The organism is Rickettsia endosymbiont of Lasioglossum villosulum (assembly GCF_964026455.1).
Taxonomy (GTDB): Bacteria; Pseudomonadota; Alphaproteobacteria; order Rickettsiales; family Rickettsiaceae; genus Rickettsia.
Window position 1 is genome coordinate 1,095,758 of record NZ_OZ032152.1, and the last position, 57,671, is coordinate 1,153,428.

A 57,671-nucleotide genomic window follows, 5' to 3' on the forward strand; every position below is an offset into this window, starting at 1 on the left:
AACTCAACTCACCATCAAGCCATTAAACAAATTGGTAATAATCTTATTATATCAGCAAAAGCAGAAGACGGGATTATAGAAGCAATAGAATCAACAAGTCATAAATTTCTTATCGGCGTACAGTGGCATCCTGAATATGTCAATGATAATGGCATAGACCTAGTTTTATTCAAAGAGCTAATAAAAGCTAGTAGTAATATATTGTAAATTGTCTTTTTCTATTATAAAAGTATCTCATATATATACTGAGATGTAGAAGTATTTATGAGTACTTTTGTCTTCATAACAATAACTCTAAGTTATTTAAAATAAAAAGTATAATAAACAATAGGAATAAGGTGCTGGGAATTAAGCTCAGCCATTAATATAACGACTTCCGCTATACTTCTTATTTTAAAAATAATTATAATAGCAGATTCCCAGCATAAAGCGTATACTTGGAGTTAGTTTATATTAATAGTAGAGTTCAAATACTATTAGATAAGTAAACTATAGATAAAATTATTAATTAGTCAACCCTCAATTTAAATTTATTTGACATTTTTATAGTTAAGCGTTGTTTTTTTAATTTTTGAATTTTCTTGCCTTGCTCAAATGCTTCCATAGAATAAAGTTGATAATTTGAAGCAGTAATATCAGCAACTTCAAGCAACCCTACCTTAGTCCAAAAACGAATTGTAGAAACGTTTTCTCCTATAGCACTCGCTAATTCTCCGATCTTCATTAATTTTTCAGATTTTCTAATATCTGTTGGCTCTTTCCCTGTTACCGCTTTTAAATAAATATCAAGTGAACGATTAACTGCGTTATAAATAATTTTCTGATATTTTTCTTTTGAACCACCGAGTTGAGCAGTTTCTAAAGAGGTAATATATGGCAATCGTTCTTGAGGTCTTATAATTGCGGGAGGATATTCTTCCATAATTAAGATTAAATTCATTACCTCCTACAGTTAAACCATTTTCAATAATTATAGCAGTCTCTTTGCGAGATAAAGTATTCCCCTCAATAGCATTACTTGTATAGGTTAACTCTACCCTAAACCATTCTTCTAAATTTTTAGCTAATTCAGAACTTAATGGACGTAAGGCATCTAATCTCTTCTTTTTTTTATCTAAAAAATCATATTTCATAAGTAAAGTATAAAGTATTACTTAATGCTTTATACTATTTTTATTTCACTATCAATATTTTTTATTTTTTCTCTGTCATCCCGTGATTTATTCAATAGTACCGGATAGTTATTATTCTATATCATCTCCGCTTAAGGCTTGCTTGTGTAGATAGAAAAAAGTAAAAACAACTTTCAATACTAATAATTTTAGTATTAAAAGCTGGATCCCGTGAATAAATCACGGGATGACAGGAGGGAGAATGATTCACACAGGCAAAGCCTGCTTAGATAGAAGTGTTTAATTTCCTACTCGTTTAGTCCGTGGCAATATTTATATTTCTTACCTGAGCCACAAGGACATAGCTCATTTCTAGATACTTTGCCCCAGCTTGTAGGATTTTTAGGGTCTCTATCCTCTGGGTTAATGCGTGATATGACAGGTCTAAGATCAGTTTCTAAGTTACTACCTGCATTATACTTACTAAATGCCGGATCTTCACGGCTTTCATGCATATTATTTTGCAGCTTTTTATTTTCAAGCGATATATCTTCTTTCTGAATATGCTTTAAGTCAATATGGAAGTGGTAGACTGTTTGAATAAAGAGTTCTTTTAAATTATTAAGCATATGCTCAAATAAGTTAAATGCCTCTCTTTTATATTCGCTCAAAGGATCTTTTTGGGCATAAGCTCTAAGAGATATACCTTGTCTTAAGTGATCTAAGCTATGCAAGTGATCTTTCCAAACTTGATCAAGAGTAGTTAATAAAATATATTTTACAGCATTATGCATTAAGTCAGGACTATAAGCTTCCTCCTTAGACTTATATATACTATCCGCTGTTTGAATAACAATTTTTGTAACTTCTTCTTCTGTTACATCATTTTTGCTTATTAGATTTTGATCAAGCTTTATAGCAAAGGTGCGGTGTAGTTCTACGCTTAAATTCTCTATATCCCAATCTTCTCTATAAGAGCCTGCTGGCATAAAAGTTAGCACTATTTTTTTAGCTAATTCCTCAGTAGTACTACTTAAGAAGTCATAACTATCTTTAGATTTAATAATTTCAGTTCTTTGTTCGTATATTATTTTACGTTGATCATTCATTACATCATCAAAGCGTAATAAATTTTTACGTATTTCATAGTTATGCCCCTCAACTTTTTGCTGAGCTTTCTCAAGTGATCGGCTAATCATTGGGTGATGTATCGCCTCACCATCTTTTAAGCCAAGCGTCCGAAGCACTCCTGAAATACGTTCTGAGGCAAAAATACGCATTAAATCATCATCAAGTGATAGGAAAAATTTAGTATTACCTGGGTCACCTTGTCTGCCCGATCTACCACGCAGCTGATTATCTATCCTACGACTTTCGTGCCGTTCTGTACCTATTACAAATAACCCACCTGCTGCAATTACTTGCTTTTTCTCTTCAGCTATTTGAGCTTTTATCTCATTTACTTTTTCTTTATAAGCAGCATTAGTTAAAGATTTTCTATCTATCTGCTCTATCAGCATTTCAGGATTACCGCCAAGCATAATATCAGTGCCTCGTCCTGCCATATTAGTTGCAATTGTTACTGCTTTAAATCTACCTGCTTGGGCGATAATAAATGCTTCCTGCTCGTGGAATTTAGCATTTAATACTTTATGAGGTATTTTGTTTTTATTTAGAACATTGGAAATTTCTTCCGACTTTTCAATACTTACAGTACCGACAAGCACCGGCTGACCACGATCATGACAATCTTTAATTAGCTTTAAAATAGCATCATATTTTTCTTTTTTGCTTCCATAAATTTCGTCATCAAGATCACGTCTTGTAACTTTATTATGAGTCGGTACTGCTACTACATCAAGATTATATATGTCTTTTAGCTCTGGTGCTTCGGTCATAGCTGTACCAGTCATGCCTGATAATTTAGGGTAATTACGGAAATAATTTTGGAAAGTAATAGATGCAAGCGTTTGGTTTTCATTTTGGATTTTTACGTTTTCTTTTGCTTCTAACGCTTGATGTAGCCCTTCAGAATATCTACGCCCTTCCATTACACGTCCTGTAAACTCATCTATGATCATTACCTTACCATCACGTACTAAATAATCTACATCGATTGTAAACATGTTGTGAGCTCTAAGGGCTTGATTAACGTAATGCACTAAGCTTAAATTTTCAAAGTCATATAAACCAGACTCAGGCTTTATAATATTTGCTTGACTTAAAAGCGATTCTACATGACTAATACCGCTTTCCGTTAAATTGATAGTTTTTAATTTTTCATCTTTTTCAAAATCACTTACATTAAGCATGCGTACAAGCTTATCGACTTTACCATATAATTCTGAATTATCATTAACTGGACCAGAAATAACCAATGGAGTTCTTGCTTCATCTATTAAAATCGAATCTACTTCATCGATAATAGCAAAGTTAAAAGGACGAAGTACTCGCTCCTGCAAGCTATATTTCATATTATCTCTTAGGTAATCAAAGCCAAGCTCGTTATTTGTGGCATATGTAATATCAGAATTATAAGCTTCTCGCTTAGCTTCATCTGGCATACCAGCAACAATACACCCAACTGATAAACCTAAAAAATTATAAATCTTGCCCATGGAAGCGGAATCACGGCTAACAAGATAATCATTAACTGTTACGACATGTACACCTTTCTCAGCTAAAGCGTTTAAATATGCTGGAAGTGTTGCAACTAAGGTCTTACCCTCCCCTGTACGCATTTCGGTAATCATTCCTCTATGTAATACCAAACCACCTATAAGCTGCACATCAAAATGACGCATTCCATATACTCTTCTAGAAGCCTCTCTAACTACCGCAAATGCTTCATATGCTATATCATCTAAAGTAGCACCATTTTTAAGTTTTTTCTTAAATTCTATAGTTTTATTTTTTAATTCTTCATCTGATAATTTTTGAATTGCGGGTTCAAGTGAATTAATTTTTGCAATGTCAGAAAATAGTTTTTTTATCGTACGATCATTTGCCGTACCAAAAATTTTTTTCAATATAGAAAACATCAAAATCCTTAAATATATTTTTGTACATATAAATATAGGCTATTTTATAAAATTATCAATTAGTTATATATTTATTTCAAGCATCCCTGTTGCAGAATAATCCGTAAATAATTATTAATAAATAAATATTATAAAATAGCTGTTGACGGGTATTTATTATTTTTATAGGATTTAAACTTATATTTAACAAATTATGAGTCATAAATAATGAAAAAACTATCAATTGTACTTTTATCCGTTAGTATGCTTTCTAGTATAGCTTTTGCAGATAACTCAGACAGAGTAGTTGCTACTTACACAGGTGGTGAAGTAAGGGAATCACAGATAATGAAAGAATTCAAACCACAACTTAATCTTCCTTCAGGTGAAACTATCAAAAATTTTGACGATTTTCCACCACAGGATCAAGATAAATTGATACGAATTTATGTTAATAATATTTTATTAAAGAAAGAAGTTGAGAAGTCAAACATCACCTCTTCTAAAGAATTCCAAGAAAAGCTTGAAAATGCAAAAAATCAATTAGCTCAAAAAGAATTATTAGAAAATTATGTAAAATCTAATCTTACTGATAAGATGTTTGATGAGGAATATAATAAATATGTAACTAGCTTAAAAGGTAAAGAACAAATAAAAGTTGCTCATATTTTAGTTAAATCTGAAAAAGAAGCTAATGATTTAAAAAATAAATTAAACAAAGGTGCAGATTTTGCTAAACTTGCAGGAGAATCTTCTCTTGATAAAGCTTCAGCTACAAATGGTGGTGTAATCGGTTACATTTTATTAAATCAACCAGGGCAGTTAGTACCTGAGTTTGAAAACAAAGCCTTTGCTTTAAAAGTAAACGAAGTTTCAACACCAGTGAAAACTGACTATGGTTGGCATATCATTAAGGTTCTTGAGAAAAAACCTGTACCTATCCCAACTAAAGAAGAAGCTAAAATGACTATCGATAATGTATTAGCAGCAGAAATACTAAAAAAATATATTAGCGATTTAGAAGCTAAAGCTGATTTAAAAATTATGTTACCTCCAGCTGCAAATAACGAAGCCAAAAAGTAATTATATGTCATCCCGTGGCTTGTCCACGGGATCCAGAAAATAATAAAAAATTTTTAATTTCCTCGCAATGATGCAGTCTAATTTCAAAATAATATATCTTTTAAGTTAAGCAACTATTGACAATCCGGCAAAAAAAAATTATATTCTACAAAATCTAATTTAAGTTAAAAAATTATTAAGCTATGTCTAAAGCAAAAACTGCTTCTAAAAACAACCCAACCGCTAGGGAATCAGCTAAAGTACATTTTTATAAAGGCGAAGAGATTATACCATCAAAATATATTCCTCAACAAGGTTCTTCTTTTTTAGCTGCCGAAATTAAATCTTCTGGAGATTTGGTATTAGGAAATAATGGGCAAGTGCTACCTTGGAACTTAGTCAAAAATTTAGCTTAGTTTGATTTAATTACTTACAAATATAACAATTCCACTTCAGTAACTTATGTAATAAGTCACATATTGGGGGCATAGCTCAGGGGTAGAGCATCTGCTTTGCACGCAGAGGGTCAAGGGTTCGATTCCCTTTGCCTCCACCATTCATCATTTTTTATTATTTCAACAAACACATCGAACGGCGAACACAAGCTATAATCAAGCTTTTCATGTTTTAGCGTTAGGTTAGCAAATACTAAATCTATCAATATTACAATGTGCCGCTGACGACATTGCCCGCGTGGATCATTTTCTCCTGTCATCCCGTGATTTATTCACGGGATCCAGTTAAAAATATTAAAATTATTAGTATTAAAAGTTGTTTTTTTGAATCCCGTGAATAAATCACGGGAGGCATTGCCCGCATGGATCGAATAGCACCCTCGATGTCATCCCGTGGCTTGACCTATAATACCGGACAGTTATTATTATTATAAGTATGTTAAATGGATCCAAGTCATCATTGCGAGGAGCGTAGCGACGTGGCAATCTCATGAGGAAAAACTCCTGAGATTGCTTCGTCAAAACTTATAGTTTTTCCTCGCAATAACGGGGTCTTTTTAATAACTGTCTGGTACTATTGATTTATGAACTAGAGTCAGTTAAAAATACTAATAAATTAGTATTTTTTATTATTTTCTGGATCTAGTTCCCAAACCACGGTAGGCGTTGTTGCGTGGATGTCAAATCGTCATTGCGAGGAGCGTAGCGACGTGGCAATCTCATGAGGGAAAACTCCTGAGATTGCTTAGTCAAAACTTACAGTTTTTCCTCGCAATGACGAGAAAAACTGATCCACGCAACAACGCCTAACCGAGGCGAATACTCAAACGCCGCCGATGAGCTGCTAAGGTGGGTAAAAGCTAAAGGCGGTGTGAAGCTGCAAGGCTTGGTGAAACGTCGACAAATGGAGCGGTCATTGTTTTTGAGCGAAGCAACTACAGAAACGGTTATTATTAGCTCTGCCTAAAATACTTTCTATATTTACATCTTAATAAAAATTCTTAAATATTCTGTTATAATTGTAAGTGGTAATTGTTACTAGTTATTAAAACTTTCTATTATTTCCCTTTATTCCTTACTAATACCTATATTTTCCTAGTTACTCTAAGTTATTAATTTGTATCTTTAGTTAAATTTCTATTGCATTCTTAAATCTTTTTATCTAGATTCTTCCCATAGCTCATTTTTAACAAAATATTAAAAATTATAGAATTTGATAAGGATATAAGTATGTTTAAAGGACAGTTTCAAACTCCACAAGAAGTATCAGCAGCAAAAACCTCACATGAAAAGTTAATAGAATTTCTAGAAAAAAGAGGATTAAAGCAAAAAGCAGATAACTTAAGAAATCATGGTACTATGCTTAATCTTCATAAGAACCAAATAGACGATTCTGGAGCAAAAGAATTAGCTGCTGCCCTTAAAGCTAATAACCATTTAACTATGCTGTTCCTTGGAGGAAACAAAATAGGCAACACTGGAGCAAAGTTCATCGCTGAAGCACTTAAAGGTAATAACTCTTTAACTGAACTTTATTTTTCAAATAACAATATAAGCAATAGCGGGGCAAAGTTTATCGCTGAAGCACTTAAAGATAATGACTCTCTAACTCATCTTGACCTTTCAGGAAACAATATAAGTAAGACAATATTAGAAACAATTAATGAATATTTACAAAGAAATAAAACTATAGCAGAGAAAAAAGCACAGAACTTAAATACAGAAAAGGAGGTAGAAAAGAAATATGAGGAACAGCAAAAACAAATACTTTCAAAAAATAACGAACTTGCTGAAACAGTAAATAAATTTTTTCATGATCCTACCTCTGTCAGTCTTTGTTATCAAATAATAACAGATGATTTTGCTAAATTGGTTGCAGATAAATTAAAAGTTATCAAGACAATTACCGCTATCGATTTTATGGGCAGCACTATAAGTGACCAAAGTATAAAAATTATTACTGAAGCTCTAAAAGCAAGTACACAACTAAAGAAACTTGATTTTAGCGGGTGTGATTTAGGTAATCAAAAAATATCAGTATTAGCCGAAGTTTTACAACTTAAGACTCTTACGCATCTTTGCCTTAATGCGAATTATATAGGGACTGTAGGAATAAACGCAATTATTGAAGCTTTAAAAGAAAGTACTACTATTATGCGTATAGATTTAGAACAAAATAATATGGATCAACAAAGTCAAATTATAATTGAGAAATATTTACAGAGAAATAAGAATTTATTGGAAGAACATAGTAATTTTCAAAAGTTAGTAGATAAGTTAAATGATAAAATAGCTAATAATGCTAACATAAAAGATAAATCTATAATAGAAGATACTATAAAATACATAATACAAAAAACTCCTCTCCTTATTAGGACAATCGACCGAGACCAAATAATAACTGATATACACAAGCTTTTAAATAATAAGTTTACAGCGTCAAAATTTATGGGCATAAAAGAAGAGCTTGAGGAATTAATAGAACAACAAAATATAAATGATGATACTAATGTCCTTGGAGCAGATAGTATGTTTGGCTGAAAAACGGACAAGGACAATTTGTCCCCTTAAATTCATCCTGCTTGTAAATTTTGTTGCATAAAAAAAGCTTCATTTATATACTGTTTTTTATCCGTGGTGGTTAGCAAATCGTACTACTTGCCTCCACCACACTAAAGTTTATTTACTTTAATCTGTTCTTTCTTAACAAATGAATGATAATTTTTCTAAATCTTTAATACAAATCTCATGAAATTATCCGATTTTGACTTTGACTTACCTTTAGAGCTAATCGTTCAAAACCCAGTAAGCAAACGTGATGAGTCAAATTTATTAATTGCTTCTACACAGCAATATGTCAAGACCAAATTTTACAATATTATTGATTATTTAAAAGAAGGGGATCTATTAGTTTTTAATAACAGTAAAGTGATCAAAGCCAAGTTAAATTTAGACAAAAACATCACCATAAACTTAAATCAAAAACTTAAGGATATAGTGACGAACGACGATCTAGGCAAACTTAAATCAATCGACTATTGGTCAGCTTTTGCAAAACCTGCACGTAAGCTAAAGATAGGCGATGAGTTTTATTTTGATGATCATAAAATAATTATCACCGAAAAGCTCGAAATGGGTGAGATTAAAATTAAATTTGAACTTGCTAATATTTCGGTGTTTGAGTTTTTAGATAAATATGGTGAAATGCCATTACCACTTTATATTAAGAGACCATTTCAAAAATCGCTAGCTCAACGTCATTGCGAGGAAAGACACAGTCCTGACACGGCAATCTCGTTACAAAATCCTGAGATTGCCACGGCGTCCCAAAGGATGCCTCGCAATGACAATAAACTCGACGATGAACGTTATCAAACAGTTTATAGCAATATTCAAGGTTCGGTTGCTGCACCAACGGCAGGCTTACATTTCACAAACGATATAATAAATAAGCTTAAAGAAAAAGGGGTGCAAGTGGCGTTTGTAACTCTACATGTCGGAGCAGGAACTTTTATGCCAGTTAAAACCGAGAATATTAACGAGCATAAAATGCATACGGAATATTGCTCTATTACTCCTGAAACCGCTGCAATTATAAATAAGGCTAAACAAGAAAAAAGACGTATTATAGCAGTCGGCACTACAAGCCTTAGAACTCTTGAAAGCTCTGCTATAAATGGCAATTTAAATTCTGGCGAGTTTGAAACCGATATCTTTATAACTCCAGGATTTAAATTTCAAATAGTCGACATGTTGCTTACTAATTTTCATTTCCCAAAATCTACTTTATTTATGCTAGTTTGTGCTTTTGCTGGCTTTAAAGAAATGCACGAACTATATAAATACGCCATAAAAGAACAAATGCGTTTTTTTAGCTACGGCGATGCAACACTTTTGTACAGAAAAGTATAAATTTAAATATATCCTAAAAACTTCTTGATTAGAATTTGGATGAAGTAAAAGAATATCACAGCAGCACAGCAGATCATGATACTTATTTGCATAAGCTGCGGAAGCTGTTTTGCTATATTTGAGGTTTCAGTCGAAGAAGGTTTGTAAATAAATCCTAATATTTTGATAAGATACAGGCTTGAGAATATACTACTAATTATTATAACAGCCATCACGATAAACTGATTCTGTTCGGCTGCTGCCAATAAAATTGAGAATTTACTTATGAAGCCGCTTAATATCGGAATACCGATTAGTGATAATGACGATATTAATATCATAAAAGAAATCAATGGGAATTCTTTTGAAGTACCTGCTAAATCCTGCACTTGATTGGCTTTCTTTAGGCTATAAATACTCCCCATACTATAAAATAAACAAATCTTTGTAAAAGAATGCGATACTAAATGTAGAGTTGCAACGGCTAAGGACTTAGGCGTTAGCATAAAAGCACTAAGCAATGCTATACTTAATTGATTCATAGTGGAATAAGCAAGTATTTTCTTAATATTATCCGTTCCAAAAGCTTTAAATGTACTATAAAAAATGCTGACTATCGGAATAAAAATCAGCCAGTTAAATGCTTCAAATATTTCTTGTAAGTATGATAAGCCAAATATATATACTAAAATTTTATAAATACAAAATAAGCCGGTTTTTACTACTATCACTGCATGCAGTAAACTACTGACAGGATAATGTGCAACCATTGCTGCGGGAAGCCATGTATGTACTGGAAAAATCGCTGTCTTTGCAATACCGAAAATAAACATTAGCAATAAAAGAATAGACTGATTTTTAGAAAAATGCTCTAGCATTAGCCCTTTACTTCCGAAATCCCCATTACCGATTTTAGCATAAATGATTATAATAGCCGGCAAAAATAACATAATTCCGGTGATCATCAAAATTTTTAAATATTTATATAATCCCGTAAGCACTATGTTATTTTTAGTATGCCCTATTAAAAAAGCCGTAGAAATTGTTAAAAGCTCATAACAAATAAACATCGTAAATAAATTGCTAGATAGGGCAATTAAAACGCCGATAAGAATAGTTAGATTAAAGAAGAATAAAAACCTTGAAGAGTTTTCTATATTATTAATAGCAAGATATTTCGGAGTATAAAGCAGCGAACAAATCCATAAAAAGCTAATCAAACTTAAGAAGATCAGCCCTAAAGGTTCGAGATGAAAACCTATAAAATAATTACCGAATATATGGAACTTAAACCCTGCTCTTACGCCTTTTAAAAATATCCAATCAATAATTAGAATATTACTAAAGAAAAAAATCCCGATAGCAATAAGTAAAAAATTACGTGTAAAACTATCTTCTTTAGTCACAAACGGACTAGTTAAATTCAGCATACCAACTAGTAAAGTTGATAGAATCAAAAGATTCGGAGTGGTAAATTGTGCTAGCATGTTATTATGTTTTTATTAGTTATCAACACCATTGCGAGGAGTGGCAAAGCCACGACGCAGCAATCTCAGGATTTTATTGTGTCATCTAGTTAGCTTTTTCGGCGTTGTTACGTACCTCGAAAAGCATCCTCAGTGTCATCCCGTGGCGGCATTGCCTGCGTGGATCGGTTTTTCCGTCTAAGCTAAGGAAATTACGAAGTAATTGACGAAGCAATCCAGCTAAAAAATGCTAATTTATAGTATTTTTTATTATTTTTTCTAGATTGCCACGCTCATTTCATTCGCGTAGCTCAGACGACTTTCGATCCACGCAACAATGTCTCCCGCGGCTTGACCACGGGATGACACCGAAGATACCTCTCGGCTTATACAAGTAATAACATCAAAAGCTTTTTCTTTTCTTAAGTTGATTCTTGCTTTTGCAAAAATAAAAGTTTCACCATTTTATAGTGATAGAATAATGATCCTACCGAGCTTAGTAAAATTATTATAAAATCTAATAATAGATTTTGCTTTAAAAATAATTCTAGAATACTTACCTTAACAAAAAATAATGGGCTAATTGGCAAGCCGCTGCTACAAATTACAGCTATTATTACTAAAACTTGGTTCGGTTTTTTCGAATATGCTTCTTTATAAGCAGCAATTAGAAAAAGAGCTATTTTATTTATGCTATCTATAATCAATAAGCATGGCAAAATTTTCATACCGCTATCGGTAACATATAACAAAAATACATAGCCTATTTGAGTAATACACGAATATACTATAATTTTCTTAAAACTCTCAGACTTATAAGCAAAATACGGGACTATAATAAGCGTCAATAAAGCAATAGGTCTTATAAAATTGTTAATTGCTAGTTTAATCGTTTCATAATTTATAATGAGATAGGTAAATTTATATATTATATATACACCTATTATAGTCGAAATTTCTGCCAAATATACTAGAATCACTGAAGCGGTGCTGCTATAAGCTCTCATCATCCAAAAATGCATAGGGAAAAAAGCAGTTTTTAAAATAACCCCTATTAAGAAAAATCCTATAGATAAAGTTACAATATTTGAATTAGAATATTTTTGTAAAAATCCAGCTACATCCAACATATTTAAACTACCTGTAATGCTTAGCAGAAAGCCTATGGCTATAAGAATTAAAGTTGCCCCAATACTACCCATTATTAAATAATCAAGAGCACCTATTAAGGATTTATGGTTACCACCGCTAGCTATCAGAACGTAGCTACTAAGTGCTGAAATCTCTATAAATACATATAAATTAAAGAAATCATTAGTACTAACCATTCCTAAATAACCCATATGAGCAAACAGTAATATGGCGTAAAATAAAGTTCTTCTACTAATGTTAATATATTTTAGGATAGTTTGGTTAGTGATATTGTAGCAAAAAATTAGAAAGAATAATAAAACCGAATTAAGGTAAATAATAATAGCTTGATTCAAAGAGTTTAAATAATACTCAATCCCGATAGAGGAAGCCCATCCTCCCATCACATAAGAAATTTCAGTATTTTTTACAATAAAATACCCGTAAATACTAATTATAAAACTTGTTAAAACACAGCAGATAGTAATGATTCGAGTTAATAAAATAAAACGAAAAAATATTGTCGCAAGTAATGCCCCTGCAAATGGGAATAAAATCTGTAAGATTGGGAAATGGTTGGCTAGGATCATGGGTTTTTATTCAAATCGGTGTCATCCTGTGGCTTGTCCACGGTAGTAAGTAAAAACAACTTTTGATACTAATAATTTTAGTACTTTAAGCTGGATCCCGCGATCAAGTCGCGGGATGACAGGTGGTTACAAATAACATACTAGAAATATATCTATTTATCAAAACTAATTTCGTTTTCTGATATTGTACCAAAGTGTTTATAAATTTGATATATGAAACTTAGAGCTACGCTAAGTGTTGCAAAACCCACTACTATAGCTGTTAGCATCAATACATGAGGCAACGGGCTGGTGTAGGTGGTGACGCTTTCTTGCATAATAGGTACAATACCTGTTTTAACTTTACCCAAAGCTAAATAAAAAACTAATACTGAACTTTGAAAAACCCCAAGACCTATAATTTTATGAATATAATTATGACTTGTAAGCATTATAAATAAACCCGAAGTCAGTAATATTAAAGCAAAAAAATATATTAAATGGGACATATGTATATAGTTAAGTGAAGGATAATACGAAGATCAACTTGAAAAAGAGCAAGGAGACTGTAAGCCGAGGTGCGGAGCGTATACTTAATACGTGAGCAGCCGAGGACTTACAAAGACGACGCAGCCAATTTTTCAAGTTCATCGAGTATCAGTATGCTCTAAAAGATTCATTGAATATACAAGTAATCTTTTTACCTTTACGCACAGCAAGTTTTGGGAATACTTGTTCAAGAATAACTAAATTAGGGTTATCTGGAGCGAGACGATAATTTACTAAAGACTCACGCAGTGAATCATCTACAGCAAAAATACCAGGAATTTCAGAATTTTTATCTCTAAATTGTAGATAGGTGAATTCGCCATCGTCAAAAATTTTGATAGGAGCTATTTCTTCACTACCGCTAATATAATAGTTAAAGTTATATTTTTCTGGATGATTAAGATCAGGGCTTGCCGAAGAGGCAATATAAGTTTGCATGTGACCACCAGCATTATCATTGTCATCATCTGGATAAAGAAATTTTACGTTAAAAACCATTTCTGGATCACGCATATCAAGAGTCTCAGCAGCGTATAGTTCAAAGAAATATGTTCGTTTATTAGTAATTAAAGTCATATTAGTAGTGGCATCCTGTTCCATCGGTTTAATAAAAATCCTATGACCTGCAGGTACTATTTGCCAAGAAGTAGTATCACCCATAGAGATACTCACTATTTCTTCATCTCTTGCAAGTTCTATACTTGCTTGATAGCCGTAATATCCTGTAAATTTAAAAACATCATCAGGGTTATAAACCATAACTCTTAAACGAGAATCTTGCCCCAAAGGTCTTGACTCTCTAATAGCAAATATATTTAATGTAAAAAATATTATTGTAAAAAATATTATTAATCGCTTCATATTATTTCTGGTTTTTATCTTTTAATAATTTTAGCTTATAACTGGTAACAGTAAAATTAAATGGAGCATTAGGCGGAAGATTTGCACCGATAGAATCCATTATATAACCTATTTTTGCTTCCCATAACATATTTTCTAAAACTTCCCCTGCACTATTTTTAGCTAATGACTCAAAAGTAACAGCTACTTCATTATTATTTATATTTTGAATTGATGTTATATTAATTGAACGCCTATATAATTTTTGATATCGCATAACCGGTGATAGCGGGTTATCAATATTCATAAAATTAGCAAATTGCATATAAACAATACTTGTAGAACTATTTTTAATAAAAACAAATTGTTGTTTTAATAAATCATAATTATATTCCTCTCGCTGTAGTACGTAATTTTTGAGCATAATATTAGCAACAGAACCATAAGGGTCACGCAATGCAGATTCTTTAGTGTTAGTAATAGTAGCTTGTTTTTCGGTACTAGATTTTATCAAGTAACTTATTTTTTCTTTTATAGGTAATAATACATCAATATTTATACAAATAATAGTAAGTAATAACGTAAATGTTGCACATGCTAAAAGTAAAAGAGACCTACTACTTAACGGCACTACATATTTAAAGCTGTACCATTTTCTTGCATCACTAAAATATTCGCCGGATTTAACATATTCTTGTACGGCACTAAGTACTGGATCCATAATTATTTAGTAATTGATGAGTATTTTTATCCCCATAACCTTAGCATAATTATTTTAATATAATTATCATTTGTTAATTTAAGATTATTTAAGTTATAAAATAACTTTATATTGTTGCTACAATACCAAAATACTACTTAATTTTAAAATTAAAATAAATAATTTATAAATTTAAATTATACAATAATAATTATTGATGGTAATAATATTGTATCAATATTATTGTTATATAACACTGTTTACAATCTTTTTAATATTTTTTTACACTTAAAATAAATTTTTGTAAAAAATGCTTGTGAACAATTATATACTAAGCTAATTTAAACAAGTAATAAAATAAACCACTATTATATATTTAAGATGTTAAAATTATTCAAGTTTGGGGTATTATTAATTATGCTTTCACAATTATTATCATGTACACCCTCAGCACCTTACGAAATTAAAAGCCCGTGTGTTGCAGCTGAAATTAATGATGAAGCAGAGTTAAGTATGAATCCTTGTGTAAGAAGACCGGTTAATTCTATAATAGATATAGCATAAATATATCAATGACACTTATTTCGCTAGTAACCGTTTAATATAACAATAGAAGTATGTTAGATAATATATTCGGCTTCTTTAAATCAAGTGATAAAGCACAAAATGATGCAAAGAGCGAGCAAAACCAAGCAAATCCGCTAAAGATAACTCAAAATTGGTATGAAGAACGTGCTGATAAGCTGATTGTTCAACGTAACTTATTAATAATATTACTAATAATATTATCAATTTTTATGGTAATATCTACTTTAGTAATAGCTTTTGTGGTAAAATCTAAACAAATTGATCCTTTTGTCATTCAGCTTGATGATACTACCGGTCGTGCATCAGTAGTAGAACCTATTTCATCACCAGTGCTTACTGCAGATGAATCTCTTACAAGATATTTTATAAAAAAATATATAAATGCAAGAGAAACATATAATTTTGTTGATTTCACTACCTTGGCACGCACTACTATAAGATTACTTTCAACGAGTAATGTTTTTTATGGTCATCTTGGGTATATAAGAGATAAAAACAACGATCCAAGTTTAAAGTATCAGGAAAATAATACGACTTATTTAGTAGTAAAGTCATGGTCAAAAATTGCCTCAGACAAATATATAGTTAGATTTTCCGTAAATGAAGCAACAGGAAATCAAACAGTTTATAATAAAATAGCAGTAGTAAGTTATGCTTACGTACCAATGCAATTAACAGATTCAGAACTTGATATAAATCCTGTAGGATTTCAAGTTAACGGATATAGGGTAGACGATGATAATAGTTAGATTTTGTTTTTTAATTTTTATATATTTAAGTGGCTTAATAGCTAATGCTGACTGCCCACTTTTAGAAAATGATCCATGTAGTAATATCAGTAATAATTATTTGGATGATTTATCTATAACTAGGGATAATAGGATACAAACATATATATATAATCCTAATGAAGTTTATTTATTAACACTGCATTTCGGTTTTCAAGCACATATAGAATTTGCTAAAAATGAAGAAGTTCAAAATATCATCCTTGGAGACGCCTATGCGTGGAAACTAACTCCTATTGGTAATCGTTTATTTATAAAACCTCTTGAAAAATATATTCGTACTAACATGACTATCATAACTAACAAAAGAACATATGAATTTGATATTTCTTCTGTTGAGTTAATGGAAGGTCATGAGAAAGAGTTAGTATATGTAATTAAATTTGACTATTCTAAGAATAGAACAAGCAATAATTACATGGCAAGATACTAGTATAGTTTACGTCATTGCGAGCGACTGCAAGGAGTGCGGCAATCTCATAAAGCAAACTCCTGAGATTGCCACTTAATAACAACAAACTATAATATAATTTAAATATGGCCGAAGAGCAAAACAATAACAGTTCTTTATCAGGAGCGGATACACCTGAAGTTCAAAAAGAATTATCAAAAGTTTCAGTGAGTTTTAATAAAAGTATCGCTATCGTAGTTGTAATTTGCGGTATTCTTATATATATTTTTTATTCTCTTTTCTTTGCTCCTAAAAAAGAAGAAATTCAAAACACTAATATACCTAGCAATATTGTTAAACCTGTTGAAGATAATTCAGATAACGTACCTGAAATACCTAAATTACCGGATCCACCAAAGCTTGAGACACCGACACCACCTCCACCTACCCCTCCGGTAGTGGAAGTACCACCAGTTTTACCTCCAACTACCCCAGTAGAAACGGATAAGTCAAAAACACTTCCAGCTCCGCCTATTTCGTTACCTTCAACAAACGGACCTTTAGTTGAAAGTGATGAGGAAAAGAAGCGTAAACAAGCAAAAAGAACATCATCTATTGTGCTAGTTAGCGGCGTAGAACCTAAGAAGACAGCTGAACAAGTTGCTGCGGATGCAGTATTTAAAGATCGTGGTGACATGTCTTTAATCTTAGGGCGTGGTAAATTAATTGAGGCAGTACTTGAAACAGCTATAAATAGCGATCTTGGTGGCGAAATAAGAGCTATTATTAGTAGAGATGTATATTCTGAGAAAGATAAAATAATATTAATACCGAAAGGATCGAAAGTATTTGGTAAATATGCAACTTCAACTTCAGCAGATAGCTATGGCAGAGTTTCTGTAATATGTGATAGAATAGACTTAACTAATGGCTATACTATAGCATTTGATTCGCCTGCAGTTGATAATTTAGGAAGACCAGGGGTACAAGGAAGAGTAGATAATAAATATAAGGAGCAGTTTGCTAACTCAGTATTACAGTCTGCTTTCAATATAGGAATTGCCAAGGTTCTCGATAAATTAGTACCTCCGCCTATAAACTCACAAGCTGCTGCTACTAATAGTGCTATTGCTACTCAGTTATTAAATACTGCTCAAACAATTTCCCAAAATACTAGTTTGGATCTAAATACAAGAATAGTTACAATTTGTACAAATGTTTTAGCTGCTATTACTGATAAAACATCTACTGCCTATACTACAATGACACAAGCCTGTACAACTGCCCAAGATGCTTCTTCGGCAAATACACCTGAACAGAGGCTAGCTACATTAGTACAAGCGGTTAATACAGCTGCTTCAAGCTTGCTTACTAGTACTTCTATAGCATCAAATCCAACTCAGGCACAACAAGCTTCTACGCAAGCTTTTACAGATATTACTAATACTGTACAAAATATGATAACTCAGCAGCAATTTAAACCTACTACAACGATTAATCAAGGTACTCCGATTAAGATATACGTTAATAAGGATTATAAATTCCCTGCTACTGTTTTAACAAAATCAAAGGTAGTAAAATGAGTGATGCATTCGCTGCCTTAGAAACCTTTTTATTACCGTTTAAAGAATTATTTGCTGAAGATAGTATTAACGAGATTATGGTTAATAAACCTGGAGAAGCATGGGTTGAGAAGAAAGGAGATATATATTCTAAACAATTACCAGAGCTTGACGCGGAACATTTACTTTCGCTTGGACGTTTAGTTGCTCAATCTACTGAACAAATGATTTCAGAAGAAAAACCTTTACTTTCAGCCACACTTCCAAATGGTTATCGTATTCAAATAGTATTTCCACCTGCTTGTGAAATAGGGCAAATCATTTATTCTATAAGAAAGCCAAGCGGTATGAATCTAACTCTAGATGAATACGCTAAAATGGGAGCTTTTGATGAAACCGCAACAGAAAGTTTAGTAGATCAAGATGAAATAATTCTAAACGGATATTTAGCTGAAAAAAAGATAAAAGAATTCATTAAACACGCAGTTATTTCAAAGAAAAATATTATAATTAGCGGCGGTACTTCAACAGGTAAAACTACTTTCACTAATGCAGCACTTACTGAAATACCTCAATTGGAAAGATTAATTACAGTAGAAGATGCTCGTGAGGTTGTATTATCTAGTCACCCTAATAGAGTTCATTTGCTTGCTTCTAAAGGTGGACAAGGACGAGCAAACGTTACTACTCAAGATCTAATAGAAGCGTGTTTGCGTTTAAGACCTGATAGAATTATAGTTGGTGAGCTTCGAGGTAAAGAAGCTTTTAGTTTCTTGCGAGCTATTAATACTGGTCACCCAGGTTCTATATCTACACTTCACGCTGATAGTCCTGCTATGGCAATTGAACAACTAAAATTGATGGTTATGCAAGCTGATCTTGGTATGCCACCTGAAGAAGTAAAAAAATATATTTTAACAGTTGTAGATATTGTAGTACAATTAAAACGTGGCAGCGGCGGTAAAAGATATGTATCGGAAGTATATTATAAAAAGAATAAAAACGCCGAAGGAATGGTGTAGTGAGAGCGTCATTGCGAGGAGATGCATAGCATCGACGCGGCAATCTCATAAAACAGTACAATACTCCTGAGATTGCCACGCTCCTTTTAGTCGCTCGCAATGACATAAAAAATAAAAATCAAGGATTACTAAATGGAATGGCATAACATACTCAAAGTCACTAGAAATATATTCGGTCATGCTATAATTCATCCGGTTGTTATTTTTAGTACCTTATGGATAAGTGGTGCATTTGTTGCAATCTTTACCAATGAAATTGGGACTCTTGGAGTAGATGTAACTGCTATAAATATTGCTTATAAATGGGCTTATTGGCTTGTTAGCGTTTGGGGACAATTAAAAATCTCTGATTATAACTATTTAAAATTAAAGCTACTTGCTTCACTTCTTGGTCCTGCTCTTGTCGTTATAATATTTTACATTAAGAACTTTGAGAGAATCAAATCGCTACAATTTTTTGAGCAACCCGAAAAAGTCTATGGTGATGCCAGATGGGCAAGTCCTGCAGATGTTGAATCGGCTGGTCTTAGAGCTAAAAAAGGTATGCTAATCGGAGTTGATAGTGGTGGTTATTTTGTTGCTGATGGATTCCAGCACGCCTTATTATTTGCTCCTACCGGTTCTGGTAAAGGTGTGGGCTTTGTTATACCTAACCTATTATTTTGGTCTGATTCAGTAGTTGTTCATGACATAAAACTTGAAAACCATGGCTTAACGAGCGGTTGGCGTGAGAAACAAGGTCAGAAAGTCTTTGTATGGGAACCATCTAACCCAGATGGTATTACTCACTGCTATAATCCGATTGACTGGGTTAGTACTAAGCCTGGACAAATGGTTGATGACGTACAAAAAATTTCAAACCTTATTATGCCTGAAAAGGATTTCTGGAATAATGAAGCACGAAGCTTATTCTTGGGCGTAACTTTATATTTAATAGCCGATCCTGTTAAAACCAAATCCTTTGGTGAAGTGGTGCGTACCATGAGAAGTGATGACGTAGTCTATAATCTAGCGGTCGTGCTTGATACTTTGGGCGGGATAATTCACCCTGTTGCATATATGAATATTGCAGCTTTCCTACAAAAAGCCGATAAAGAGCGTTCAGGTGTTATATCAACCATGAACTCATCACTTGAGTTATGGGCAAACCCATTAATTGACTCTGCTACTGCTTCTTCTGACTTTAACGTGCAAGAATTCAAGAAAATAAAAACAACTGTATATGTAGGTCTTACTCCTGATAATATACAACGTTTGCAGAAATTAATGCAGGTATTTTATCAGCAAGCTACAGAGTTTTTAAGCCGAAAAATGCCTGATTTAAAAGAAGAACCTTATGGCGTGATGTTCTTACTTGATGAGTTCCCAACACTTGGTAAGATGGATACGTTCAAAGCAGGTATTGCTTATTTCAGGGGTTATAGAGTTCGTTTATTCTTAATTATTCAAGATACACAGCAGCTAAAAGGAACATATGAAGATGCGGGTATGAACTCTTTCTTATCTAACTCAACATATCGTATTACCTTTGCTGCTAATAACTATGAAACCGCAAATTTAATATCACAATTAGTAGGTAATAAAACTGTAGAACAAAGATCATTCAGCAAACCTATATTTTTTGATCTTAATATTTCTACTAGAACACAAAATGTTTCTCAAGTTCAAAGGGCTTTACTTTTACCTCAAGAAGTAATACAGTTACCAAGAAACGAGCAGATTGTTTTAATAGAGTCTTTTCCTCCGATAAAATCTCGTAAGATTAAATATTTTGAGGATAAGTTTTTTACCAGTAGATTATTACCGCCGACTTTTGTACCTACTCAAGTACCTTTTGATCCGCGAGCAAATAATAACGAAACTTCTAATAAGACAGAAGAGGCTGCTGTTGCTCCAGAAAACAGTGAGTAATATATACCCAAATGATTTGAGTATAATTCTACTCTTAAAAGAAAAGAAGTATATACGAAGATGCGTTCAGCTATTATTGATATCGGTTCAAATGCTTTAAGAGCTGTAGTTTATGAAACCGATGAGCTTGGAGCTCCTGAAATTTTTAATTATAAATTCAAAAATTACCTAACCAATCTACTCAATTTAGATAATTTAGATATAAAACATCAAACATATTTATCTCTACAATATCTCACTCATATTTTTACTAAGCTTTCTGTTACTAATATCAGATGCGTTGCAACAGCTATACTCAGGGGACACCCAAAAGCAGAAGAATTTAAAGCAATAATCGAAAAGAAATTCAATATTGAAGTTGAGATTATCTCAGGTGAACGTGAAGCTTATTTAACCGCTGCCGGTTTAATTTCAGGAATTAGCGATGCTTCAGGTATTGTAGCTGATCTTGGTGGCGGCAGTTTAGAGCTTGCACAAATTGCAGATAAAAAAGTTGGTAAATTAAAATCGCTACCGCTTGGCACGCGGATTATTGCTAATAATAATTTTGATAATCTTGGGCTTATTACTGAATTAATTGAAAAAGAATTTGGTCTTGAGCATTATCCTAATCTATATTTAATCGGTGGTGCATTACGTTTAATGAGCCGAATATATATGGAGTCTATTAATTACCCTCTTAAAAATTTACATAACTTTGAAATAAGCCGTGTAGAATTTGAGTTATATTTGGAAAAATTATCACAAATCGATAAGTTAAAGCTTAGCTATTATGAACAAAAAGCGATTAATTATAACGCTGTTTTAGTAATAAAGGCGATGATTAAAGTATTTTCTCCAGAAAAAATTATCATCTCAAATTATGGCTTAAAAGAAGGGGTGAGGTTTGATTCACTACCGGATAATGAAAAAGAAAAAGATATTATTTATGAGCGAGTTAAGAGATTAGTAAAATTTGATAGAAATATATGTAAAATCGATCAATATATTGAAGCTGTAAAATATCTTCTCATTAATCCAGATGATACTACTCTAATAACAGTCGAGCTAGCTATAATGCTTGCTCAGTATAACAAAAATATCGATAAAACACTTAGAGCTAATTTCGTTTCAGAATTTATTCTGTCTTCAGATATTCCCTTTAGCCATAGACAGCGTCTAATGCTCGGTATTGCACTAACTGTTACTTATACTGCTAAAACTGATATGAATATTAATAAGATAGCTAAAAAAATGATCAGTAAAAGCGATTATTATAACAGCCATATTATCGGTTATTATATAAAGATTGCTAGAGAAATCGATGGACCAGAATTTCAAGAACCCTCTTTCTCTATCAAGCTAAAAGATGACGAATTTTTACAAATCAATACTTCTATTCTTCCTAAACAAGTCTTCGAAAAAGTCCATGAACGCTTAAAAGATATAAGAAGTGCTAGGAAAAATATCAACCAAAGCTTTAGTGATTAATATACTCATACTGTCGTCCCGTGGGGGCATTGCCCGCGTGGATCGATTTTTCCTCTGTCATCCCGCGACTTGATCGCGGGATCCAGCTTAAGGTACTAAAATTATTAGTATCGAAAGTTGTTTTTACTTACTACCGTGGACAAGCAACTAGATGACATAATATAATTTACATACATTACATAAAATAGTATAATACATAAAGTATGATAATTTTATTAGGATATAGATATGGCACAGATTGTTAGAGCAACAGAAGTTGTACGTTCATTTTCCGATATTATTAACCGTGTTTATTATAAAGGCGAAAGCTTTGATATTCAAAAAGGTAATAATATTGTGGCAAGGATTACTCCTGCTCATCCAATTGATAAACCTAAAAAAACTTTGAAAGAGCTTTTTGAACATGCACCTATATTAGATGCCGATGATATTGATGATTATATAAAAGATGTTAATGAAATAAGAAAAAGTACAAGACAAAATATCAAAAAATAATTTTATGTCATCGTTGCAAAAGCATATAGGTGCCAACTTAAGTATCAGTGTCATCCCGTGGCTTGGGAACTAGATCCAGAATAAAGCGAGATAAATCGAGCTTTTATATTTGTATTTTTTACTGGATCCCGTGGACAAGCCACGGGATGACACCAACGATGCTTTTTAATCTATGTACGCAAACCTAACACAAGAATGACATAGGAATCATACAAAATGACATCAGCACTTAAAGATTAAAATGTTTCAAAACACTAAACTATCATTTTTTCTTGCTAATTTTGAGCTAGTGTTCGACTTTAGCACGCAAAACCAATTAATAGCGGTAGCATTTTTACTAATCACCGCTATTGCAAATTTATATGCGATTTCTCAAAATAGAAAACTTGAAAGTTTAATTGGTAGTTTATATTGCCTTTCATCTCTCATTTGCTTATTTTCAGGCGATTTTATCTCTATGATAATTTCGTTAGAATTTATGACAATTTTTGCCTGCATAATTATTTTTATAGGAAGTCGTAGTGTAAAACATACTAGGCAATATTTCCTAACCCATTTATTTAGCAGCGGATTAATTCTAGTTGGCATGAGCTTGTTAATTGATAAAACAGCTAATGTAGCTTTTACTCCATTAACAACAGCAATATATAATTCTGAATTATCGGCAATATTAATACTTGCAGGCTGCTTAATAAATGCCTCAATTATTTTCTTCAATGGGTTGGTAGTTAATTGTTATCCTAAAGCTTCAAGTAGCGGTATGATTTACCTACTTAGCTTCACTACTAAAATTGCATTAATCACCATATTTAAATTATTTAGCGGTCTTGAGACACTTAAGTTTTTCGGTCTAGCTATGATAATCTATGGTTTAATATTTGCTTTAATAGAAAAAAACCTCAGAAGGCTAATATGTTACCTCACCGTTTCACAGCTTGGTTTTATTTTAACGGCCATAGGGATAAACTCTCCTAGAATATTATATCTTATTCCGATTTTTATATTCATGCATATATTATATAACGGGGTATTTGCTTTATATTTTGCTATTATAGAAGATTCAAACAACATTAAAAATTATCGAGACCTTAAAACTACTAAATATAATCCTATTTTATTAATTGGATTTGTACTTACCATATTAATATATGGCTCTATACTTCCTATTAATTCTTCTTATATAAAATTAGAACTAGCAAATGCTTTAAACGAAAACTACATTATGATTTTCTTTAAAATAGCAACCTGCACTATATTATTTGGCTTGGTTTTTGAGGGGGTATTAGCATTATTGCAAGTGAGTAATAAAGAGGTAACACGTCATTGCGAGCGACTACAAGGAGCGTGGCAATCTCATTTTATTATCCTGAGATTGCTTCGTCAAAACTTACAGTTTTTCCTCGCAATGACGCCAGTTTATTTACTATACCTCTCTTCCTGCCTTATCACTCTAGTAATATGCACATTTTACCCTGTTCAAATTTCTGGTGTAAGTAATAGCTTATCAATTATCTTAATTGCACTATTCTTAGCTTTGCTACTCCGCTCATCACCACGTATTTTAACAAAAAATATTAACCTTGATTTATACCGCTATATACAAAAAATTATTTACTTCTGTATCACCAAATATAAAGAAGCAAAAAGTGATGAAATAGAGGAAGATGAATATTTCAATTTTAAAGCTTTCTGGCAAGATACTTTAAGTAAAATATCTGCTTGGCATAATGGTCAAACTGCTATATTTATTATAGTATTGATGTTAATTAGCTTGATTTTAGTACTGTAGTCGTCATTGCGAGCGACTGCAAAGGAGCGTGGCAATCTCAGGAAATAATAACGAGATTGCTTCGTCGAAACTTACAGTTTCTTCTCGCAATGACGAAAAAACCAATCCATAACAAACAAATTTGACATATGAAACCACCAATTGCTGACAAACAAAACCATAACAATGATTATTACCATTGGCTACGTGATCCTAAATGGTCAGATGTACAAGATAATAAAATTCTAGATCATTTAAAAGCTGAGAATGAATATACTGAGCATTTTTTTGCCGATTTACAAAATGATAAGGAAAAGATTTTTGAAGAATTAAAAGGACGGATTAAGCTAGATGATACATCCACATACACTAAGAAAAATGATTATTACTATTACCATCGAGTAGAAGCAAATAAAAACTATCCAATATATTGCCGAAAACATCAAAATATGGATGCCCGTGAAGAAATAATATTAGATGTTAATCTTTTAAATACCGGCTTTACTGATGTTGGTGAAGTTGCAATGTCACCTGATCAAAATTTAATGGCTTATAGTGTTAATTTCACCGGCAGCGAAAAATATGACATCAAAATATATGATCTTAAAGAACAAAAATATTTAGCTGATATAGTCAAAGAAGTAGCCCCTACTATAATCTGGCATGAGAAATTAAACGGCTTTTTCTATATTACTATTAATGAAAATCAACGCTGGGATAAAGTAATGTTTCATCGTTTAGGCGAGGACGCAACAAACGACAAGCTTATATTTGAAGTAAAGAACTCCGCTCACTTTGTTAGCGGTGAGAAATCTAGTAGCCGCAAATATTTATTTATCAATTCAGGCGATCATAATGAAAATGAAATTTATGCTATTTCTATGCATGATGAGAGTTTTACGCCAAAATTAGTACGACCTCTAGAGAGTCATATATTTTATGACGTAGCTCATCATGGGGATTATTTTTATATCAAAACTAATTATAAAGCTAAAAACTTCCGTATAGTCAAAGTTCCGGTAGATAACTTCCAAAATGATGATTGGCATAATGATTATATTAAGGAAGAGCAAGATAAATATTTGAAAGATTTTGATATAACAGAAAATTATCTTATTTTAAATTATCGTGATAATGGCTTACCACTTGTCAAAATAAAACGATTTAGCGACTCTTTAGAGAAAATTGTTGCTTTCCCCGACGAAAGCTTCCAAACAAACGGCTATTCTACTAATTTCGATGAAGACGATATACGCTTAAACTACTCTTCTCTTGCAAGACCGAGTACCACTTACAATTACGATTTTGATAGCGATAAGCTAACGATATTGAAAGAGCAGCAAATACCATCCGGCTTTAATCCTGATGAGTATAAAGTAGAGCGAATATTTGCAGATAATGAGGGCGTTAAAATTCCCATCACCCTCTTTTATAAAAAATCTCTATTCAAAAAAGACGGCTCAAATCCTTTATATTTAATGGGTTATGGAGCTTATGGTATCGCAATGCCGGTAAACTTTAGAAATATGGCAGTAACACTTAGCGATCGCGGTTTTGTTTACGCAGTTGCTTATATTAGAGGTGGCGATGATCTTGGGCATGATTGGTATAAGGCTGCTAAATTCTTAAATAAAAAAAGAACTTTTGAAGATTTTATAGTTTGCTCAGAAACTTTAATTAAAGAAAAATATACAAGTGCGAATAATATAGTAATAATGGGTGGTAGTGCCGGCGGTATGTTAATCGGCTATGTTCTTAATGAAAAACCTGAACTCTATAAAGTAGCCGTCGCACACGTGCCATTTGTCGATGTCCTTAATACCATGCTTGATGAGACTCTGCCATTAACTCTTTTAGAATATAATGAATGGGGTAATCCAAAGGAAAAAGAATATTTTGACTATATCAAATCCTATTCGCCTTATGATAACGTGAAACCGCAAAGCTACCCTGCTCTATTTGTTACTTGCGGTATATCAGACCCACGTGTAGGGTATTGGGAACCGGCAAAATGGGTAGCAAAATTACGTGAGTACAAAACTGATAATAACCCCTTATTGTTAAAAACAAATATGGATACGGGGCATAAAGGTTCTGCCGGTCGTTTCGACTATCTTAAAGAAACAGCTGAAGAGTTAGTATTTATTTTTAAGATGTTTAATGTAGGGGTTTAGTAGGATTTATGTCATTCCCGCGGAGGCATTGCCCGCGTAGATCGAGAGTCATCATTGCGAGCGAATGAAATGAGCGTGGCAATCCAGAAAAAATAATAAAAAATGCTATAAATTAGCATTTTTTAACTGGATTGCTTCGTCAATTACTTCGTAATTTCCTCGCAATGACGGAAAAACTGATCCACACCACCACCATGGCATGACACTATATAGGGTTAAACATGTTTGACGATAAACTTAGTAAAGATTTATTACTATCTGCTAGAGCTAATAATAATTTAGCTATAATAAGAATATTAGATGACACAACCAATATAATTAACCCAAATTTGCAAGATGAATTTGGAAGAACAGCATTACATTGGGCAGTAATAAATTTAAATCCTCTTATAACTTGCTATATACTTAAAATCGAAAAAGTAAATGTTAATATTCAAGACAATACTGGCTTTACTGTTCTACATTATCTTGCTAAAACAATAAATAAGCTTAAATTTACCACTATCAATGGTTCTTTTTATAAAAGCAACAATTATAGCATTTTAAAAACTTTGTTTGAATATGGTATTGATGTTAATATCCAAGATAATAAAGGTAATACTGCTTTACATTATGCAATATGTAAAAATAATTTCTTTTTTATAGAAGAATTATTATCTAATAATGCTAGTCCTTTTATTTTAAATAAAGCAGGTTTTTCTATCTTATATAAATTAAATACAAAAAATTGTAATTTTAAAGATAAAATTATAGGATCTTTACATTCTAAATACCCTGAATCAATTGAACTTGGACTAGTTGATAACAAAATTATTATTTATGATATACATAATTACTTTATAATTTACCTTATTTTATGTATGAACATAATATTTTGATACTAGGAAATGATGCATAAAAATTATTTTGAACAAATAAAAAGATTACCACTTACTTTAATCCTACTCATTAGCCTAATTTGTTCTATTGGGTTTATTGTTCTTTATTCTGCTGCAAATAGCAATCTGCAACCTTGGGCACTTAAACAAATTGTGAATTTTTGTATATTCATGCCTATAGCTATAATCATTGCTTTAATTGATTTACGGATTATCTTTAGATTATCTTATATTTTCTATTTTTGCGTACTCGCTTTATTAGTTGCCGTAGAGCTTTTTGGCTCAACAGCAATGGGCGGAAAAAGATGGATAGATATTGGGATAGTAAAGCTTCAACCTTCCGAGCCGATAAAAATTGCCATAGTATTGATGTTAGCCCGATATTTTCACTCACTAACAGTGGATGATCTAAGTAAACTTCATAAAGTAATTATACCAATTATAGGAGTATTAGTTCCAGCTTTTTTAATAATTAGAGAACCGGATCTTGGTACAGGTATGATTACTTTAATTGTCTCTAGCATTATATTTTTTGCAGTAGGTTTTAGAATAAAATATTTTATAATACTTGGAGTTACAGCCCTTGTTAGCTTACCTATCGCTTGGAATATGTTGTATGATTACCAAAAAAAACGTGTGATGGTTTTTTTAGATCCGGAACGTGATCCGCTAGGAGCTAGCTATAATATTATACAATCTAAAATCGCTATAGGCTCAGGGGGCTTTTTTGGGCTTGGATTAAATCAAGGTAGTCAAAGTCATTTAGATTTCTTGCCTGAACATCAAACCGATTTTATTTTTGCCACTTTTGCCGAAGAGTTCGGCTTTTTAGGCGGTATGTTTTTACTTGTGTTATATTTCTCACTTATAACTCTTTCCTTATTAATTGGCGTCAATTGCCGCACTGTTTTTAGCAAATTAATGGTCATAGGTATAACTGCCACGCTATTTAGTCACGTATTTATCAATATGGCTATGGTCATGGGATTAGTACCTGTAGTAGGAGTGCCACTGCCATTTATTTCTTATGGCGGTACAATGATGGCATCAATGTTGATGGGCTTTGGATTGGTTATGAACGCTCAAGTAAATGGGCATACTAACTTAACGAATATATGAGAGTTTAGTTTGACTATTATAACGAGCATATTATAATAGTCATGACCAAATCAACATACTCGTTATAATGGTCACAAATATTATTTTTTATAACCACTTTTTCTTCTTAAAATATTTATAGGTAACGGCTATAGATATGACCATTAAAAACAAGGCTATAGGGTAGCCGTAAGGCGATTGAAGCTCAGGCATCACAGTGAAATTCATGCCGTAAATACTGGCTATTAAAGTAGGTGGCAAGAAAAATATAGTCACTAATGAGAAAAGCTTAACCATATTATTCTGCTCAATAGCAATCATACCTAACGCTGCGTCTAAAGTTCTTGCAATCTCACTAGATATAAATTGTGAAAAGTTAATTATTGAATCCACATCACGAAGTAAAGTATCTAACAAATCTTTAGACGCTTTATTTTGACTTATTTGCAGAGATTTTAAGATATATTGAATAACCATAGTAAGGGAAAACAAACATTCACGACTTTTTGAAAGTAAATCACCTTTCTGTCCTATTTTTTTTAGTATTCTTTTATGATCTATTCGTAAATCATTTAAATTATTATCAAGTATTAAACGCCCATAATCATCAATATCCATACTAACAGATTGCACAACATTTGATAAGCCTGTTACCATATTACGAAGTAACATAAAAAACATATGCTCTGCTGTATATTTATAATTCAACTGTTTAGCAAATTTATTAATACAATCATTGAAAGAGGTTAACTCTACATAACGAACAGTTATTAAATAAGATTTATGTAAGATAAATACTATAGAATGTGTTTCTGGAAATTTCTTCTCTTTATTAATAAGTTCTGTAATAGTTAAATATAACGCATCATTTTCCGTATATAATCTTTCTGAAATTTCAATTTGTGATATATCTTTTAATGTTGGTATATCTATATTTAATGAATTCTTTATCTCTTCTCTTTCTTCATTTGTAATATTAAATAAATCAATCCATAAAGTTGATTCATTAACAATATACTCTTCTTTTTTTACTATAGCATTATTTTCTTTTAAATATGTGGTAATCATAACCTTAAGTAACAAATTTTATTATCAAGATTAGCAAAATTCTATTTTTAAAGCAACTTAAAGCTATTATTTATGGCTACTCTCTTCTTTTACTATAGTAAAAAATATCAAAAAGTTTTGTAAAATATTCTCTCTAATTCCTCTAAACGTTGTTCTATTTTTTCAAAATTTTTTTCTGCTGTAGGATTTTCTAATAAATACGCAACTTCATCTTTTAGAATATTTACTTCTTTTTCAATGAATTCTAAAGTAATATTACGAATGTTTTTTTGATTTTGATTTGACATTTGATGGACTCCCGATTAATAAACCACCAACGAATAAACCTTTGGTGGCCGGGGAGTTAGCAAAACCGTAACGACAGTTTACAATAGCCTTTAGGTTTAAAGTATACACTTTAAACCCTGGACATAGCTATTGACACCCCGACCGTAATAAAGCCGAGGATAGTATCATTTAATGGTAGATACCCACCACGTTACAAGAGATTGCTAAATCCCAAAATAGCCTTATAGCTATTTCAATTACAATTTATACTTAACTCCTTAAAAAAGTCAATTAACAATTAAGTTTTATTATTTTTCTTATATTTTACTAAAAACCATTAGTTGTTTTTTATTATTACTATTTTTATTTTTAATATTAGTTATAAAATTTATTTAGAATATTTATAATTCAAAAAAATTAATATGAAATGCAATGAATAATAACGATGAACTTAATAAGTTAGTAGCTTTTAAAGATAAAAATATTAGAAGAATTTTACATAATAACGAATGGTGGTTTTCTGTAATTGATGTAGTGGGAGCATTAACTGATAGTGCTGATGCCGGTGCATATTGGCGTAAGCTTAAACAGAGGCTAATTGAAGAAAAAAGCGAAGTCGTGACATTTTGTCACGAGTTGAAATTGAAAGCACCTGATGGCAAAATGAGGCTAACAGATTGTGCAAATACCGAATCATTACTGCGTATTATACAATCTATTCCTTCGCCAAAAGCAGAACCATTCAAAAGATGGCTTGCTAAAGTAGGTTACGAAAGAATTCAAGAGATCTCTGATCCAGAAAAATCTGTTGATAGAGCGAGGGAAAATTGGAAACGACATGGTCGTAGTGAAAAGTGGATTCAGCAACGTATGATGGGTCAGGAAACACGTAACAAATTAACTGATTACTGGAAAAATCATGAGGTAACAAAAGAGAATGAATTTGCAATATTAACTAATATTATTCATCAAGAGTGGGCAGATATAAGTGTTAAAGAGCATAAGAATATAAAAAGTTTAAAAAATCAAAATTTACGTGATCACATGAATGAGGCAGAATTAATTTTTACTGCTCTTGCTGAGTTATCTACCCGTCAAATAGCCGAATCTAATAATGCAACAGGGATGGAAGAAAATAAGGCTGCAAGTAAGATAGGTGGAGGTATAGCTAAAAACGCTAGAGTTGCTTTGGAAAATAAAACCGGTAAGAAAGTGATTTCAACAGAAAACTATTTATTACCTGAAAGCAAAAAAATGAAAGAGCTTAGTTCACAAGACAAATAATTTTCTTGAATAAATTGTAAACCTTACTAGGCTCTGTACACCTTTATAAAAAGATTTAATTTTGGTTATTTTTTGCTGCAAATTTAAGATTTTTTTGAAATATGAATAACATCCTATCAAAAATCTTATTAATTTTCGCTAAAAAATACCTCAAAATAGAAAATCAATTACAAAAGTGTACAGAACCTAAATGCGAATAGCGAATTATTACATAATCCGCTATTCGATTAGAAATATTATTGATATATACCACAATCCCCTAAAAATTCTGGTTTATCATATTGATGCTCTTCATATTTACTCTTTATCTCTAATAATTCCGTCCATGTAGTTTTTATTTCCGGCAATTCAGTAGGAAGATTTTTTGATATTTCATTTAAAGAATTTTGATCTTGTGAAGATAGCGGAAACTTTTGTATATTTTTGATTAAATTACAAAGCCCATCAGCCCATAAATCTTCTGATACATTATCAGTTTTGGTAATTTTATTATACAAAGATTTAAGATATGGAAATACCATTTTACAAGTATTTAAAGTTGTGGAAATAAATTGTAAATTATTAAGCCCTTTATTTATATCTACTATTTCCTTACTTACATCAACTATGGAAGATATATCGCTAGTTATTATAGCTACTGCTCCACCACTAGCAATTGTAAGCTTTGTACCGGAATCCTTAGGCAGTTTAGAATATATGGCACTACCTATAGTATAAGCAGAAAAAGCAAGCTGGGTTAAGGGGTTAACAGCAGCTAAACCTACTATAGCTACTTTACCGGCAGTAATAGCTCTATTCATACTACTCTTATCTTCCATATAATCTTTAATAGAAGAAATAATAGATGGAATTAAATGAATAGGTAAATTATATAAGTTAACCGACGGAAGTAGTGAAGCTACATAAACTACTGTACCAGTAATAGGTATAATAACTTTTAGGCTTGGGTTATCGTTACCTAAAAAGCCAAACGTATTTTTTATTATTTCGCAACTATTACCTATTTGTATTACAGTACTAGCATTTTGATTTAATACATTAATATGCTTATTGCTATCATAAGGCAAAGATAATATTTCCGCTAAATTTTTGGGTTTTTTACAAACTCTAGCCCAAATAGGTAATTCTTTAATATGCGTATTATGATAAACATTAGCACACTTACCAAAGCTATGACTACGAATAACCATATTTACTTCATTTTGCCCATCAATATTGCTTACTATATGCTGCTTAAAAGGGCTATCTACATCAGGACATCCTTGATAAAAATTATATTGCTTCCAACCATTATCTTCTGGCATAATAAAAGAATTAGATAAAGAGGCTATATTGTTCTCATTAAGTGATACATATTTTTCACCAACAAAAATATTATTTTGAGGCTGTTGCTCGGACTCGTAAATATTGGCAATACTATTTATCCCTTCTCTTATCGATCCTATTATATTATTAATAAACGAGGTACTTCTACTAGCAGCTGAGGTTAAAAATTCTGCATGATAACTAGCTTCATCTATATTAAATTCTGTTTTATGGTAATTATTGTGTCTTATATGGTGTGCAGTTTGAGGTATAGTATTATCTACTTCTTGAATTAGGTTATCTATGAATTCCATTACAGATGTAGAGCTGAATGGAATTTGTTCTATAACTTCTCTATATTCTGCTACTTTTTCTTTAGAGATAGGTTTAAGCGATAAGCTTTCATGTAAGATAAATTTATATTGGCTTAATAATTTATCATTAATACAATCTTTTAATTTTATTAGATCATTTGGAATGAGATTATAATTTTGTAAATATTGCATTTGCTCTAATAACGAAGCAAAACCTAAAGCTTTAGCAGTAGAAACATCTTTAATATTTTCTAATGCTATTAAATATTTTAATTCATTTATATCTAAACAATTTGCTTTATTACCAAGCTTATTTATATTTATATATGCCTCATACATCATTCCAGCTTGTAATAATTGAAATTGGAACGAATAATCGCTATTATGATAAATAATTATTGGTTCTAATAACCCTTCTAATCCCTAAAATTCAAATATATCAATATGTGAGGCATAAGTGTCGGAATATACTTTTGATATAATAAGTTCGTAACCATTTACATGTTTTAAAACCATATCTTCACTTTGTCTCTCAACTGTTATATCTTTTGGGTTAATATTCCAGAATCTCACTATTCCAATTTTTTTATTCTCTTCTGGAGTTGGATGCGAATCAGTATATATATCTTCTATATTATGAAATATTTCCTCATCATGAGTAAAATCAAAATTATATACTGTAAATATATCAGAACTATTTAGGTTTTTATGATCTAGAGTTAAAATATCCTGATTAATATGAGGTAATTCTATAGGGTTTTTATAATCTATAGCTTTGTTATATTTATAGAGCTTAAAATTTTTCCATGATTTATGGTCAGAGTAAAAATCTTTTAACACTATACTTGCTTGTAAATCGATAATTTTATTAGTAGTTAAAAATATTAAATCATAATCTTTACGATATATTTCATAATTAGTGTCTTCAATAACTGCTAATTTTGTATCGGATGATACTAAAAATACGTTTTTAGTATTACTTGCTCTATAGAAAGGGGCTAATATTAACCCTGTTTTTGGAGTATTAAATGGAATAAATCCGTTATATTCTTCATCTAATAACATTAAATGCTGATATTCTGCTCCTTTAAAATAGTCTAAAACATCAACAATCTTAATACTATTTTTCTCTTGATTTGTTATTTTTAATTTTAAACTATTGCTTATATTAGCTATTTCCATACTACTTATACTATAAGGTATATACAGCACATCTAATTCTTGGTCGGTTGCTTTGTTATTAATATAAAATTTAGAATACCATAATAAAAATTCTGCTATATATATATATCGCCTTTCTCATTACCCTGAACGTAAATTACCTGCTTGTTTAAACTTATAATATCTTTCCCGTCAGAACCTAAAATTATATTCTTCTTATTATCACTATCAAGCTGTAATATTTTGTTATAATCTTCTATATCAGGAGAGAAAAACGGTATTTCCATTACTGTTAGAATTTTATACCCTTCCTTAGAGCTAGTAATTTTCTTTAAATATTTTTGGTATTGTGATAGATTTTGTAATTCTTGCACTATACGCTTATCATCTTGATTTGGATAACGTGCATTTAACTCAAAACGATTAACTATTTCATTATCAGATAATTTAGGAACAACATGAGTACCATATTTATCGAATAATATATAATTATTATTTTGATAATTTTTAAGTTTTAAAGTAAAAACCTTATTACTGCTCCAAGGACTGATATCAAAATATAAGATATCATCTTCCTTAGAATAATAGATTTTCTGACAATCTTTATAATAATACGATATCAGGAAACGTAACTGTTACATTTCCTTTTACATCAATTTCTGATTTTGTATTATAATTACCAAATCCGTTAGTTTTAATATAAAAAAGATATTTTCCCACCTCTCCTGAAACGTTAGTATTTGGATAAACTACAACATCATTACAATTCTTTATTTTATCAGGATAAAATGGATTATTAGCACCGCCTGTATTAACTAATATAGGACTTTGAAGTTTGGATTTTGAAGCTACGTCTTCAGTATTACAAATAACAGTATCAGTATTATTTCTACTTCCATATATATTTATTTTTATCTTTTCATCTATTTGTTCTGCCCATATTGTAGATTTTTCATTAGCAAACCTTATATTCATCAAGCCGGATATCGGTACTGTAGAATTCCAAGAAATTTTAATATCTTCATTTGACAATTTCGAGGTATCTATAATATTAGTTGAGTTATATGCAAATTTAATTCTACCTGTAAAATTTTTTCCTAAAAAAACAAAATGATTAGTAATATTTTCACCACCTCTTAATGCACTATTACTTTCATGAATATAAAAAATATTATTCCACTTATTACTACCGATAATATAGCCTGAGTTTATATATCCTAAATCATAAATAATGCTTGGGTTTTTAGAAAAACTATTTGCTTGCGACTGAATTACTACAGCATTTTCACAATAATATTTACTATCTTCTGAATTATTACTTTCTTCTGAATATTCATAATTATTGTTTGTTTTCTTTGGTAAACAAATAATATCAGTTTGTGGAAGCTTTTTAGGTAAGAATCTCGATAAGCTATATTTTTTATTATGAGGTTTACTCATATCAATTACGGAGGAAGAAGAACAAAGCTTAGTATTTGTTTCTTCAACTTCTACCTCTCTATAATTTTTGCTTATAAGATTTGGTTTAACAAGCGGTCCTGGTGTAACAGTTTTTTTAACTTTAACTGTCTCTAAAAATATTTCACCTAACCCAAATCCATAAGCTACGATATCAGTATTATTGGATAAAGCTCGGAAATTTGCGAATGCTTGCTCTGTCAATTTATCTATATATTCTTTACGAGCAGCTAATTCTGTTATATCCTTATGCATTGGATATGATAAAAAACTACGCCAAAAAATACTCCAATTTTCATTATGAGTTGTGTCGTACTTTTCTTCATATTCTATAATATTACTAACACCGTTATATATACCCTGCCCAATCATTAATACAGTACCGACTACAATACCTGCGATAGGATTAGCAATAAAAACTATACCACTTATAAAAGATATAGATGAAAAAGTTATGGAAGCTATAGAGTCTCTTATTTCTTTATCACTACATTTATTATCTATTGTTGATAGACACTCGTTTAATTTTACTGATGCTAGGGTTATATCTACAATATCAAATACTCCTGCTATAGCACCAGCAGCACCTTTTGCAAATTTTACAGCATATTTTCCTGCTCCTACTTTAATTATAAATTCCGGTTTTATAGATTTGAAACGGCTGAATTTACTTGCAATATTACCAGCATTGTTTAGGGATTTAACAGTATATTTAATTGCTATATTTTCTATAGGTTGCGATAAGAATGAGTAGCTAAATCCCGCCAAACCCAACATACATTCTTTAGTTGCATCATCTTGGACGCATGTTTGGCTAATACTATGCAGAGAGTTTATTAATTGTATATGACCTGCTGCATTTAATAATTTATTTCCTAAAGCCTTTCCATACTGCTTACTATGCATATTAGGCATAATTTCTTGAATATGTACGCTTTCTAAATATTTATCATACCCACCATACTGCCCTATTTGATATTTTAATTGATCATAGTCTTTCCCTGTTACTATTTGTATTTTGGAATTTTCTAATAAAGAAAATTGTTCAATTGCTTGTAAGCTAAATTTATTTTGGCTTATATCTAAGATAGGTAATTTATTTAAATTGATTAATGATGAGGCATCTTTAATATCCAATTTATTATTACGAATACTTAATTCTTTTAAATTCGGAAAATTCCCTGAATATAATATTGCTTCAAGACCATTTATTCCTATGTTGTTATTATCAAGGATAAGTGTTTTAACTTTATTAAGATTTATCTTTGTTAATTTTTTTATATCTTTATTTTGGAAATTATAGCCTGATAAATCTAAAATTTCTTTTTCTGAAAAGTTTTTTATACCTGGCACTTTACCTTTCAATAACTCTTGATAATCTGTGCTAATTTGATGGGGCTTTAGCTTTAATTGATTAATTGCATTTTCGGGTAAAGGCTTTGTTAATACATAACAATTATAGTGAAGATTAATACTATTAACTGAAAAGAATTGTTCAATAAAACTACTTAATTCCGGATATGTTAGATCAGCCTTAAGCGTAAATATTTCATTATAATTTATGGATTTGCTATATAATTTATATTGATTATTTTCTTTAAACAATAATATAGTATGCTCTCCATTACTGTATAATGCAGGTAATTGTTTAGGGAAATCCTTTTTACTTATTGCTTTTAAACTATTGTCATCTATATATTTCTTTCTAAAATTAGAGGCTTTTCTTAATAATAAATCAAGTTTTCTTTGCTCAACCTTACTATAGTTTTCTTTTGTTTCATCTAGCAGCTTACTAAGATTTGTCATATATTTTAAGTTACGACCTTGCTTGGTTGCTACTATAAAAGCATAATCTAAATACTGATTAATAATATGTTCATTATCAGGTAAGGGTTGATATAGAGGTTTAACGTTTTTACAAGGGTCAACAGAACGTTTTTGTTTGCTACCACAAGCTGCAACTGTCTTAGTTGTTATTTTTTCAAGAGAATCAGTAAGTGAGTCTATATCTTTTGGGTGTAATTCATTATAGGCATCAATAGCCCCTTCAATTGCTTCGCCTATATCTTTTTTAAAATCACTTAATTTATTTAATAAGTCCTCAGCTTCCGGTAATGGAGCTAATTCTTTTATAAAATAATCTACCCGTTCTTGTAATTCATTTAGATATTTAGACTCTAATATAGATTTCCATACTTTAGGATTTTTACTATTTAATACGTTATCGGATAATTTATACTTCTTTTCTACAGGTAAATTATATGGGCTGGTAGCATAAACAAAAGCTTGCACTTTATCATGATATATGGCTTCAATTTCTGCAGTACACCCCGCACAAGTAGAAGGTGTATACATATTATTAGGTGCTAAACCTATATTTATTTTTAATATTTCTGATGATTTATTTTTTATAGTTTTTGTTATCTAAGATATCCCATACATTTCAACATGCGGAAGGTTCTTAGTACTTGGTAATATTTTAATGTCCTTATTAACATCATATTTTTGTACTAATTTTTTTGTATATTCAGTAGGAGTAAATATATTTCTATCGTTATCACACCATATTACAAATTTTTTGAATCTATCTAATATATCTGTATCATCTAAGGTTTGAGATAACACAAATTTATCTATTAGTTCTTGAACCTCTTTGATTTTTACATCATCCTCATTACTGGCAATGAAAAATCTTTTATAATCATTTAGTAATTTATTTATATATGGATGCTTTGTCTTATATAAATGTTCATATAAATTATATTTACTAGTCGGATTAGGATCTTCATGATAATTCGAAAATAATTTATAAGATTCTTTGAAATTCTTTTCATCAATTTTATCAGATGGAGAAATTAATATTTTTGAATTACCTTTATCAGTATATTCGAGTACAGCACTATAGGGTCTAGTGGTAGCAATTATTGCTAATTGATTTAAAGCTTTTATATGTTCTAAATGTTCCGGAGATATATTATTATTAATTTCTGGATTTGGGCTAGTAGCTAGTCTATATATATTATCTTTAAGTATTTCCATAGCTTGACTTAGCATGGTATTTATTTTTAAATCTTTGTAATCTTTAAAATATTTTTTTAAAACTTTTAGTGGTTGTTGAGATTGTTTTGATGGACTTGGCATAATTATGCTTTTTCAATTTTTGGTTGAACTTTTATAAAATACCTAACCTAGCTGGGATTATGTAGATTCCATGTTATCTAGTTGTTTGTTCAGCTTTGTTGCATGACTCGGGAAACGTCATTGCGAATGAACGAAGTGAGTGCAGCAATCTAGAAAAAATAATAAAAAATGCTAATTTATAGCATTTTTAAACTGGATTGCTTAGTCAAAACTTACAGTTTTTCCTCGCAATGACGGGAAAATTGAGCCATACAACAAAGCCCGTAAGGCTTGCCTGCGTAGATCAATTTTCTAGTTGTCATCCCGCGAGCTTGTAGCGGGATCCAGTTAAAAATACTAATAAAATTAGTATTTTTTATTATTTTCTGGATCTAGTTTCCAAGCCACGGCATGACCCAAGGCGTTTTTTGATCCACGCAACAAAGCCTGCCCAAATAACATCCACTATACAGCTAAAGTTAGATTTGATTATTTTTAGGAATTAGTAAGAGATATCATATATTTCATCTTCTCCGCCAATTAGATACGTAGCTGTTGCAGTAGTATCAGTATTTGCAACATTAGGAGGAACTACGGCACTTGGGGTTGCATCATTAGTAACTTCTCAAGGTTTTAGTTGGCGTGCCGTTTTTTGGATAGGAGCGGCAATAGCACTTGTAGGTACAACAGCTAGAAAGAGTCTTCGAGAAACTCCAGAATTTGCAGACGCTAAACGTCAATTAAAAAAAACCTTAGAAATTGCAAATCAAGATTTATCTATTATAAAAAATAATCCTATAATAAGTGCTAAACTTTTAAACAAAAATTTTCTAGCATATTTTTTAATAGAATGTTGTTGGCCAGTAATGTTTTACTTTATATATGTTTATTGTGGTGAAGTATTAGAGCGTGTTTTTAATTATACCCCAGCACAGGTTATTAATCATAATTTCTTTATTTCATTAGTAAATTTATGTGGCTTTATAATATTAACATTTTTAAGCTATTGGGTTTACCCATTAAAAATCTTAAAAGTAAAATTTTGGGCATTCATAATCTTTACAGTAGCTATTCCTTATTTTTTAAGTCATATGACAAGCCCTACCGAATTGTTTATCCTACAGAGCATAGTTATTTTATTTGTCTCAGATAGTATGCCTGCGGCTCCAATTTTTTATAAACATTTTCCAGTTTTTAAACGCTTTACTTCAGCTACTCTTACATATGCTTTATCAAGAGCTATAATGTATGTAGTAGTGTCCTTTGGTCTTGTTTATTTAACTAGGTTTTTAAATTATTGGGGACTATTTATTGTTTTTGCTTTAGTAGCAACTGGTTTTGCAATTGGTTTATCTCATTTTGAAAAGGTAGAAAAAGAAGCTGGGAATTATCCTCTATAAATAATTCTTTTTGTTGGTTTTGTATTGATAAATGTGTATAGCATAGTTGGATTAATTTCTGTACTAGTGTAGGTATTTCTAAGTGCATACTAATTGTTATAAATACATTTAAACTTTCTGTTATAATTTTTTTAATTTTTTCAGGTGATTTTGCTCCAAGAGTTTGTAGATTATGGATACGATCAAAAAGTTTTATTAATGCTGTATCGTATCTTTTTTGTTTAACTAATAAGTTTAAGCTTTCTGCGGCTGTAATTTTACCATCAAGTTTAACTCTGGTTAAGCCCTCAACGTGTCGTGCAACTTCTTCCCCAAAGATTTCAGCAATCATTTCTTTCGTAAGTTCTGTATCTTCAATAGTATCATGAAGTAGTGCTGCTTGTATCATTACAGCATTGTAAAGCTTAGGTACTTCCATTGCTGTAAACTCTGCAAGCATAATTGCCACTTCGATTGGGTGAGAATAATAAGGATCACCTGACTTACGCATTTGTAAGCCATGATACTTTCGGGCATAATAAATACCCTTTTTGACTTCGAGGATATCTATAGGGTTATTCACTCTGGTATTTAAATATTCGAGTTTATCAAGTAGTTTTTTAGCATAAACACAGCTTTCAAACTTTTCTTTCCAACGGCTTAAATCTTCCATAAAAGTTACATTTAAATTTATTAAAGAATTTTTTATAACAGTTTCTACTTAAAATTAAAAGTGAGAAATTGCAATAATAAATATTTTTTAAACTTTGTGTGGCAAAAATAAACTAGCTTATATACCTTAATATGACTAACAAAATAATATTAATTTGGTGCTACGTTAATTAACTAATTCAAAATAATAATTAACAAAAAGAATTTTTATTAAAAACTAGCGATGCAACTAATAATTGTATTTATATTAAACTTCAAACTTTAATCAATTTATAGCTATAGTTAAACTTTCCTTAAGTGAAAAAATAGTCGGCGGTAATTCTACTACCTATAAACGCCATTTTTGGTTTAAGAAAAATTTTATTATTTATCTAGTCCTTTGTCACTAATTCTAGCCTACTAAACCAAGCTATATCAACCATTTTATCACAAAAATATATTAAATACTCCCTAACTTTATGCCATATATCGTCAAATCCAATTAGTGCCGTTTCAATGTAACTTTCAACACTTACTTCTTGCTCTTGTTTTACAATTAATTTATCGTTGTTAAAATATATTTCTATTTTTTCTGTTTTATGGTCATATTCAAAGCTAAAATCTTCACTATTAGCCGTAACAGTGTCACGTTTTTCATTTATTAAAGCTTTAGCCATATAATTTAACAATTTTTCTTTTGTGCTAAACGATTATTAGGCTTGTTATAAGTAAGTTTTAATAATAATTTATTCATAAATCTTAAGTTAAAATCACAACCTGACCTTGATTTTAGCCATTTGACATCTTCCTCGATCAATGGGTAAAATTCTTCTGTTTCTTCATAACACCTGAAGAATTAGCATGATTTATTACCTTTGGCTCTAAACTTTCATTTTTACTTTTAGAAATTAGCGTGTTACCCAAATCGTTGATATTTTCGTTACTTAAATTTTCTTTATTAAAAATATCATTTTCAAAATCAGCTTCTTCATATCTAGATTTATTATTATCTATTATATTGTGTAGGTGAAATTTTTTAATAGTACCGGACAGTTTTTATTCTATGTCATCCCGCAACTCGATTGCGGGATCTTAGGATACAGTCTGTGACACAAGATCCCACGGACAAGCCGGCGTTGTTGCATGACTCTAATGTTATTCCCGCGGAGGCTTTATTGCATGGATACCAAATCGTCATTGCGAATGAGCGAAGCGAGTGCGGCAATCCAAGAAAAACAATAAAAAATGCTATAAATTAGCATTTTTTAGCTGGATTGCGTACGTACAATTACTTCGTAATTTCCTTAGCTCAGACGGAAAAACCGATCCACGCAACAAATTCTTCCCGCAGAAGCGGGAATCCTCAGCATAAAGCGAGATACCTAAGCTTTTAATTTTAAAAACTTGCTGCTTTTATGTTTATTTTCTAGATTCCCGCCGTTGCTAAGAATGATATATAAGGTCACCTACACCTGAATAAAATATAACATTTTTTTTATAACTGTCCGGTATTATTGAAATTTTTTCGGGTAGGGTACAAAATTTTTTACAAGCTTAATACTTAAAATATTACGATACTTAGTAGATTGTTCAGTCATATTAATTAAAGCAACTTTAATAGCCACTTTTCTCAAGCTCTACTAAACACTGTCTCACACGACGCTAAGAAAGATATAATATCTTTTCAAAGAAATAATAAGTTTCCTGTAATTAATTTGATAAACTTATACCATTACTATTTATTTCTTCAGCTTTATCTTCTATGTAGGCATTCGTGAAACCACAAGTAATAAAATTTGCCTTGCGGTTTTACTTAAAACTTTTCCATTCAGGCGGTATAAAATTCCCTACTATATCGTAAAAAATTGTATCGTTGGAAGACTCTGACAAAGAAAAAGGAACAACTATTTTATTCATAGTTCCTCCATTTTATTGAGGGAAAACCAGCATAAAGCCAGCATATAAAAAATATATATAAGGTAAGGATGTGTTAGAAAGCTGATTATAATATGGTGGGCGATGACAGACTCGAACTGCCGACCCTCTCGGTGTAAACGAGATGCTCTACCAACTGAGCTAATCGCCCTATATTATTAACTTAAAGTTAATTAGATAAAATACAATGAAGAATAAATTTATTAAATAAAAACTAAAATTAAAAAATAATATAATTATTTTTATGATTTAAATTTAGTTCATAGTTTTTATTTTTTTTGATAATTTACTGATTTTTCTTGATGCAGTATTTAACTTAATTATATTTTTTTTCACACCTTGCATTATCTTAGATTGTGCAATTACTAAAGCTGAGTTAGCTTCTTCTTTATTACCTTGATTAATTTCATGTAAAACCTTTTTCACAAAAGTTTTTATTGCACTAGCTCTTCTTTTATTAACTAAGGTTTTTTTTACTGTTTGTCTTGCAGCTTTCTTTGCTGAAGAATGATTAGCCATTATTTAGTCCCTTTATTACTTTTAATATCTTCTTTGCTATTATCTTGAGGTATATTTCCTTTAGCATTAATATCTCTATCTACAAATTCAATATATGCGATTGGAGCTAAATCACCATAGCGAAATCCGGCTTTTACTATTCTAGTATATCCACCTGGTCTATCTTTGTATCTAACACCTAAAACATCTATAAGCTTCTCGATTGCTTTTTTATCTTTTATTTTTGATAGAATATTTCTTCTTGCTGCTAAGTTATTATCCTTAGCCTTAGTAACTAGAACTTCGATATAAGGTCTTAATTCTTTAGCTTTTGGCAAAGTAGTTTTTATTTGCTCATGAGTAACAAGTGATACTGCCATATTAGCAAGCATTGCTTTTCTATGGCTACTTGTTACATTTAATTTTCTACCTTTAATTTTATGTCGCATCTCTATTGTCCTTAATTATAAGAATCTTCGTAACGTTTAGATAATTCATGTATATTTTCTGGCGGCCAATCTGGTACGTCCATACCAAATCTCAAACCAAATTTTGCAAGTATTTCCTTAATCTCATTTAGGGACTTTCTACCAAAATTTGGAGTTCTTAGCATATCAGCTTCAGTTCTTTTTACCAAATCACCTATATAAATTATATTATCATTTTTTAAACAATTTGCTGATCTAACTGATAATTCCAATTCACCAACTCGTTTAAGTAGATAAGGAGAAAATGGTAATGCATCTGTTTTAACTTGTTTATCTTCTTCTTGTTCTTCAAAAGAAATAAATAATTGAAGCTGTTCTTGCAAAATACGAGCAGCTAAGCCTACCGCCATTTCAGGTAATATATCACCATTAGTTTCAACAAACATAATTAACTTATCATAGTCAGTGACCTGACCTATCCTTGTATTTTCTACTTTATAAGTAACACTTTTTACAGGATTAAATAAAGCATCTATAGCTATTTCACCAATCGGTAAGTTATTATCCTCATTATTGTTTGTACTAAGTGTGTACCCCTTACCAACTTTGCAAGTTAATTCCATTTCAAATTGTTTATTCTTAGCTAAATTGCAAATTACATGATCAGGATTTAATATTTCTACGTCATGTCCGGCTTCAATCATACCAGCCGTTATAGCACCAGGTCCTGTTGCTTTTAATCTTATAACACGTTTTTCTGCAACGTGCATTTTGATTTCTATGCCTTTAACATTCAAAATTATCTCTGATATATCCTCTTTTACACCTGGTATAGAAGAAAATTCATGCTCTATTCCAGGAATTTTTATAGAGGTAACCGCTGCTCCTTGTAGAGAAGAAAGTAAAACTCTTCTCATAGCATTACCTAGAGTCAAACCAAATCCCCTTTCTAAAGGCTCAACTATAATCTTAGATTTATTATTAGTCTCAGGGAAGCTCTCATAAGATACTTTATCTGTTTTTATTAAAGCGTTCCAGTTTTTACTTAACGATAACATTTAATACCTATGCTTCTTATACTCTTCTTCTTTTTGGTGCTTTTACTCCATTATGAGCAATTGATGATACATCTAAAATTGATGTAACTACAAAATTTTGCCCAAATAAAGCTCTCATTGCAGATTCACGCTGAGCACCAGGTCCTCCAATTCTAATAGAAATAGTTTTTAGACCGTATTCTTTTGCTTTTTCAGCTGCTTTATCAATTGTTATCTGAGCTGCATAAGGTGTAGCTTTTTTTGCTCCCTTAAACCCATTAGCTCCGGCTGATGCAGAAGATATTGCATTACCCTGAACATCAGTAAATGTTACAATAGTATTATTAAACGATGCTCTAATATGTACCACACCTAGTGTGATAGTTTTTTTCTTTTTTTTAGCTTTAACCGTCTGATTCATTATGTTTATACTCTACTTTAACTATTATTTTACAGCTTTTTTCTTTCCGGCTATTGCAACAGCTTTACCTTTTCTAGTTCTAGCATTAGAATGAGTATTCTGACCTCTTACAGGTAGCTTACGTATATGTCTAAGCCCTTGATAACTTCTAATATCTTTTTTCTTTTTAATATTAAGCGTTACTTCTCTTCTTAAATCACCTTCAACTTTATATTCATTTTCGATAATATTACGTAAGCTTATTAGTTCTTGATCAGTAAGATCTTTAACTTTCTTATCTTCTAATATTTTTGCTTTTTTACAAATTGTTTTTGCCATAGTAGTCCCAAGACCATAAATATAAGTCAAGCTTACTACTAAACGTTTATTATCGGGAATGTTAACACTCGCAATTCTTGCCACAAATATTCTCCAAAATTTTACTGGTAACTAGAAAATAATATAAAAATCTTTACTAAAGTCAATTTATTTTTAGTACTTTCTCTATATGATCTTCTATTTGCTCTTCATTTTTATTTCCATCAATCATATAAAAATCATCATTGTTTTTATAATGCTGTATTAATGGATAAGTTTCAGTCTTAAATATATTAATTCTTTCTTTTATTACTTCTTCATTATCATCTTTTCTATATTCGAATACGCTTGATTTACAAACATCACATATTTTATCAATCTTAGGCTTTAAAAAATAATCATTATATATTTTTCCGCAATTTTTACAACTATATCTGCCTAAAATTCTTTTAATTAGTAATTCATCTGAAACATTTAAATATATTACTTTTATTTTTTCTGTAATAAATGATTCAAAAAACTTAGCTTGTTCTAAATTACGAGGATATCCATCTAATATATAACCTTTTTTATAATCAGAAGATGATAAAAAATTTTTAATTATATGATTAACTATTTCATCAGGGATAAGCTTTCCTTGCTCAACATAACTATTAATTACTTCAGCATCCTTACTTGATGTTTTAATAATTGATCTAAATATATCGCCAATTGCTATATGTGGTAAATGAATTTTTTCAGCTATTTTTTTTCCTTGAGTTCCTTTTCCAGCACCGGGAGGACCTAAAAAAATTATTATCACTTCTAACTCATTTTTAATTTTACTTTTTTCATTAAACTTTCATATTTACTACTAAATAAGTAAGTTTGAATTTGAGTCAACGTATCAAGTACTACATTTACTACAATTAAAAAACTTGTACCACCTAAAGAAAGAGAAATAACATATTTATTCATTAATAACTCAGGTATTATACATATTATACTTAGATATATACCACCTACAACCGTAAGCCTAGTAAGTATATAATCAAAATATTCAGATGTATTTTTTCCTGGTCTTTTACCAGGAATATAAGCACCGTATTTTCTTAAATTATTAGCAGTTTCTTCAGAATTAAATACTATTGCGGTATAAAAAAAGCTAAAAAACATTATCAATGCTACATACAATAATATATATATAGGCTTCCCGTGACCCAAATAATAAGTAAGCATATTCATTATTTCAGAATTACTACTTGAAAAATTAGCCAGTGTAGCCGGGAATAATAAAATTGAACTAGCGAATATCGGAGGAATTACCCCAGAAGTATTTAACTTAAGTGGCATATATGTTGAATCACCACCATAAATTTTATTTCCTACTTGCCTTTTAGGATACTGAACCAATAATTTTCTTTGTGCTTTCTCAAAGAAAATTATTACAGATATTAATACAACTACTCCTGCACAAACAGCAATTGCAACTAAAGGTGATAATGCACCTTTTCTTGATAGTTCAAACATACTAATAATAGCACTAGGCACACCGGAAATTATACCTATAAATATAATTAAAGATGTACCATTACCTATACCACGTTGTGTAATTTGTTCACCTAACCACATTAGTAGCATCGTACCTACCACTAAAGTAATTACTGTTGTAATTTTAAAGAAAAGCCCTGGTATAATTACTACAGGTCCAGTATTTGTTACAATTGACTCTAAACTTACTGCAACACCATAAGCTTGAAGTGAAGCAAGCAAGACTGTTAAATATCTAGATAATTGATTTATTTTCCTTTTACCCACTTCTCCTTCTTTTTTCAAATTTTCTAAAGGCTTATATGCTACAGACATTAGCTGGATAATTATTGATGCTGTTATATATGGCATAATCGCTAAAGCAAAAATGGACATTCTGCCTAGTGAACCACCTGACAGCATATTAAACATACCAAGTATCCCTGACTGATTTTTTTCAGCAATACTACCTAAAGCAATAGCATCTATACCTGCAATAGGTATAAACGAACCAAATCTGCATATTATAAGAACAAAAATAGTAAAAATAATACGATTAATTAAATCATTGCTAGATTTTTTAGAGAAATTTTGGTTCATAAATTATAATAATTTTCCGCCTGCTTTTTCAACTATTTCTTTAGCTTTAGAAGAATAAGAATCTAATTTAAACGATAAAGGATAATTGAAATCATCACTGCAAATAGATAACAATTTTACTAACTTTTTATTACTTTTATTAATTAAACCAATTTCTATTAATTTTTCCTTATTAATAACATCATTAGCATTTAAACGCTCTTCTGCTATTGCTGCTTCAATATTATAAATATTAATAATATTATATTTTTTAGATGAGATACAATTAAAGCCCCTCTTAGGCAGCCTCTTAATCATTGGAGTTTGACCACCTTCAAAGCCTTTTATTGCAACACCTGCTCTAGATTTTTGACCTTTAACACCTCTTCCAGCAGTTTTTCCTTTTCCACTACCAATACCACGTGCTACTCTTTTCTTATTTTTTTTAGCACCTATATTATTATATAATTCATTTAATTTCATTGAAAAACTCTAATTACACATTTTCTATTTTTAATAAATGCCCTACTTTTTTGAGCATACCTTGAACTGAATCAGTATTTTTAAGAACAACAGATTTATTAATTTTATTTAAACCAAGCCCAATTAATGTTAATTTTTGATCATATTTACGACCTATACTGCTTTTAACTTGAGTAACTTTTACATCATTAATTAAATTTTTATTATTCATAGCGTATACATCTTACCTTAAAATATTATTCATTAACTTGGATATCAGAAGATTTTATAAAAATTTCATTCATTTTTTTATCTCTTCTTGCAGCAATAGATTTTGGGGACGAAAGTTTTTTTAATGCATCAAACGTTGCAGCTATCATTGTATAAACATTTGTTGAGCCTATCGACTTAGCAACAATATCATGAACACCTAAAGAATCAAAAATTGCTCTCATAGACCCCCCTGCTATAACGCCTGTACCTGCTTTAGCTCTTCTTAAGACCACCTTAGCTGCTCCACTTCTGCCTATAACATCGTGATGAATTGTTCTATTTTGATATAAAGATACTTTCATCATTTTCTTTTTAGCAGCTTGTTTTGCTTTTTCTCTTGCTTCATTTACTTCTTTTGCTTTACCGTGACCTGCTCCAACTCTTCCAGCTTTATCACCGACTACTACATAAGCAGAAAAAGCAAATCTTCTACCACCTTTTACTACTTTTGTAACTCTATTTACATCAACTAAAACTTCACTTAAAGCTTCTTCGTTTTTTCTAACTTTAGACATATTTTAAACCTTAAACTAAAATCTTATTTTTTTTCTAGCAGCATCAGCAAGAGCTTTTACAACACCATGATACTTATATCCACTTCTATCAAATACTACCTCTTCTACACCACAAGATACAGCTTTCTCAGCTATTAATTCACCTATTTTTGTAGCATTTTCAACATTACAATGAGATTTTTTTATTTTTTTAATCTTTTCGTCTAAAGTTGAAGCAGAAGCAATTGTTACTGATTTAGTATCATCAATAATCTGTGCATAAATATGTCTACCTGATTTAAATATTGACAATCTAGCTCTATTAGCTGTTTTAGCTATTTTATGTCTTATTCTACTTCTTCTCTTTTCAAATTTTAGCTTAGCACTACGCATATTTAACTCTTAAATTAATTTTTCTTACCTTCTTTGCGTGGTATAAATTGATCTTCAAATTTAATTCCTTTTCCTTTATAAGGTTCAGGTGGTCTTTGTTTTATAATAATTGAAGCAAATTGCCCTAATTTTTCTTTATCTGTACCCTCAAGAATAATTATATTCTGCTTAGGTACTTCAACTTTAATATGTGAAGGTATTTCAATTTTTGTATTATGACTTTTAGCAAGCATTAGATTTAAATACTTACCTTTCATCATTGCCCTATACCCTACGCCATTAATTTCAAGCTTTAACTTAAAGCCTTCTTTAACTCCGGTAACCATATTTGATATTATGCTTCTAGCTGTACCCCACATAGCACGTGCACTTTTACTTGAAGATCTTGAAGATAATGGCTTTACTAAAAGCTTATTTTCTGCTAATGAAATTCCTATGCTACCTTTAAAGCTTTTTGATAACTCACCTTTAGGTCCTGATATTTTTACTTCTAAATCATTTAACCCGACTTTTACACCTTCAGGTATAATAATCGGTAACTTTCCAACGCGTGACATTTTTTTACCTTAAAATACTTTACAAATTACTTCACCGCCAACATTTTTAATATGAGCTTCTCTATCAGACATAACACCATAAGGAGTAGATAGAATATATATTCCCATATTATTATAGTATCCTTTTAAGTCCTTAATTGCAGAATACACCCTTTTTCCTGGCTTTGACACTCTATGAATCTCGCATATAGAAGCATCACCATTAGCAGAATATTTTAAGGTTACCTCAGTATAGCTAATGTTATCTTTTGGAGTACTTGTATAATTTTTTATATAACCTTCTTTTTGTAGCACTTCTAAAATTGAAGTTTTAATTTTAGAACTAGGAAAAGAAACATTTATTAGTTTGCTTTTATAAGCATTTCTAATTCTAGTTAACATATCTGCTACATTATCTGTCATTGACATATTTATTCACCTATTATTTTTACCAACTTGACTTAATTATCCCTGGAACTAAACCTCTGCTACTTAATTCTCTGAGTTTATTTCTTGATATGCCAAATTTTCTTATAACCCCTCTTGGTCTACCTGTAAGCTCACATCTATTTCTAATTCTAGTGACTGATGAATTTCTAGATAATTGTGCTAATGACATTACCAAAGAAAAACGCTCTTCTAATGAAATATTCTTATCGTAAATTTTATTTTTTAATTTCTCACGCTTATTATGTAAGCTTTGTGATAATTTTTTTCTTTTTTCATTCTTCTTTATAGAACTTACTTTTGCCATTATATACCTTAAACTTAATTATAAAAAGGTAAATTGAATCCTGATAACAAGGATTTACCTTCTTTATCTGTTTTAGCAGATGTAACGATTGTAATATCCATTCCTCTTATAGTGTCAATTTTATCGTAATTAATCTCAGGAAAAACTATCTGTTCTTTTAGTCCAAAAGTAAAATTACCTTTACCATCAAAACTTTTGTAAGAAAAACCACGAAACTCTTTAACACGAGGTAATGCAACAATTACTAACCTTTCTAAGAAATCATACATTCTATCTTTACGTAAAGTAACTTTGCAACCTATTTTCATACCATCACGTAACTTAAATGTTGCAATAGATTTTCTTGCTGAAGTTACAAAAGGTTTTTGACCAGAGATTAAAGTTAAATCATTTACTGCTTTATCAATCACTTTTGAATCAGCTATTGCTTCCCCTACACCCATATTTATAACAATTTTTTCAATAGCTGGAATTTCATGTTTATTTTTATAAGAAAATTCCTTTTGCAAATTGCTAATAATTTCCTTTTGATATAGTTCTTTAAATCTTAACATTATTTGCCTTCCTTACCAATAATTTCTCCGGATTTTTTTGCTATTCTAACTTTAGAACCATCTTCTAAAAATTTAAAAGCTACCTTAGTAGGATTACCAGTTTTAGGATCAACATGTGCAACATTTGAAATATCTATAGGTAATTCTTTAGTTATTATGCCGCCTTCGCTTACTTGGGTAGGTTTAGTATGTTTTTTAACTAAATTTATTCCTGAAACAACTATTTTATTTTGCTCAGGAAAAACCTTTAATATTTTTCCTTTTTTCCCTTTGTATTTTCCAGTAATAATAATAACTTCATTACCCTTTTTTACTTTTAATTTTATCATTTATAACACTTCCTCTGCGAGCGACATAATTCTAACATATTTTTTTGCTCTAAGTTCTCTTGTCACAGGACCAAAAACCCTAGTACCTATAGGCTCATCTTGTTTGTTTAAAAGCACTAATGCGTTTTTGTCAAACTTTATTGTACTACCGTCAGCTCTTACAACCCCTGTTTTTGTGCGGACAATAACGCCTTTATAAACGTCACCTTTTTTTACTTTACCACCAGGTATAGCTTCCTTAATAGATACAACTATAACATCGCCTAGCTTTGCTACCATATGATGGGAGCCACCTAGAACTTTAATACACATAACTTTTTTGGCACCGGAATTATCTGCCACTTCCAAAATGCTTTGCATTTGAATCATATATCACTTCCAATTTTATTCACGAAAGACAAAATAAACAATTTTCCCAATAAAGTCAAAGGATAAAACCTTTACTCTTCATTTATTACTACCCATATTTTAGTTTTTGAAATAGGACGACTTTCAATTATATTAACTTTATCGCCTTCTTGAAACTTGTTATTTGGATCATGAGCTGCGTATTTTTTAGATACTTTTATAAATTTTTTATAAATAGGATGCTTAAATCTTCTTTCTACTTTTACTGTAACTGTTTTATCAGCTTTTGAACTTATAACTACTCCTTGTAGGACTCTTTTAGGCATTTTAATTACTCTCCACTACTAGATCTTTTTGTTAATTCAGTTTTAATACGTGCTATAGACTTTTTAACTAATGAAAACCTACTAGTATTTTTTAATTCACCCAAAGTTTGCTGAAATCTTAAATTAAATAGTTCTTTTTTTAAAAGATTAAGATGCTTAAAAAGATCTTCAATTGTTTTACTTGTTAATTCACTTCTTAATGATTTTAAATCATTCATAACGCCTCACTATCCTTGTTCTAACAGGTAATTTTGCACTTGCAAGCTCTAAAGCTTTAACTGCAACATCTTCCTCAACCCCTTCAATTTCAAACATAATTCTTCCAGGTGATACCCTTACTGCAAAAAATTCAGGATTTCCTTTACCTTTACCCATTCTTACTTCAGCAGGCTTCTTAGAAACCGGAAGATCAGGAAAGATTCGTATCCATAATCTTCCTTGACGTTTCATACATCTAGTAGCCGCTTTTCTTCCTGCTTCTATTTGTCTAGCAGTAACACGCCAACCATCTATAGATTTTAAACCAAATGATCCAAAGGCAAGTGTTGTACCTGCTTTTGATTTTGAAACAACTCTACCTTTATGAGCTTTTCTAAATTTTTGTTTTTTTGGAGCTAACATTTTAATACTTAAAAATTAATTATATCTTTTATTTTCGGTATACTCGCCTTTGTAAATCCAAACTTTAACTCCTATAACCCCATAAGTAGTTATAGCTTCTGCAGTCGAATAATCAATATCTGCTCTTAAAGTATGCAATGGCATTCTCCCTTCTATATACCATTCTGTTCTAGCAATCTCAGCTCCACCAAGACGTCCTGAGCAACTAACTCTTATGCCTTGTCCACCTTGTTTAAATGAAGCTTGAATTGCTGTCTTCATTGCTTTTCTAAAGGATACTCTTTTTTCAAGCTGCGATGCTATTGTCTGAGCTACTATAGCTGCATCTATATTAAACTTTCTAACTTCATGAATATTTATATAAACTTCACTTAAAGAAGTCATTTTTTCAATGGCTTTTTTTAGCTTATCAATTTCACTACCGTTTTTACCGATAATTATATTCGGTTTTTTTGCATTAATATTGATAATAATACTTTTGTTAGAAGGGCGTTCAATTAAAATTCTGCTAACTTGAGCTTGAGTAAAACTTTTATTAACTAATTCTCTAATCTTTAAATCTTGTATAAAAAGAGTTTTATACTGCTTTTCTGCATAAAATACAGAATCCCAACCTTTAATTAAAGTCGGTCCAACCCTAAAACCATGTGCACAAACTTTCTGCCCCATCTTAATTATCCTCTTTTTCTGTAACAGTTATATAAAGATTACTAAAAAACTTATTTATTCTAGTAGCTCTTCCTTTTGCTCTTGGCATAACTCTTTTCATTACTAAAGCCTTGCCTACTGTTGCGTTAGTTATAACTAATCTATCTATATCTAAACCTAGATTATTTTCAGCATTTGCTACAGCAGATTGCAGACAAGCTTTTACAACTTTTGAAATTCTTTTTGGCGAAAAAGTTAATTGCACTAATGCTTCAGAAACTTTCATGTTTCTAATGAAAGCTGCAACTAAGTTTAATTTCCTTGGACTAACTCTAATTGATTTAGCTTTTGCCGTGGCAAAATTTTTGTTTTCCTGTACCATATGATTTTATTTTCTTTTAACTTTTTTATCTGATCCATGCCCATGAAATGTTCTAGTAGGAGAGAATTCCCCTAGTTTTCTACCAACCATTTCTTCATTTACAGAAACTGGAATAAATTTATTTCCATTGTGAACAGAAAACGTAAAACCAACAAAAATAGGCAAAATGGTTGATCTTCTAGACCAGGTTTTAATCATTTCTGACTTACCAGATTCCATTAATTTTTGAACTTTTTTTATTAAATAACCATCTACGAAAGGCCCTTTCCACACCGAACGTGCCATAATTAATACCTAATTAATTTAAAAATTTATTTTCTTTTCTTTATAATAAACTTAGAAGTACGCTTATTTTTACGCGTCTTTTTACCTTTCGTCGGGAATCCCCAAGGAGTAACTGGATGACGCCCACCAGAGGTTTTACCCTCACCACCACCATGCGGGTGATCTACAGGGTTCATTGCCACACCTCTTACATGAGGTCTCCAACCAAGCCATCTATTTCTACCAGCTTTACCTAAGTTAATATTTTTTTGATCAGGATTAGATACTGTACCTATCGTAGCCATACAATCTAAAGGTACTAATCTAAATTCACCTGACTTTAATTTAATTTGTGCATATCCTGAATCTTTACCTACTAAATCTACCGACGTACCTGCTGATCTTGCAATTTGACTACCTTTACCAACTTTCATTTCAACATTATGTAAAGTAGTACCGATAGGGATATATCTTAAAGGCAAACAATTACCAATTTTTATATCTGCATCTTTGCTTGATATTATCTTATCTCCTACTACTAATTTTTGTGGAGCTAGAATATAAGCATGCTCACCATCTTCATATTTAATTAAAGCAATAAAAGCAGTTCTGTTAGGATCATATTCTATTCTTTCAACTATAGCAGAAATATCTAATTTATTTCTTTTAAAGTCAATAACACGATATAGTCTTTTATGACCTCCACCTCTTTGCCAAGAAGTGATTCTACCCTGATTATTTCTTCCACCTGTTTTAGATATCCCTTTAGTTAGAGCCTTAAAAGGTCTACCTTTCCATAAACTAGTTCTATCAACTTGAACTAACTCTCTCAAAGAAGGGGTAATTGGATTAAAACTTTTTAAAGCCATTTATTTAATTCCTCCGGCAAAATCAATATTATGATCTTTTTCTAATGTTACCACAGCTTTTTTTCTATCAACTTGACGTCCGATAACTCCCTTAAATCTCTTTTTCTTACCTTTGACATTTAAGATATTTACTTTTTTTACTTTTACTTTAAATATTTCTTCTATGGCTTTTTTAACGACAAGCTTCTCAGCAAGTTTATCTACATAAAAAGTGTATTTATTTTGTTCTGAAAGAAGCGTAGTTTTTTCTGTAATAACAGGTCTTCTAATTAAATCGTAATATTTATAAGAACTCATTTTAACCTCTCTTCTAAAACATTCACTGCTTCTTGTGATAACAATACATATTCGTGTCTTATTATGTCATAGACATTTGCACCTATTTGCGGAACAACTACTGTATTATAAATATTTTGTGCTGCTAAAGAAAAATTAACATCCACTTCATTGCCATCTATTACAAAGAAGCTTTTACCTTGAAACTTATTTAATATATTAACAAGATTAGAGGTTTTAGGCGTTTCTAATTTTAAAGAATCTATGACTAGTAATTTTCCTTCAGAAAATTTTTCGGATAAAGCATGAATTAAACCAAGTTTTCGTACTTTTTTAGGTAATTTAGTTGCATGGCTACGTACTACAGGACCATGAATTACACCACCTCCACGCATCTGTACAGATCTTAAAGAACCTTGTCTTGCATTCCCTGTACCTTTTTGCTTAAAAGGTTTTTTTGTAGTACCGGATACTTCTGATACAGTTTTAGTTTTATGTGTACCAGACATTGCTTTAGCTCGTTGCCAATCAACAACTTGCTTTATTATATCATCCCTAATAAACTCTACAGCAAATATATCTTCGTTTAAACTAATCTCACCAACTTCTTCATTAGCAAGATTTAACATTTTAGTTTTCATTTTTTTTCAACCTATACAGTCTTATATAAAATCTTTTATACAAATAGTTATTTTTATGCAGTTATTGAAATCTTTTTTATTGCATCTTTTATTGAAATATATGAACCTTTATGTCCCGGTATACTTCCCTGAATCATAATAAGCCCTTGCTCTTTATCGATTGCAAATATTTTTAAATTTTGGATAGTAACTTGACTACACCCCATATGTCCAGCCATTTTTTTACCTTTAAAGACTTTTCCTGGATCTTGTCTTTGACCAGTAGAACCGTGTGAACGATGTGATATTGAAACACCGTGAGAAGCTTCAAGCCCTCTAAAATTATGTCTCTTCATACTACCAGCAAATCCTTTACCTATAGTAGTAGCTGTTACATCTATAAATTGTCCTGCCGTAAAATGATCTACTTCTAAACTTGCTGCTATATCGATAAAGTTATCTTCAGAGATTCTAAATTCTTTTAATTTAGTTTTAGGAGACACTTTAGCATTAGCAAAAACTTGCTTCATAGGCTTAGTTACTCTAGATATTTTTTTATCTTTTATTCCTATAACTAAAGCATTATAACCATGTTTTTCAGCAATTTTATGTCCTACTACTTGGCAATCATCAACTTTCACTAGTGTTAATGGAACTCTCTTCCCATTATTATTAAAAACACTAGTCATCCCAACTTTTTGAGCAATTATTCCGGTTCTCATTACTCCCCACTCTCTAATTCAATCACTACATCAACACCTGCTGTTAAATCAACTTTACTTAAAGCGTCAACAACTGCTGGATTTGGATCATCTATAACCAATAATCTTTTTTGTGTTCTAATTTCGTATTGCTCCCTTGATTTTATATGGACGTGGGGAGATCTATTTACGGTAAATCTTTGAATTTTTCTAGGTAAAGGAATAGGACCACTAATATTAGCAAATGTTCTTTTAACAGCACTAACTATCTCTTTAGTAGCCTGATCAAGACTACGATGATCAAATGACTTTAAACGAATTTTGATTTTATTTTTCATTTAACAAACCTTAATTATAAACAGCAAGATGTTTTTACATCTTAAAACATAAATACCTATTATTAAAAAATAATAGGTATTTATAAAATAGACTAATTAATTACTTTAGAAACTACACCAGCACCTACTGTTCTACCACCTTCACGAATCGAGAATTTTAAACCTTGCTGCATAGCAATAGGAGAAATTAACTTAACTTTGAAAGTAGCATTATCACCAGGCATAACCATTTGTTTATCAGCCGGTAATTCTATTGTACCTGTAACGTCTGTTGTTCTAAAATAGAATTGTGGACGATAGTTATTGGTAAATGGAGTATGACGTCCACCTTCATCTTTACTAAGCACGTATACTTCAGCTTCAAATTCATCGTGAGGTGTTATACTACCAGGTTTTGCAAGAACTTGTCCTCTTTGTACAGCTTCTCTATCTATACCACGTAATAATATACCAACATTATCCCCAGCCTCACCACTATCAAGAAGCTTTCTAAACATTTCAACACCGGTACATGTAGAAGTTTGAGTTGCTTTTATTCCAACTATTTCAACAGCTTCACCCACTTTAACTTTACCAGCTTCAATTCTACCTGTTACAACTGTTCCTCTTCCTGAAATAGAGAACACATCCTCGATAGGCATTAAGAAAGGCTTTTCAGTTTCTCTAGTAGGTTGTGGTATATAACTATCTACTGCATCCATTAATTCATGAATAGCTTTCTCACCTTCAGGCTTTCCTTCTAAAGCTTGAAGAGCAGAACCTCTAATTATTGGTATCTCATCACCAGGGAAATCATATTTTGATAATAATTCTCTTACTTCCATTTCCACTA

At 31.0% G+C, this 57,671-nt stretch carries 66 protein-coding genes, 2 tRNA genes and 3 pseudogenes (2 of these 71 running past the window's edge); 23 read left to right on the top strand and 48 right to left on the bottom strand.

Going from position 1 to position 57,671, the window contains the following annotated elements; genetic code table 11:
• On the top strand, positions 1-207 hold the end of the coding sequence (locus AAGD49_RS05360; protein ID WP_341788249.1) for a gamma-glutamyl-gamma-aminobutyrate hydrolase family protein. Its footprint begins 546 nt before the window's first position; the window shows 207 of its 753 coding nt (coding positions 547-753); its start codon lies beyond the left edge, outside the window; its stop codon occupies positions 205-207.
• Between the two features lie 301 nt (positions 208-508).
• On the opposite strand, the gene AAGD49_RS05365 is transcribed toward AAGD49_RS05360, so the two are convergent.
• Together AAGD49_RS05365 and secA are read right to left on the bottom strand one after the other, a co-directional pair.
• Positions 509-940, bottom strand: a complete 432-nt coding sequence (locus tag AAGD49_RS05365) for a MerR family transcriptional regulator (protein ID WP_341788250.1) — start codon at positions 938-940, stop codon at positions 509-511.
• Between the two features lie 480 nt (positions 941-1,420).
• Complete coding sequence (gene secA, locus AAGD49_RS05370; RefSeq protein WP_341788251.1) at positions 1,421-4,153, bottom strand: preprotein translocase subunit SecA; 2,733 nt, start codon at positions 4,151-4,153, stop codon at positions 1,421-1,423.
• A 207-nt stretch (positions 4,154-4,360) separates the two neighbouring features.
• On the opposite strand from secA, the gene AAGD49_RS05375 reads away from it, so the two are divergent.
• From AAGD49_RS05375 to AAGD49_RS05385, 3 genes are all read left to right on the top strand, one after another.
• Entirely contained in the window at positions 4,361-5,215 is an 855-nt protein-coding gene (locus tag AAGD49_RS05375; protein WP_341788252.1) for a peptidylprolyl isomerase, read from the top strand.
• Positions 5,216-5,397: 182 nt separating this feature from the next.
• Positions 5,398-5,610 (top strand): hypothetical protein, encoded by a 213-nt coding sequence (locus AAGD49_RS05380; protein ID WP_011477565.1) that lies wholly within the window; start codon positions 5,398-5,400, stop codon positions 5,608-5,610.
• A gap of 65 nt (positions 5,611-5,675) precedes the next feature.
• Positions 5,676-5,750 (top strand) — tRNA-Ala (locus tag AAGD49_RS05385).
• Here the strand turns inward: AAGD49_RS05385 and AAGD49_RS05390 are convergent.
• Complete coding sequence (locus tag AAGD49_RS05390) at positions 5,721-5,909, bottom strand: hypothetical protein (RefSeq protein ID WP_341788253.1); 189 nt, start codon at positions 5,907-5,909, stop codon at positions 5,721-5,723. The two genes, AAGD49_RS05385 and AAGD49_RS05390, sit on opposite strands and share 30 nt — an antisense overlap.
• Before the next feature lie 405 nt (positions 5,910-6,314).
• Here AAGD49_RS05390 and AAGD49_RS07590 point away from each other — a divergent pair.
• The 4 genes and pseudogenes from AAGD49_RS07590 to queA all read left to right on the top strand — a co-directional run.
• Positions 6,315-6,441, top strand: a pseudogene (locus AAGD49_RS07590) (polysaccharide polymerase); the annotation flags it as partial.
• Between the two features lie 49 nt (positions 6,442-6,490).
• Positions 6,491-6,616: a lysozyme gene (locus tag AAGD49_RS07595; RefSeq protein WP_410525918.1), complete on the top strand. Its 126-nt coding sequence runs from the start codon at positions 6,491-6,493 to the stop codon at positions 6,614-6,616.
• Positions 6,617-6,879: 263 nt separating this feature from the next.
• On the top strand, positions 6,880-8,190 hold the full coding sequence (locus tag AAGD49_RS05395) for a ribonuclease inhibitor (protein ID WP_341788254.1): 1,311 nt from the start codon (positions 6,880-6,882) through the stop codon (positions 8,188-8,190).
• Positions 8,191-8,397: 207 nt separating this feature from the next.
• On the top strand, positions 8,398-9,561 hold the full coding sequence (queA, locus tag AAGD49_RS05400; RefSeq protein ID WP_341788255.1) for a tRNA preQ1(34) S-adenosylmethionine ribosyltransferase-isomerase QueA: 1,164 nt from the start codon (positions 8,398-8,400) through the stop codon (positions 9,559-9,561).
• Positions 9,562-9,563: 2 nt separating this feature from the next.
• On the opposite strand, the gene AAGD49_RS05405 is transcribed toward queA, so the two are convergent.
• The 3 genes from AAGD49_RS05405 to AAGD49_RS05415 all read right to left on the bottom strand — a co-directional run bounded on the left by AAGD49_RS05405 (position 9,564) and on the right by AAGD49_RS05415 (position 13,215).
• Positions 9,564-11,027 (bottom strand): proton-conducting transporter membrane subunit, encoded by a 1,464-nt coding sequence (locus AAGD49_RS05405; protein WP_341788256.1) that lies wholly within the window; start codon positions 11,025-11,027, stop codon positions 9,564-9,566.
• Between the two features lie 401 nt (positions 11,028-11,428).
• Positions 11,429-12,727, bottom strand: a complete 1,299-nt coding sequence (locus AAGD49_RS05410) for a proton-conducting transporter membrane subunit (RefSeq protein WP_341788257.1) — start codon at positions 12,725-12,727, stop codon at positions 11,429-11,431.
• Between the two features lie 152 nt (positions 12,728-12,879).
• Positions 12,880-13,215 (bottom strand): Na+/H+ antiporter subunit C, encoded by a 336-nt coding sequence (locus tag AAGD49_RS05415; protein WP_341788258.1) that lies wholly within the window; start codon positions 13,213-13,215, stop codon positions 12,880-12,882.
• 38 nt (positions 13,216-13,253) lie between these two features.
• Here AAGD49_RS05415 and AAGD49_RS07600 point away from each other — a divergent pair.
• Positions 13,254-13,377: pseudogene (locus AAGD49_RS07600) on the top strand (palindromic element RPE5 domain-containing protein).
• On the opposite strand, the gene virB9 reads toward AAGD49_RS07600, so the two are convergent.
• On the bottom strand, positions 13,364-14,116 hold the full coding sequence (gene virB9 / locus AAGD49_RS05425; protein ID WP_341788259.1) for a P-type conjugative transfer protein VirB9: 753 nt from the start codon (positions 14,114-14,116) through the stop codon (positions 13,364-13,366). The pseudogene AAGD49_RS07600 and the gene virB9 overlap by 14 nt on opposite strands.
• A gap of 1 nt (position 14,117) precedes the next feature.
• Positions 14,118-14,816 (bottom strand): VirB8/TrbF family protein, encoded by a 699-nt coding sequence (locus AAGD49_RS05430; RefSeq protein WP_341788260.1) that lies wholly within the window; start codon positions 14,814-14,816, stop codon positions 14,118-14,120.
• A gap of 360 nt (positions 14,817-15,176) precedes the next feature.
• On the opposite strand from AAGD49_RS05430, the gene AAGD49_RS05435 reads away from it, so the two are divergent.
• The 12 genes and pseudogenes from AAGD49_RS05435 (at position 15,177) to rodA (ending at position 28,961) form a co-directional block, all read left to right on the top strand.
• On the top strand, positions 15,177-15,359 hold the full coding sequence (locus tag AAGD49_RS05435) for a DUF2706 domain-containing protein (protein WP_016948043.1): 183 nt from the start codon (positions 15,177-15,179) through the stop codon (positions 15,357-15,359).
• A 53-nt stretch (positions 15,360-15,412) separates the two neighbouring features.
• The gene (locus tag AAGD49_RS05440) at positions 15,413-16,132 is read left to right on the top strand and encodes a virB8 family protein (RefSeq protein ID WP_341788261.1); all 720 of its coding nucleotides are present in this window, start codon (positions 15,413-15,415) and stop codon (positions 16,130-16,132) included.
• A complete protein-coding gene (locus AAGD49_RS05445; protein ID WP_011477674.1) occupies positions 16,119-16,604 on the top strand; it encodes a TrbG/VirB9 family P-type conjugative transfer protein in 486 nt (161 codons plus the stop codon). The genes AAGD49_RS05440 and AAGD49_RS05445 overlap by 14 nt, the downstream gene beginning before the upstream one ends.
• 104 nt (positions 16,605-16,708) lie before the next feature.
• Entirely contained in the window at positions 16,709-18,145 is a 1,437-nt protein-coding gene (locus AAGD49_RS05450) for a TrbI/VirB10 family protein (RefSeq protein ID WP_341788262.1), read from the top strand.
• Complete coding sequence (gene virB11 / locus AAGD49_RS05455) at positions 18,142-19,146, top strand: P-type DNA transfer ATPase VirB11 (protein WP_341788263.1); 1,005 nt, start codon at positions 18,142-18,144, stop codon at positions 19,144-19,146. Before AAGD49_RS05450 ends, virB11 begins: the two co-directional genes overlap by 4 nt.
• A 132-nt stretch (positions 19,147-19,278) precedes the next feature.
• Entirely contained in the window at positions 19,279-21,057 is a 1,779-nt protein-coding gene (locus tag AAGD49_RS05460) for a type IV secretory system conjugative DNA transfer family protein (RefSeq protein ID WP_341788264.1), read from the top strand.
• Positions 21,058-21,117: 60 nt separating this feature from the next.
• Positions 21,118-22,527, top strand: coding sequence for a Ppx/GppA phosphatase family protein (locus AAGD49_RS05465; protein ID WP_341788265.1), 1,410 nt, complete (start codon positions 21,118-21,120; stop codon positions 22,525-22,527).
• A gap of 228 nt (positions 22,528-22,755) precedes the next feature.
• Positions 22,756-23,022 (top strand): antitoxin, encoded by a 267-nt coding sequence (locus AAGD49_RS05470; RefSeq protein WP_341788266.1) that lies wholly within the window; start codon positions 22,756-22,758, stop codon positions 23,020-23,022.
• Between the two features lie 241 nt (positions 23,023-23,263).
• The gene (locus AAGD49_RS05475) at positions 23,264-24,811 is read left to right on the top strand and encodes a proton-conducting transporter membrane subunit (RefSeq protein WP_341788267.1); all 1,548 of its coding nucleotides are present in this window, start codon (positions 23,264-23,266) and stop codon (positions 24,809-24,811) included.
• 128 nt (positions 24,812-24,939) lie between these two features.
• Entirely contained in the window at positions 24,940-26,964 is a 2,025-nt protein-coding gene (locus AAGD49_RS05480) for a S9 family peptidase (RefSeq protein ID WP_341788268.1), read from the top strand.
• A gap of 221 nt (positions 26,965-27,185) precedes the next feature.
• A pseudogene (locus tag AAGD49_RS05485) lies at positions 27,186-27,862 on the top strand (ankyrin repeat domain-containing protein).
• Positions 27,855-28,961 carry a rod shape-determining protein RodA gene (rodA, locus tag AAGD49_RS05490; RefSeq protein WP_016948032.1) on the top strand — a complete coding sequence of 369 codons (1,107 nt, stop codon included), beginning with the start codon at positions 27,855-27,857 and terminating at the stop codon, positions 28,959-28,961. The pseudogene AAGD49_RS05485 and the gene rodA overlap by 8 nt, the downstream one beginning before the upstream one ends.
• An 87-nt stretch (positions 28,962-29,048) precedes the next feature.
• Here rodA and AAGD49_RS05495 read toward each other — a convergent pair whose 3' ends face one another.
• Entirely contained in the window at positions 29,049-30,008 is a 960-nt protein-coding gene (locus AAGD49_RS05495) for a magnesium transporter CorA family protein (RefSeq protein ID WP_341788269.1), read from the bottom strand.
• Positions 30,009-30,115: 107 nt separating this feature from the next.
• Positions 30,116-30,295, bottom strand: coding sequence for a hypothetical protein (locus tag AAGD49_RS05500; protein ID WP_341788270.1), 180 nt, complete (start codon positions 30,293-30,295; stop codon positions 30,116-30,118).
• 412 nt (positions 30,296-30,707) lie between these two features.
• Between AAGD49_RS05500 and AAGD49_RS05505 the strand changes: the two genes are divergently transcribed.
• Entirely contained in the window at positions 30,708-31,559 is an 852-nt protein-coding gene (locus AAGD49_RS05505) for a Bro-N domain-containing protein (RefSeq protein WP_341788271.1), read from the top strand.
• Between the two features lie 236 nt (positions 31,560-31,795).
• On the opposite strand, the gene AAGD49_RS05510 is transcribed toward AAGD49_RS05505, so the two are convergent.
• From AAGD49_RS05510 to AAGD49_RS05530, 5 genes are all read right to left on the bottom strand, one after another.
• Positions 31,796-33,520, bottom strand: coding sequence for a hypothetical protein (locus AAGD49_RS05510; protein WP_341788272.1), 1,725 nt, complete (start codon positions 33,518-33,520; stop codon positions 31,796-31,798).
• Between the two features lie 81 nt (positions 33,521-33,601).
• On the bottom strand, positions 33,602-34,390 hold the full coding sequence (locus AAGD49_RS05515) for a hypothetical protein (RefSeq protein ID WP_341788273.1): 789 nt from the start codon (positions 34,388-34,390) through the stop codon (positions 33,602-33,604).
• A 65-nt stretch (positions 34,391-34,455) separates the two neighbouring features.
• Positions 34,456-34,713: a hypothetical protein gene (locus AAGD49_RS05520; protein WP_341788274.1), complete on the bottom strand. Its 258-nt coding sequence runs from the start codon at positions 34,711-34,713 to the stop codon at positions 34,456-34,458.
• Between the two features lie 229 nt (positions 34,714-34,942).
• The gene (locus tag AAGD49_RS05525) at positions 34,943-38,152 is read right to left on the bottom strand and encodes a leucine-rich repeat domain-containing protein (RefSeq protein ID WP_341788275.1); all 3,210 of its coding nucleotides are present in this window, start codon (positions 38,150-38,152) and stop codon (positions 34,943-34,945) included.
• Positions 38,153-38,221: 69 nt separating this feature from the next.
• Positions 38,222-38,938, bottom strand: coding sequence for a hypothetical protein (locus tag AAGD49_RS05530; RefSeq protein WP_341788276.1), 717 nt, complete (start codon positions 38,936-38,938; stop codon positions 38,222-38,224).
• An 845-nt stretch (positions 38,939-39,783) separates the two neighbouring features.
• Here AAGD49_RS05530 and AAGD49_RS05535 point away from each other — a divergent pair.
• Positions 39,784-40,317 carry a hypothetical protein gene (locus tag AAGD49_RS05535; protein ID WP_341788277.1) on the top strand — a complete coding sequence of 178 codons (534 nt, stop codon included), beginning with the start codon at positions 39,784-39,786 and terminating at the stop codon, positions 40,315-40,317.
• On the opposite strand, the gene AAGD49_RS05540 is transcribed toward AAGD49_RS05535, so the two are convergent.
• From AAGD49_RS05540 to tuf, 33 genes are all read right to left on the bottom strand, one after another.
• The gene (locus AAGD49_RS05540) at positions 40,226-40,969 is read right to left on the bottom strand and encodes an HD domain-containing protein (RefSeq protein WP_341788278.1); all 744 of its coding nucleotides are present in this window, start codon (positions 40,967-40,969) and stop codon (positions 40,226-40,228) included. The genes AAGD49_RS05535 and AAGD49_RS05540 overlap by 92 nt on opposite strands.
• A 370-nt stretch (positions 40,970-41,339) precedes the next feature.
• Positions 41,340-41,624 carry a hypothetical protein gene (locus AAGD49_RS05545; RefSeq protein WP_341788279.1) on the bottom strand — a complete coding sequence of 95 codons (285 nt, stop codon included), beginning with the start codon at positions 41,622-41,624 and terminating at the stop codon, positions 41,340-41,342.
• Between the two features lie 5 nt (positions 41,625-41,629).
• Complete coding sequence (locus AAGD49_RS05550) at positions 41,630-41,764, bottom strand: hypothetical protein (protein WP_341788280.1); 135 nt, start codon at positions 41,762-41,764, stop codon at positions 41,630-41,632.
• A gap of 1,193 nt (positions 41,765-42,957) precedes the next feature.
• A tRNA-Val gene (locus AAGD49_RS05555) sits at positions 42,958-43,033 on the bottom strand.
• 104 nt (positions 43,034-43,137) lie between these two features.
• On the bottom strand, positions 43,138-43,401 hold the full coding sequence (rpsT, locus tag AAGD49_RS05560) for a 30S ribosomal protein S20 (RefSeq protein ID WP_011477695.1): 264 nt from the start codon (positions 43,399-43,401) through the stop codon (positions 43,138-43,140).
• Positions 43,401-43,829 (bottom strand): 50S ribosomal protein L17, encoded by a 429-nt coding sequence (gene rplQ / locus AAGD49_RS05565; protein WP_011477696.1) that lies wholly within the window; start codon positions 43,827-43,829, stop codon positions 43,401-43,403. Before rplQ ends, rpsT begins: the two co-directional genes overlap by 1 nt.
• Positions 43,830-43,840: 11 nt before the next feature.
• On the bottom strand, positions 43,841-44,866 hold the full coding sequence (locus tag AAGD49_RS05570) for a DNA-directed RNA polymerase subunit alpha (protein WP_341788281.1): 1,026 nt from the start codon (positions 44,864-44,866) through the stop codon (positions 43,841-43,843).
• A 16-nt stretch (positions 44,867-44,882) separates the two neighbouring features.
• The gene (rpsK, locus tag AAGD49_RS05575) at positions 44,883-45,266 is read right to left on the bottom strand and encodes a 30S ribosomal protein S11 (protein ID WP_011477698.1); all 384 of its coding nucleotides are present in this window, start codon (positions 45,264-45,266) and stop codon (positions 44,883-44,885) included.
• Between the two features lie 24 nt (positions 45,267-45,290).
• Entirely contained in the window at positions 45,291-45,668 is a 378-nt protein-coding gene (rpsM, locus tag AAGD49_RS05580; protein WP_011477699.1) for a 30S ribosomal protein S13, read from the bottom strand.
• A gap of 58 nt (positions 45,669-45,726) precedes the next feature.
• The gene (locus tag AAGD49_RS05585) at positions 45,727-46,365 is read right to left on the bottom strand and encodes an adenylate kinase (RefSeq protein ID WP_341788282.1); all 639 of its coding nucleotides are present in this window, start codon (positions 46,363-46,365) and stop codon (positions 45,727-45,729) included.
• A gap of 2 nt (positions 46,366-46,367) precedes the next feature.
• Positions 46,368-47,672: a preprotein translocase subunit SecY gene (gene secY / locus AAGD49_RS05590; RefSeq protein WP_341788283.1), complete on the bottom strand. Its 1,305-nt coding sequence runs from the start codon at positions 47,670-47,672 to the stop codon at positions 46,368-46,370.
• 3 nt (positions 47,673-47,675) lie between these two features.
• A complete protein-coding gene (gene rplO, locus AAGD49_RS05595; RefSeq protein WP_341788284.1) occupies positions 47,676-48,134 on the bottom strand; it encodes a 50S ribosomal protein L15 in 459 nt (152 codons plus the stop codon).
• Positions 48,135-48,147: 13 nt separating this feature from the next.
• On the bottom strand, positions 48,148-48,345 hold the full coding sequence (gene rpmD, locus AAGD49_RS05600; protein ID WP_341788285.1) for a 50S ribosomal protein L30: 198 nt from the start codon (positions 48,343-48,345) through the stop codon (positions 48,148-48,150).
• A 25-nt stretch (positions 48,346-48,370) separates the two neighbouring features.
• Positions 48,371-48,901 (bottom strand): 30S ribosomal protein S5, encoded by a 531-nt coding sequence (rpsE, locus tag AAGD49_RS05605; RefSeq protein ID WP_011477704.1) that lies wholly within the window; start codon positions 48,899-48,901, stop codon positions 48,371-48,373.
• A gap of 15 nt (positions 48,902-48,916) precedes the next feature.
• The gene (rplR, locus tag AAGD49_RS05610) at positions 48,917-49,273 is read right to left on the bottom strand and encodes a 50S ribosomal protein L18 (RefSeq protein WP_341788286.1); all 357 of its coding nucleotides are present in this window, start codon (positions 49,271-49,273) and stop codon (positions 48,917-48,919) included.
• Positions 49,274-49,287: 14 nt separating this feature from the next.
• Positions 49,288-49,830: a 50S ribosomal protein L6 gene (rplF, locus tag AAGD49_RS05615; protein WP_341788287.1), complete on the bottom strand. Its 543-nt coding sequence runs from the start codon at positions 49,828-49,830 to the stop codon at positions 49,288-49,290.
• A gap of 9 nt (positions 49,831-49,839) precedes the next feature.
• Entirely contained in the window at positions 49,840-50,238 is a 399-nt protein-coding gene (rpsH, locus tag AAGD49_RS05620) for a 30S ribosomal protein S8 (RefSeq protein WP_011477707.1), read from the bottom strand.
• 19 nt (positions 50,239-50,257) lie between these two features.
• Positions 50,258-50,563, bottom strand: a complete 306-nt coding sequence (gene rpsN, locus AAGD49_RS05625) for a 30S ribosomal protein S14 (protein WP_341788288.1) — start codon at positions 50,561-50,563, stop codon at positions 50,258-50,260.
• Between the two features lie 14 nt (positions 50,564-50,577).
• A complete protein-coding gene (rplE, locus tag AAGD49_RS05630) occupies positions 50,578-51,117 on the bottom strand; it encodes a 50S ribosomal protein L5 (protein WP_016948267.1) in 540 nt (179 codons plus the stop codon).
• Positions 51,117-51,446 (bottom strand): 50S ribosomal protein L24, encoded by a 330-nt coding sequence (rplX, locus tag AAGD49_RS05635; protein ID WP_341788289.1) that lies wholly within the window; start codon positions 51,444-51,446, stop codon positions 51,117-51,119. Before rplX ends, rplE begins: the two co-directional genes overlap by 1 nt.
• Positions 51,447-51,815 carry a 50S ribosomal protein L14 gene (rplN, locus tag AAGD49_RS05640; RefSeq protein WP_011477711.1) on the bottom strand — a complete coding sequence of 123 codons (369 nt, stop codon included), beginning with the start codon at positions 51,813-51,815 and terminating at the stop codon, positions 51,447-51,449.
• Positions 51,816-51,886: 71 nt separating this feature from the next.
• Positions 51,887-52,120 carry a 30S ribosomal protein S17 gene (rpsQ, locus tag AAGD49_RS05645; protein WP_341788290.1) on the bottom strand — a complete coding sequence of 78 codons (234 nt, stop codon included), beginning with the start codon at positions 52,118-52,120 and terminating at the stop codon, positions 51,887-51,889.
• Positions 52,121-52,125: 5 nt separating this feature from the next.
• Positions 52,126-52,338: a 50S ribosomal protein L29 gene (gene rpmC / locus AAGD49_RS05650; protein ID WP_341788291.1), complete on the bottom strand. Its 213-nt coding sequence runs from the start codon at positions 52,336-52,338 to the stop codon at positions 52,126-52,128.
• Positions 52,331-52,741 carry a 50S ribosomal protein L16 gene (gene rplP / locus AAGD49_RS05655; protein ID WP_341788292.1) on the bottom strand — a complete coding sequence of 137 codons (411 nt, stop codon included), beginning with the start codon at positions 52,739-52,741 and terminating at the stop codon, positions 52,331-52,333. Before rplP ends, rpmC begins: the two co-directional genes overlap by 8 nt.
• A gap of 15 nt (positions 52,742-52,756) precedes the next feature.
• Entirely contained in the window at positions 52,757-53,410 is a 654-nt protein-coding gene (gene rpsC, locus AAGD49_RS05660) for a 30S ribosomal protein S3 (RefSeq protein ID WP_011477715.1), read from the bottom strand.
• Between the two features lies 1 nt (position 53,411).
• Complete coding sequence (rplV, locus tag AAGD49_RS05665; RefSeq protein ID WP_011477716.1) at positions 53,412-53,771, bottom strand: 50S ribosomal protein L22; 360 nt, start codon at positions 53,769-53,771, stop codon at positions 53,412-53,414.
• A gap of 6 nt (positions 53,772-53,777) precedes the next feature.
• On the bottom strand, positions 53,778-54,056 hold the full coding sequence (gene rpsS / locus AAGD49_RS05670; RefSeq protein WP_341788293.1) for a 30S ribosomal protein S19: 279 nt from the start codon (positions 54,054-54,056) through the stop codon (positions 53,778-53,780).
• 26 nt (positions 54,057-54,082) lie between these two features.
• Positions 54,083-54,904: a 50S ribosomal protein L2 gene (rplB, locus tag AAGD49_RS05675; protein WP_341788294.1), complete on the bottom strand. Its 822-nt coding sequence runs from the start codon at positions 54,902-54,904 to the stop codon at positions 54,083-54,085.
• Positions 54,905-55,201: a 50S ribosomal protein L23 gene (gene rplW, locus AAGD49_RS05680; protein ID WP_341788295.1), complete on the bottom strand. Its 297-nt coding sequence runs from the start codon at positions 55,199-55,201 to the stop codon at positions 54,905-54,907.
• Positions 55,198-55,821: a 50S ribosomal protein L4 gene (gene rplD, locus AAGD49_RS05685; RefSeq protein WP_341788296.1), complete on the bottom strand. Its 624-nt coding sequence runs from the start codon at positions 55,819-55,821 to the stop codon at positions 55,198-55,200. Before rplD ends, rplW begins: the two co-directional genes overlap by 4 nt.
• A gap of 53 nt (positions 55,822-55,874) precedes the next feature.
• A complete protein-coding gene (rplC, locus tag AAGD49_RS05690) occupies positions 55,875-56,522 on the bottom strand; it encodes a 50S ribosomal protein L3 (RefSeq protein WP_011477721.1) in 648 nt (215 codons plus the stop codon).
• Entirely contained in the window at positions 56,522-56,839 is a 318-nt protein-coding gene (gene rpsJ, locus AAGD49_RS05695; protein WP_341788297.1) for a 30S ribosomal protein S10, read from the bottom strand. The genes rplC and rpsJ overlap by 1 nt, the downstream gene beginning before the upstream one ends.
• A 92-nt stretch (positions 56,840-56,931) precedes the next feature.
• On the bottom strand, positions 56,932-57,671 hold the 3' portion of the coding sequence (tuf, locus tag AAGD49_RS05700) for an elongation factor Tu (protein ID WP_341788298.1). Its footprint extends 448 nt past the window's final position; only the last 740 of its 1,188 coding nucleotides appear in the window; the start codon falls outside the window, past its right edge — the gene reads right to left on this strand; its stop codon occupies positions 56,932-56,934.

Bases quoted from the DNA above. Each gene is read 5' to 3' on its own strand.
- AAGD49_RS05365 (WP_341788250.1), bottom strand. From the start codon at position 940: ATGAATTTAATCTTAATTATGGAAGAATATCCTCCCGCAATTATAAGA.
- secA (WP_341788251.1), bottom strand. From the start codon at position 4,153: ATGTTTTCTATATTGAAAAAAATTTTTGGTACGGCAAATGATCGTACG.
- AAGD49_RS05375 (WP_341788252.1), top strand. From the start codon at position 4,361: ATGAAAAAACTATCAATTGTACTTTTATCCGTTAGTATGCTTTCTAGT.
- AAGD49_RS05380 (WP_011477565.1), top strand. From the start codon at position 5,398: ATGTCTAAAGCAAAAACTGCTTCTAAAAACAACCCAACCGCTAGGGAA.
- AAGD49_RS05390 (WP_341788253.1), bottom strand. From the start codon at position 5,909: ATGACAGGAGAAAATGATCCACGCGGGCAATGTCGTCAGCGGCACATT.
- AAGD49_RS05395 (WP_341788254.1), top strand. From the start codon at position 6,880: ATGTTTAAAGGACAGTTTCAAACTCCACAAGAAGTATCAGCAGCAAAA.
- queA (WP_341788255.1), top strand. From the start codon at position 8,398: ATGAAATTATCCGATTTTGACTTTGACTTACCTTTAGAGCTAATCGTT.
- AAGD49_RS05405 (WP_341788256.1), bottom strand. From the start codon at position 11,027: ATGCTAGCACAATTTACCACTCCGAATCTTTTGATTCTATCAACTTTA.
- AAGD49_RS05410 (WP_341788257.1), bottom strand. From the start codon at position 12,727: ATGATCCTAGCCAACCATTTCCCAATCTTACAGATTTTATTCCCATTT.
- AAGD49_RS05415 (WP_341788258.1), bottom strand. From the start codon at position 13,215: ATGTCCCATTTAATATATTTTTTTGCTTTAATATTACTGACTTCGGGT.
- virB9 (WP_341788259.1), bottom strand. From the start codon at position 14,116: ATGAAGCGATTAATAATATTTTTTACAATAATATTTTTTACATTAAAT.
- AAGD49_RS05430 (WP_341788260.1), bottom strand. From the start codon at position 14,816: ATGGATCCAGTACTTAGTGCCGTACAAGAATATGTTAAATCCGGCGAA.
- AAGD49_RS05435 (WP_016948043.1), top strand. From the start codon at position 15,177: ATGTTAAAATTATTCAAGTTTGGGGTATTATTAATTATGCTTTCACAA.
- AAGD49_RS05440 (WP_341788261.1), top strand. From the start codon at position 15,413: ATGTTAGATAATATATTCGGCTTCTTTAAATCAAGTGATAAAGCACAA.
- AAGD49_RS05445 (WP_011477674.1), top strand. From the start codon at position 16,119: ATGATAATAGTTAGATTTTGTTTTTTAATTTTTATATATTTAAGTGGC.
- AAGD49_RS05450 (WP_341788262.1), top strand. From the start codon at position 16,709: ATGGCCGAAGAGCAAAACAATAACAGTTCTTTATCAGGAGCGGATACA.
- virB11 (WP_341788263.1), top strand. From the start codon at position 18,142: ATGAGTGATGCATTCGCTGCCTTAGAAACCTTTTTATTACCGTTTAAA.
- AAGD49_RS05460 (WP_341788264.1), top strand. From the start codon at position 19,279: ATGGAATGGCATAACATACTCAAAGTCACTAGAAATATATTCGGTCAT.
- AAGD49_RS05465 (WP_341788265.1), top strand. From the start codon at position 21,118: ATGCGTTCAGCTATTATTGATATCGGTTCAAATGCTTTAAGAGCTGTA.
- AAGD49_RS05470 (WP_341788266.1), top strand. From the start codon at position 22,756: ATGGCACAGATTGTTAGAGCAACAGAAGTTGTACGTTCATTTTCCGAT.
- AAGD49_RS05475 (WP_341788267.1), top strand. From the start codon at position 23,264: ATGTTTCAAAACACTAAACTATCATTTTTTCTTGCTAATTTTGAGCTA.
- AAGD49_RS05480 (WP_341788268.1), top strand. From the start codon at position 24,940: ATGAAACCACCAATTGCTGACAAACAAAACCATAACAATGATTATTAC.
- rodA (WP_016948032.1), top strand. From the start codon at position 27,855: ATGCATAAAAATTATTTTGAACAAATAAAAAGATTACCACTTACTTTA.
- AAGD49_RS05495 (WP_341788269.1), bottom strand. From the start codon at position 30,008: ATGATTACCACATATTTAAAAGAAAATAATGCTATAGTAAAAAAAGAA.
- AAGD49_RS05500 (WP_341788270.1), bottom strand. From the start codon at position 30,295: ATGTCAAATCAAAATCAAAAAAACATTCGTAATATTACTTTAGAATTC.
- AAGD49_RS05505 (WP_341788271.1), top strand. From the start codon at position 30,708: ATGAATAATAACGATGAACTTAATAAGTTAGTAGCTTTTAAAGATAAA.
- AAGD49_RS05510 (WP_341788272.1), bottom strand. From the start codon at position 33,520: ATGATGTATGAGGCATATATAAATATAAATAAGCTTGGTAATAAAGCA.
- AAGD49_RS05525 (WP_341788275.1), bottom strand. From the start codon at position 38,152: ATGTATACACCTTCTACTTGTGCGGGGTGTACTGCAGAAATTGAAGCC.
- AAGD49_RS05530 (WP_341788276.1), bottom strand. From the start codon at position 38,938: ATGCCAAGTCCATCAAAACAATCTCAACAACCACTAAAAGTTTTAAAA.
- AAGD49_RS05535 (WP_341788277.1), top strand. From the start codon at position 39,784: ATGTTTTACTTTATATATGTTTATTGTGGTGAAGTATTAGAGCGTGTT.
- AAGD49_RS05540 (WP_341788278.1), bottom strand. From the start codon at position 40,969: ATGGAAGATTTAAGCCGTTGGAAAGAAAAGTTTGAAAGCTGTGTTTAT.
- AAGD49_RS05545 (WP_341788279.1), bottom strand. From the start codon at position 41,624: ATGGCTAAAGCTTTAATAAATGAAAAACGTGACACTGTTACGGCTAAT.
- rpsT (WP_011477695.1), bottom strand. From the start codon at position 43,401: ATGGCTAATCATTCTTCAGCAAAGAAAGCTGCAAGACAAACAGTAAAA.
- rplQ (WP_011477696.1), bottom strand. From the start codon at position 43,829: ATGCGACATAAAATTAAAGGTAGAAAATTAAATGTAACAAGTAGCCAT.
- AAGD49_RS05570 (WP_341788281.1), bottom strand. From the start codon at position 44,866: ATGTTATCGTTAAGTAAAAACTGGAACGCTTTAATAAAAACAGATAAA.
- rpsK (WP_011477698.1), bottom strand. From the start codon at position 45,266: ATGAATCAGACGGTTAAAGCTAAAAAAAAGAAAAAAACTATCACACTA.
- secY (WP_341788283.1), bottom strand. From the start codon at position 47,672: ATGAACCAAAATTTCTCTAAAAAATCTAGCAATGATTTAATTAATCGT.
- rplO (WP_341788284.1), bottom strand. From the start codon at position 48,134: ATGAAATTAAATGAATTATATAATAATATAGGTGCTAAAAAAAATAAG.
- rpmD (WP_341788285.1), bottom strand. From the start codon at position 48,345: ATGAATAATAAAAATTTAATTAATGATGTAAAAGTTACTCAAGTTAAA.
- rpsE (WP_011477704.1), bottom strand. From the start codon at position 48,901: ATGTCTAAAGTTAGAAAAAACGAAGAAGCTTTAAGTGAAGTTTTAGTT.
- rplR (WP_341788286.1), bottom strand. From the start codon at position 49,273: ATGCGTAGTGCTAAGCTAAAATTTGAAAAGAGAAGAAGTAGAATAAGA.
- rplF (WP_341788287.1), bottom strand. From the start codon at position 49,830: ATGTCACGCGTTGGAAAGTTACCGATTATTATACCTGAAGGTGTAAAA.
- rpsH (WP_011477707.1), bottom strand. From the start codon at position 50,238: ATGTCAATGACAGATAATGTAGCAGATATGTTAACTAGAATTAGAAAT.
- rpsN (WP_341788288.1), bottom strand. From the start codon at position 50,563: ATGGCAAAAGTAAGTTCTATAAAGAAGAATGAAAAAAGAAAAAAATTA.
- rplE (WP_016948267.1), bottom strand. From the start codon at position 51,117: ATGTTAAGATTTAAAGAACTATATCAAAAGGAAATTATTAGCAATTTG.
- rplX (WP_341788289.1), bottom strand. From the start codon at position 51,446: ATGATAAAATTAAAAGTAAAAAAGGGTAATGAAGTTATTATTATTACT.
- rplN (WP_011477711.1), bottom strand. From the start codon at position 51,815: ATGATTCAAATGCAAAGCATTTTGGAAGTGGCAGATAATTCCGGTGCC.
- rpsQ (WP_341788290.1), bottom strand. From the start codon at position 52,120: ATGCCTAAAAGAGTCCTACAAGGAGTAGTTATAAGTTCAAAAGCTGAT.
- rpmC (WP_341788291.1), bottom strand. From the start codon at position 52,338: ATGAATGATTTAAAATCATTAAGAAGTGAATTAACAAGTAAAACAATT.
- rplP (WP_341788292.1), bottom strand. From the start codon at position 52,741: ATGTTAGCTCCAAAAAAACAAAAATTTAGAAAAGCTCATAAAGGTAGA.
- rpsC (WP_011477715.1), bottom strand. From the start codon at position 53,410: ATGGGGCAGAAAGTTTGTGCACATGGTTTTAGGGTTGGACCGACTTTA.
- rplV (WP_011477716.1), bottom strand. From the start codon at position 53,771: ATGGTACAGGAAAACAAAAATTTTGCCACGGCAAAAGCTAAATCAATT.
- rpsS (WP_341788293.1), bottom strand. From the start codon at position 54,056: ATGGCACGTTCGGTGTGGAAAGGGCCTTTCGTAGATGGTTATTTAATA.
- rplB (WP_341788294.1), bottom strand. From the start codon at position 54,904: ATGGCTTTAAAAAGTTTTAATCCAATTACCCCTTCTTTGAGAGAGTTA.
- rplW (WP_341788295.1), bottom strand. From the start codon at position 55,201: ATGAGTTCTTATAAATATTACGATTTAATTAGAAGACCTGTTATTACA.
- rplD (WP_341788296.1), bottom strand. From the start codon at position 55,821: ATGAAAACTAAAATGTTAAATCTTGCTAATGAAGAAGTTGGTGAGATT.
- rplC (WP_011477721.1), bottom strand. From the start codon at position 56,522: ATGAGAACCGGAATAATTGCTCAAAAAGTTGGGATGACTAGTGTTTTT.
- rpsJ (WP_341788297.1), bottom strand. From the start codon at position 56,839: ATGAAAAATAAAATCAAAATTCGTTTAAAGTCATTTGATCATCGTAGT.